This window comes from Chitinophaga sp. YR627 (genome assembly GCF_900114995.1).
Classification (GTDB): domain Bacteria; phylum Bacteroidota; class Bacteroidia; order Chitinophagales; family Chitinophagaceae; genus Chitinophaga.
This window is the reverse complement of the sequence record NZ_FOUX01000001.1, coordinates 1-57,671: the sequence shown is the minus strand read 5'-3', so window position 1 is coordinate 57,671 and position 57,671 is coordinate 1. Positions and strand designations below refer to the sequence as shown.

37 protein-coding genes (1 of these 37 running past the window's edge) are annotated in these 57,671 nt (G+C 46.4%); 17 read left to right on the top strand and 20 right to left on the bottom strand.

Annotated features, from left to right (window positions below; translation table 11 throughout):
• On the bottom strand, positions 1 to 367 hold the 5' portion of the coding sequence (locus BMZ72_RS00190) for a PQQ-dependent sugar dehydrogenase (protein WP_089804074.1). Its footprint begins 875 nt before the window's first position; the window shows 367 of its 1,242 coding nt (coding positions 1-367); the start codon lies at positions 365 to 367; the stop codon falls past the left edge of the window.
• Between the two features lie 145 nt (positions 368 to 512).
• Here BMZ72_RS00190 and BMZ72_RS00185 point away from each other — a divergent pair, with 145 nt between their 5' ends.
• The 6 genes from BMZ72_RS00185 (at position 513) to BMZ72_RS00160 (ending at position 12,223) form a co-directional block, all read left to right on the top strand.
• Positions 513 to 1,133 carry an RNA polymerase sigma factor gene (locus BMZ72_RS00185; RefSeq protein WP_177222628.1) on the top strand — a complete coding sequence of 207 codons (621 nt, stop codon included), beginning with the start codon at positions 513 to 515 and terminating at the stop codon, positions 1,131 to 1,133.
• Between the two features lie 114 nt (positions 1,134 to 1,247).
• Positions 1,248 to 2,366, top strand: a complete 1,119-nt coding sequence (locus BMZ72_RS00180; RefSeq protein ID WP_177222627.1) for a FecR family protein — start codon at positions 1,248 to 1,250, stop codon at positions 2,364 to 2,366.
• 221 nt (positions 2,367 to 2,587) lie between these two features.
• Positions 2,588 to 6,145: a SusC/RagA family TonB-linked outer membrane protein gene (locus tag BMZ72_RS00175; protein WP_177222626.1), complete on the top strand. Its 3,558-nt coding sequence runs from the start codon at positions 2,588 to 2,590 to the stop codon at positions 6,143 to 6,145.
• 11 nt (positions 6,146 to 6,156) lie between these two features.
• A complete protein-coding gene (locus tag BMZ72_RS00170) occupies positions 6,157 to 7,515 on the top strand; it encodes a RagB/SusD family nutrient uptake outer membrane protein (protein WP_089804066.1) in 1,359 nt (452 codons plus the stop codon).
• Between the two features lie 104 nt (positions 7,516 to 7,619).
• A complete protein-coding gene (locus BMZ72_RS00165; protein WP_177222625.1) occupies positions 7,620 to 9,617 on the top strand; it encodes a TlpA family protein disulfide reductase in 1,998 nt (665 codons plus the stop codon).
• Entirely contained in the window at positions 9,617 to 12,223 is a 2,607-nt protein-coding gene (locus BMZ72_RS00160; RefSeq protein ID WP_089804062.1) for a S9 family peptidase, read from the top strand. The genes BMZ72_RS00165 and BMZ72_RS00160 overlap by 1 nt, the downstream gene beginning before the upstream one ends.
• A gap of 106 nt (positions 12,224 to 12,329) precedes the next feature.
• Here the strand turns inward: BMZ72_RS00160 and BMZ72_RS00155 are convergent, their stop codons facing one another.
• The 4 genes from BMZ72_RS00155 to BMZ72_RS00140 all read right to left on the bottom strand — a co-directional run bounded on the left by BMZ72_RS00155 (position 12,330) and on the right by BMZ72_RS00140 (position 16,053).
• Positions 12,330 to 12,827, bottom strand: coding sequence for a DUF6600 domain-containing protein (locus BMZ72_RS00155; protein WP_089804060.1), 498 nt, complete (start codon positions 12,825 to 12,827; stop codon positions 12,330 to 12,332).
• 98 nt (positions 12,828 to 12,925) lie between these two features.
• Complete coding sequence (locus tag BMZ72_RS00150; RefSeq protein ID WP_089804057.1) at positions 12,926 to 13,888, bottom strand: DUF4421 family protein; 963 nt, start codon at positions 13,886 to 13,888, stop codon at positions 12,926 to 12,928.
• A 74-nt stretch (positions 13,889 to 13,962) separates the two neighbouring features.
• Positions 13,963 to 14,841 carry a hypothetical protein gene (locus BMZ72_RS00145; RefSeq protein WP_143087552.1) on the bottom strand — a complete coding sequence of 293 codons (879 nt, stop codon included), beginning with the start codon at positions 14,839 to 14,841 and terminating at the stop codon, positions 13,963 to 13,965.
• 180 nt (positions 14,842 to 15,021) lie between these two features.
• Positions 15,022 to 16,053: a lipase family protein gene (locus BMZ72_RS00140; RefSeq protein WP_089804052.1), complete on the bottom strand. Its 1,032-nt coding sequence runs from the start codon at positions 16,051 to 16,053 to the stop codon at positions 15,022 to 15,024.
• 690 nt (positions 16,054 to 16,743) lie between these two features.
• On the opposite strand from BMZ72_RS00140, the gene BMZ72_RS00135 reads away from it, so the two are divergent.
• Positions 16,744 to 20,010 (top strand): SusC/RagA family TonB-linked outer membrane protein, encoded by a 3,267-nt coding sequence (locus BMZ72_RS00135; RefSeq protein ID WP_177222624.1) that lies wholly within the window; start codon positions 16,744 to 16,746, stop codon positions 20,008 to 20,010.
• A gap of 25 nt (positions 20,011 to 20,035) precedes the next feature.
• A complete protein-coding gene (locus BMZ72_RS00130) occupies positions 20,036 to 22,183 on the top strand; it encodes a RagB/SusD family nutrient uptake outer membrane protein (RefSeq protein ID WP_089804050.1) in 2,148 nt (715 codons plus the stop codon).
• 65 nt (positions 22,184 to 22,248) lie between these two features.
• Here BMZ72_RS00130 and BMZ72_RS00125 read toward each other — a convergent pair whose 3' ends face one another.
• Together BMZ72_RS00125 and BMZ72_RS00120 are read right to left on the bottom strand one after the other, a co-directional pair.
• Positions 22,249 to 24,309, bottom strand: a complete 2,061-nt coding sequence (locus tag BMZ72_RS00125; protein ID WP_089804046.1) for a glycoside hydrolase family 127 protein — start codon at positions 24,307 to 24,309, stop codon at positions 22,249 to 22,251.
• Positions 24,310 to 24,317: 8 nt separating this feature from the next.
• Positions 24,318 to 26,846, bottom strand: coding sequence for an alpha-L-arabinofuranosidase C-terminal domain-containing protein (locus tag BMZ72_RS00120; protein WP_089804044.1), 2,529 nt, complete (start codon positions 26,844 to 26,846; stop codon positions 24,318 to 24,320).
• Between the two features lie 199 nt (positions 26,847 to 27,045).
• Between BMZ72_RS00120 and BMZ72_RS00115 the strand changes: the two genes are divergently transcribed.
• Positions 27,046 to 27,921, top strand: coding sequence for a helix-turn-helix domain-containing protein (locus BMZ72_RS00115; protein WP_089804042.1), 876 nt, complete (start codon positions 27,046 to 27,048; stop codon positions 27,919 to 27,921).
• Between the two features lie 6 nt (positions 27,922 to 27,927).
• Positions 27,928 to 29,004: a hypothetical protein gene (locus BMZ72_RS00110; RefSeq protein ID WP_089804040.1), complete on the top strand. Its 1,077-nt coding sequence runs from the start codon at positions 27,928 to 27,930 to the stop codon at positions 29,002 to 29,004.
• Between the two features lie 54 nt (positions 29,005 to 29,058).
• Here BMZ72_RS00110 and BMZ72_RS00105 read toward each other — a convergent pair whose 3' ends face one another.
• From BMZ72_RS00105 to BMZ72_RS00075, 7 genes are all read right to left on the bottom strand, one after another.
• Positions 29,059 to 30,414 (bottom strand): ABC transporter permease, encoded by a 1,356-nt coding sequence (locus tag BMZ72_RS00105; protein ID WP_089804038.1) that lies wholly within the window; start codon positions 30,412 to 30,414, stop codon positions 29,059 to 29,061.
• Positions 30,415 to 30,417: 3 nt separating this feature from the next.
• Positions 30,418 to 31,869 (bottom strand): ABC transporter permease, encoded by a 1,452-nt coding sequence (locus tag BMZ72_RS00100; protein WP_218155186.1) that lies wholly within the window; start codon positions 31,867 to 31,869, stop codon positions 30,418 to 30,420.
• A gap of 3 nt (positions 31,870 to 31,872) precedes the next feature.
• A complete protein-coding gene (locus BMZ72_RS00095; protein ID WP_089804036.1) occupies positions 31,873 to 32,574 on the bottom strand; it encodes an ABC transporter ATP-binding protein in 702 nt (233 codons plus the stop codon).
• Positions 32,575 to 33,048: 474 nt separating this feature from the next.
• The gene (locus BMZ72_RS00090) at positions 33,049 to 33,666 is read right to left on the bottom strand and encodes an NUDIX hydrolase (RefSeq protein ID WP_089804034.1); all 618 of its coding nucleotides are present in this window, start codon (positions 33,664 to 33,666) and stop codon (positions 33,049 to 33,051) included.
• A gap of 30 nt (positions 33,667 to 33,696) precedes the next feature.
• On the bottom strand, positions 33,697 to 34,446 hold the full coding sequence (locus BMZ72_RS00085) for a DeoR/GlpR family DNA-binding transcription regulator (protein ID WP_089804033.1): 750 nt from the start codon (positions 34,444 to 34,446) through the stop codon (positions 33,697 to 33,699).
• 72 nt (positions 34,447 to 34,518) lie between these two features.
• Entirely contained in the window at positions 34,519 to 35,367 is an 849-nt protein-coding gene (locus BMZ72_RS00080) for an AraC family transcriptional regulator (RefSeq protein ID WP_089804032.1), read from the bottom strand.
• A gap of 133 nt (positions 35,368 to 35,500) precedes the next feature.
• Complete coding sequence (locus BMZ72_RS00075; RefSeq protein ID WP_255373065.1) at positions 35,501 to 36,751, bottom strand: spondin domain-containing protein; 1,251 nt, start codon at positions 36,749 to 36,751, stop codon at positions 35,501 to 35,503.
• A 368-nt stretch (positions 36,752 to 37,119) separates the two neighbouring features.
• Here BMZ72_RS00075 and wrbA point away from each other — a divergent pair, with 368 nt between their 5' ends.
• From wrbA to BMZ72_RS00045, 5 genes are all read left to right on the top strand, one after another.
• Positions 37,120 to 37,719 carry an NAD(P)H:quinone oxidoreductase gene (gene wrbA, locus BMZ72_RS00070; protein ID WP_089804028.1) on the top strand — a complete coding sequence of 200 codons (600 nt, stop codon included), beginning with the start codon at positions 37,120 to 37,122 and terminating at the stop codon, positions 37,717 to 37,719.
• Between the two features lie 111 nt (positions 37,720 to 37,830).
• Positions 37,831 to 38,718, top strand: a complete 888-nt coding sequence (locus BMZ72_RS00065) for a retropepsin-like aspartic protease (RefSeq protein WP_089804026.1) — start codon at positions 37,831 to 37,833, stop codon at positions 38,716 to 38,718.
• Positions 38,719 to 39,684: 966 nt separating this feature from the next.
• Positions 39,685 to 40,767, top strand: a complete 1,083-nt coding sequence (locus BMZ72_RS00055; RefSeq protein ID WP_089804022.1) for an efflux RND transporter periplasmic adaptor subunit — start codon at positions 39,685 to 39,687, stop codon at positions 40,765 to 40,767.
• A 26-nt stretch (positions 40,768 to 40,793) separates the two neighbouring features.
• A complete protein-coding gene (locus tag BMZ72_RS00050; protein ID WP_089804019.1) occupies positions 40,794 to 43,967 on the top strand; it encodes an efflux RND transporter permease subunit in 3,174 nt (1,057 codons plus the stop codon).
• Positions 43,954 to 45,393, top strand: coding sequence for a TolC family protein (locus BMZ72_RS00045; protein WP_255373064.1), 1,440 nt, complete (start codon positions 43,954 to 43,956; stop codon positions 45,391 to 45,393). The genes BMZ72_RS00050 and BMZ72_RS00045 overlap by 14 nt, the downstream gene beginning before the upstream one ends.
• A 120-nt stretch (positions 45,394 to 45,513) precedes the next feature.
• Here the strand turns inward: BMZ72_RS00045 and BMZ72_RS00040 are convergent, their stop codons facing one another.
• Entirely contained in the window at positions 45,514 to 45,840 is a 327-nt protein-coding gene (locus tag BMZ72_RS00040) for a magnetosome magnetite crystal formation protein family (protein ID WP_089804018.1), read from the bottom strand.
• A 196-nt stretch (positions 45,841 to 46,036) separates the two neighbouring features.
• Between BMZ72_RS00040 and BMZ72_RS00035 the strand changes: the two genes are divergently transcribed.
• A complete protein-coding gene (locus BMZ72_RS00035) occupies positions 46,037 to 47,860 on the top strand; it encodes a LuxR C-terminal-related transcriptional regulator (protein WP_089804016.1) in 1,824 nt (607 codons plus the stop codon).
• A 65-nt stretch (positions 47,861 to 47,925) separates the two neighbouring features.
• Positions 47,926 to 48,378, top strand: a complete 453-nt coding sequence (locus BMZ72_RS00030; RefSeq protein ID WP_177222623.1) for a lipocalin-like domain-containing protein — start codon at positions 47,926 to 47,928, stop codon at positions 48,376 to 48,378.
• A 63-nt stretch (positions 48,379 to 48,441) separates the two neighbouring features.
• Here the strand turns inward: BMZ72_RS00030 and BMZ72_RS00025 are convergent, their stop codons facing one another.
• The 5 genes from BMZ72_RS00025 to BMZ72_RS00005 all read right to left on the bottom strand — a co-directional run.
• On the bottom strand, positions 48,442 to 51,705 hold the full coding sequence (locus BMZ72_RS00025) for a WGR domain-containing protein (protein WP_089804013.1): 3,264 nt from the start codon (positions 51,703 to 51,705) through the stop codon (positions 48,442 to 48,444).
• Positions 51,706 to 51,738: 33 nt separating this feature from the next.
• Entirely contained in the window at positions 51,739 to 52,329 is a 591-nt protein-coding gene (locus BMZ72_RS00020) for a hypothetical protein (RefSeq protein WP_143087551.1), read from the bottom strand.
• 100 nt (positions 52,330 to 52,429) lie between these two features.
• Positions 52,430 to 52,795 carry a MauE/DoxX family redox-associated membrane protein gene (locus BMZ72_RS00015; protein WP_143087550.1) on the bottom strand — a complete coding sequence of 122 codons (366 nt, stop codon included), beginning with the start codon at positions 52,793 to 52,795 and terminating at the stop codon, positions 52,430 to 52,432.
• A gap of 184 nt (positions 52,796 to 52,979) precedes the next feature.
• A complete protein-coding gene (locus BMZ72_RS00010) occupies positions 52,980 to 53,963 on the bottom strand; it encodes a PorP/SprF family type IX secretion system membrane protein (RefSeq protein ID WP_089804006.1) in 984 nt (327 codons plus the stop codon).
• 1 nt (position 53,964) lies between these two features.
• A partial coding sequence (locus BMZ72_RS00005; RefSeq protein WP_143087549.1) for an Ig-like domain-containing protein occupies positions 53,965 to 57,671 on the bottom strand: 3,707 nt, incomplete at its 5' end.

The window sequence follows — 57,671 nt, the reverse complement described above, 5'->3', positions numbered from 1 at the left end:
GATTTACTTTCGGCAGACCAGTAATAGGTTCGCTTAGCTGTCCGCTGGTAGTCGCAATACGCAATACCCCTTTTTTCTCCGTGATCAGCAGTCTGCCGTCAGGTAAAGTGGTAATACCCCATGGATTTTCCAGTTTATCGGACAATACAGTTCCTTCATAAGGAGTCTGGGTCTTTATACCGTTAACGCGGGTCTGACCAGGAAATGCGGGTTTGTAATCAGAATTAGGTTTTTTCGTCTCAACGGGACCAATAGTGCTGTCTGTAGCGGTACTGTCAGTGGAATTATGCTGACCACCGGAAGGAGAACCGCAGGAAGCGAGCACGAATGTCGTCCCTGTGATAAGAGCCTGTAATGATTTTTTCATAGTGGAAAATATAATTCAAATTTTTGAATTGATCCAATCACAGATGGTTGAACGGTCGATATCGCTGTAAAACCGGAGCGCAGGCAAGAATTCCGAAAACTTCCGGTACTGATTGCGTATCTTGCCAAATATTCGCTTATTATTATTGACGCAGAGGGACCATCCACTATTTCATCGCGTACTACCGGACAATGAAAAGATTTTAGTACGAGCAGCCGCTGAAGGCGACCGGGATGCTTATGGACAGCTATATACACACTACTACCCCAATCTACAGGTAGCCATCACCTTTATTACACAGGACAGGGACGAAACAGACGAATTACTCCAGGAAACCTTTCTGCGGATCTGGAAGACCCGCGAGAAACTGGTACTGGTGAAATCGTTCGAGAATTATGCATTCAGGATTGCCAGAAACATTTTATTCGACCAGCTCAGGCGTAAGAAAGTACACCTGAAAGCCATCGACGCTATCGCACAACGGGCCGCTATGGAAGAAAGCAGCGGCGAAGGATCATTGGTATATAAAGAACTGCATGATATGGCCATTAGAGCCATCAGCGAACTGGAGCCCCGAAAAAGGGAGATCTTCCTGTTACGCACGGAAGAAGGCCTCAGTTTCGAAGAAATAGCCGCCCGGTATGATATGGCGGTAGTCACTGTAAAGAAACATTATTATGCTGCCTTTCATGCCTTAAAAACCATCCTTGAACAACACGGAGGCATGGTATCCCTTCTCTTTTTATTGTGGTTACGGGGTAAATAAACCCCTTCAGAAAAATTTTTCTCCGGAGCGTATACAAAACTGCTGGATGTTCGTCTGTAGTATATAATCCCTTATATGACCGACGATCAGAAGATAGTATTATTAAAAAAATATATGGACCGCACATTGACGGACCAGGAAGAAGGCGACTTCTTTTCCTGGTATCACGATGTGAGTGCCGAAGAATTTCATCACCTACTGCAACAGGCAGCTGACGGTGGCAAGCCACTGGCACATGAAGCCGCCAGCCCGGCCTTTCTGGCTCAGCTGAACAGTCGCCTGACAGCGCTCGACAATGAACAGCAGAGTGCACGGATCAGAAAGATGTCCCGCTTCTGGTGGGCAGCCGCAGCCATAATGGTACTGGCAGCAGGCACCTGGATGGTGATGAAACGCCCTGCGTTGAAGCAGGATATAGCAGTGAACAAACCAGTGCAGGATATAGCGCCTGGCAGGAATGGCGCTATACTGACACTGGCAGATGGCAGCCAGATCACCCTGGATAGTATCGGCAACGGTCAGATCAGCAATCAGAACGGTAGCAGGATCACATTGCAGAATGGCAGTCTGCACTACGACGCCGCAAGCGCCGCTACAGCCAGCATCAATACCGTACGTACACCTGCCGCCAGACAATTCAGACTCGTACTTCCGGATGGCTCCGCCGTATGGCTGAATGCCGCCAGCACCCTGAAATACCCTACCGCCTTCACCGGTCATGACAGAACCGTGGAGGTCATCGGAGAAGCCTATTTCGAGGTAGCGCAGGACCCGGAAAGACCATTCAGGGTGAAGATCGGCAACAAAGCAACCATAGAAGTGCTGGGCACTCATTTTAATATCAATGCCTATACAGATGAGTCCAGCATCAGGGCAACATTACTGGCGGGCAGCATTAAAGTAAACGCTGCAGGCGGCGACGCTATACTGAAGCCAGGTCAGCAGGCCGCTATCAGAGAGACAATACAGCTGAACAATGCAGTGAACACAGGACAAGTTATCGCCTGGAAAGATGGCATTTTTAATTTCGATGCAATGGGCGTCGAAGAAGTGATGCGCCAACTGGCGAGATGGTACGATATAGACGTAGTTTATGAAAAGAATATTCCTGATATCCGGTTCTATGGAGAGATCGGCAGGAACCTGAGCCTTTCACAGGTATTGGAAGGACTGAAGATGTCAGGTGTGAATTTTCGTATAGAAGGCAAACGACTGATCGTATTGCCCTCCTGAACAATGAGTTTTATCCCTATACAAAAGCCGCTTTGAGGTAGGATTCAAAGCGGCCTGATAGTCAGGGTGGACGATAGACAATTATTTCGGAAAACTGTTTTTCAAATCAACCTAACCAATTGCAAGTTATGCAAAAAATTGCTTCTTGTAACCGGAAAGGCCATGCCATGCCTGTCAGCAGGCGCCATGGCAACCGGTTCTCAACCAAAATCTTGTTAGTGATGAAGCTAACCGCACTATTATTGACCATTGCATTCATGGGGGCCAGTGCAAAAGGTATCTCTCAATCTGTCACATTCTCCGGTCAGCATATTCCGCTGGAGAAAATGTTCGAAACCGTCCGCTCCCAGACAGGCTATCATGTGTTCTGCGACAGCCGCTTATTAAAAGAGGCGCTCCCTGTAAATGTCAACGCAGACAATATGCCGCTGAGCCAGTTCCTGGATATCATCTTCAGGAACCAGTCACTCCAGTATCTGATACGTGAACAGACGATCTTCGTCAGCAAAAAAACAACCGCCACCGCCGATCCGTCAAAGGTGCTGGAAACTGCGAATGTAGTACTGGTACAGGGCGTAGTTGTCGATGAGAATAAAAATCCCCTCTACGGCGCTACCATTAAGGTAAAAGGGACCGAACGCTCAGTTATCAACCATACTGATGGGCGGTTTGAATTAGCACTTAATATAGGCGATGTACTGATCGTCAGCTTTGTGGGTTTCCAGACGCAGGAAGTGAAGATCTCCAATAGCACCGATCTCACTATTGTACTGAAACGTGCCACCATCAACATCGACGAGATCCACGTAAAAGTATCCACCGGTTATCAGACGATCTCCAAAGAACGAGCTACCGGCGCCTATAACATCATTACTGCTGAAGAATTACAGGACGTTCCTGCCAATAATATACTAGAAAGACTGGAAGGTAAAGTACCGGGTGTACGCTTTGATATACGGTTCAATAAAATACAGATCCGTACCATCAACACTTATTCTGTCAATACAGCCCCGCTGATCGTAATAGATGGATTTCCGCTGATACCAGCATCTTCCGGTGACCAGAACCTGACAACACTGGGGAGTTCCCAGATGTCCAACGGTTCTGTACTATCTACGCTCAACCCCAACGACATTGAACAGATCACCTTCCTGAAAGATGCGGTAGCTACCTCTATATGGGGCTCCAGGGGCGCCAACGGAGTGATCGTGATCGAAACAAAAAGAGGTAAAAAGGGCGCGCCTACGCTTAACTTTTCCGCTACCGTAGGTAGTTCCAAAGCACCTTCCTTCTCCAAACTCCGCTGGATGAACAGCGCAGAATATGTAGACCTGGAAAGAGAGATGTATGACAAGGGGTTCTTTACTGATAATACACAATCGCCCTGGTACTTCCCGCTGCAAAACAACAACCCGAGTGAAGTAGTGGAATGGCTCTTCAAAGTAAAACGCGGCACCGCTACACAGGCAGAAGCAGATGCAGCACTGGCAGAGATCGGAACAAGAAATAACCAGTCACAGATACGGAAATACCTGCTGCGTTCAGCCATCAACCAGCAGTATAATCTGTCTGTATCGGGTGGTGGCGATAACAACTCCTACTACATCTCCGGCAACTTTAACAAGGACCTGCCGATCTACCGTGGTAACAGTGCACAAAATGCCATCATCACCGGTAACTTTACCAATGACCTGTTTAATAAGACCGTCAGACTGAGAACAGGCTTCAACTACCAGTACGCCACCAATACCGCGAACATCGCTGCAGTGGAAGCATTAAGCCAGTCCCTCGTCTCCCTGCGTCCTTATGATATGCTGGTCGATGGTAATGGTCAGCCGATCAGACGTAGCATCACCATGCGTCCGGAAACGAATGACAGTCTGGTAAAATTGGGATATCTGCCATTTACCTACAGTGCCATCGATGAACTAAACTACTCCAATACGAAAAACAGCATCAACTCTATTCGCCTGAATACCGGTCTGACTGTAAAACTGACAAACTGGATGAACTTCGATGTATCCGGTATGTACCAGCGGAACATCAACAATATGCAGACCATCAACGAAGTAAACAGTTACTCCGGAAGAACCACTGTCAATACAGGTACTGTTATTTCGCCCACCACTCATAAACCTGTGTACAATATCCCTTACGGCGGTACTTATACACTGACAGATGGTACGTCCTGGGACTATAACCTGCGCGGCATGCTGAATGTCAACTATGCTTTCAATGCCGATCATCAGCTGACGGCGCTCGCCGGTAGTGAGATCAGACAAACCTACAGCAGGTCATACAACAGTATCAGGTACGGTTACGATCCGGATGCTAACAGCTTTGCAACGGTGAATCCGACTACACCCTTTATGACCATGTACGGCTGGACCACCACACTCGGCAGCAACCAGAGTGGTATATCAGAACAACGGAACCGTTATCTCTCCTACTTCGGTAATGCAGCCTATACTTATAAAAACAGGTATAACCTCAGCGGTAGCATGCGCTTTGATGATTATACCCTGCTAGGACTGGAACGTAGCAAACGTGCAAAACCATTCTGGTCCGCCGGTTTCAAATGGACCGCCACCGGAGAAGAATTCATGCAGTCTGTCACCTGGCTGACTAACCTCGGTCTGCGCGTCACCTATGGTACCGGTGGTTCTGTTCCATTGGGCGGTACCAACGTACCGATCATTACGTTAAATGCAACCGATCCGAATACACAGCTGCCAATCGCTACCATTCAGAATCCGGCTAACCAGCAACTGGGATGGGAACTGACCCGTACCGGGAACATCGGTCTGGATGCAGGGGTACTCAATAATCGTATCTCAGGAAGTATTGATGTATATCGTAAGAGAAGTTCCGGTATCCTCGCCACCTTCCCCTTCAATCCGACCTATGGATGGTCCAGCCTGTCCTACAATACCGGCACCATGAAAAGCCATGGTATTGAAACAGGTATTACGGCGAAGATCGTAGACAAAAAAGACTGGGGCATCACGTCCGTCTTCAACTTCTCTTATGGTAAAACAGAAGTGACAGATTCCCGCTTCAACACTACACTGGCTTCTACCCTGGTCATGAGCAGCAACCTGTTGAATGGCTATCCGATGGGAGCCATGTTCGTCTACCGCTCCGCAGGACTGAACCCGGAAACCGGACAGACCCGCATTTACGACAGGAATAACAAGATCATCGAAAGTACAACCAACCTGACATCCGCATTTGATATCAACGACATCAAATATGTAGGACAATCAATAGCTCCTTATCACGGCGGGTTCTTTAACACCTTCCGCTATAAAGGTTTCGAACTGGGCGTACAGATGACCTACTATTTCGGACATAAATTCCTGGTTCCAGGTATCAATAACTATCCGCAGTTCTCCGGTGACTACTATGGCATCGTAGGAAGACAAAAAGACCTGGCCAACAGATGGCGTAAACCAGGAGACGAAGCCTTTACAGATGTACCAGGCCTGGGTAACGTCAACTTTAACAGTATTACGCGTTACCGATACTCCGATAAACTGGTCAGAAGCGCGGATAATATCCGTTTACAGCAGATCTCCCTGTCGTATAATTTCCCGAACAGTATGCTGCCTAAGCGCGTATTCAAAAGCCTGACCCTGAGTGGAAGTGCACGTAACCTTGGATTGATCTGGGCAAAGAACAAGGAAGGTTACGATCCTGAATACCTCAACTCCAGCGCCAACTATTATAGCATGCCGCCGGTAACCAGCTACCTGTTCAACATCAATGCTTCATTCTAACCGTGACCACCATGAAAAGAGTAATATATTTTTTAGCGGCTGTACTGTTGACAACAGGTTGCCGCAAATACGTGGAAATCGACCAGATCGGAACCCGTACCTTCAAATACACCAGTGATTACCGCGCTTTGCTGGACAATAGTGCAGTAATGGAAGCTGGTTTCAGTCTGCCGATCTATTCCGGTGATGACACCCGTTTCCTGGATGCCTCCAAACAGGCCTCCATGACGGATATCTATTACAACGCCTACACCTGGCAACCACAATACTGGTCAGACATACAAGGTGATGTGGATTGGGAAAGACTCTATAAAGTCATCTATACCGCCAATGAGGTCATGGATGGTGTGATGGACAGTGAAAGAGGTACAGATGATCTTAAAAGACAACTGTATGCGGAAGCACAGGTACACCGCGCCTATTCCTACTGGTGCCTGGTAAGCCTGTATGCGAAACAGTACGATGCAGCCACGGCTTCCACTGATCTGGGCGTACCGGTATTACTGACACCCAACCTGTTTGTCAGTCTGAAAAGAGCCAGCGTTGCAACCGTTTACAACCAGATCATCAGTGATCTGAAAGCGGCAGAACCTGCATTATCAGACCTGCCGGATTATAATACCCGTCCTTCAAAAGCGGCAGTGTATGCACTGCTGGCACGCACTTACCTTGGGATGCGCGATTTTACCAATGCGCAACTGTATGCAGACAAAGCATTAGCTATCCAGAATAACATCCTGGACCTGCGCCAGTTTGCCACCAGCACGGCTTCCTTCCCTTACAGGATCAATGATAAGGAAGTGATCTTCTCCAAGATCGTAAGTAGTTACCTGTTCACTGGTATACAGCTGGATACAGCCCTGCTGTCACAGTTGGGTACCAAAGACCTGCGGTATACCCTTTTCGTAAAACCAGGTACTAACTTCTCTCCTGCCTTCACCGGATATGGTTACTGGCGTTACCGGTACAGCCGGGAAATGCAGGCGATCAATAACGGCCTGACCGTAACAGAAGTGATGCTGATCAAAGCGGAATGCGCTGCAAGAGATAACAATGCTAATGCCGCGATCGACCTGCTGAATACACTGAGGGAGAAACGTTTCCTGGCAGCAGATTATATCGCCTTAACGGTAGGCACAGCAGCTGAAGCACTGAAAAGTGTGGTAGAAGAGCGAAAACTGGAATTCTTCGGAACCGGCTTAAGATGGCTGGATCAGAAACGATTGAATAAAGACGCCGCTTTGGCTACAACGGTCAAACGCACCTTCAAAGATGTGGAGTATACACTGGAACCTAACAGTCCGCGTTATGTGTATCCCATTGGCACAAAATATATACTGCTGAATCCTGAGATTGAGCAGAATCCATAAATCCATCACAAACCAACCATAACCCACTACAACCTAAGGCTGCCCACAGAGAACGATCTATGCGATCGTTCTCCGGGCCATGCCTTGCAAATCAGACAAACAATATGAAAAAATGGATGAGCGTACTGGCTTTATCCCTGGGTGTTACATACCAGGCGTATAGTCAGACAGACAGTGTAAGATTAACAGGACTCGGTACGCCCGTAGCAGGCGATACCCTCCGACTCAGTTACAATCCTGCGGGTGGTCCCTTACAGGGAAAAGAGAACATTCAGGGGATCATCTATCTGTTCAATGACTATCGCTGGGTAGTAGATGATATTGCGCTTGTAAACCACAAGGGTATACTGGAAGGCAAATATGGGGTACCGGCCAACTGTGCCTTTGTGGCCATTAAGTTTGTAACGGAAGAAAATGGCTATGCTGTATTAGCCGATAATAACAATGATTTTGGATATGTAGCGACTACAGTAGATAAACAGGGCGCTAAACTCCCAGGTGGTGTACTGGCCTGGGGCATCTTCCGGAAACCTTCTATCCATAAAGCACCAGATGGGTATTTCGATAAAAAGGATATCAGTGATGAAGCACTGGAAATGTGGGTAAGAAAGGAGATGGAGCAGTATCCGCAAAATATGCCGAAGTACTTTGACAGCTATCTTACAATGCTGAAGATCAGCAAAGGCGACGAATTCCCGGCGGTTGCTCCCCGTAACCTGGAAAGATTTGGCAAGCTCCCCGGTATCGGTGAGGATGGCTATCAGCTGATATGGGATACTTATCGCTTTGGGTTAAAAGACACACAAAAAGCAGACTCTGTAAAAAAAGTGATCACACAACTGTATCCACATGGCCGTGCGATGCGTTTTGATAAATACTCGGCAGCTTACACCCGCGATGCAGCAACAGATCAGAAGATCGCTGGACTGGAGGAATTCCTGCGGGAATTTCCGGTGACTGACTACCGCAAAGACTCCACCGCTGCACAGGGTTTTATTTACCTGAATGCATACAGAACACTCGGAGCACTTTATTTTGACAAAGGTCAGTATGACAAACTGCTGGCGATGATCCCGGATATGGATTTCGCTATATTGAACGAGATCTATCATGGTAACATCCATAAGGCTTTTGCCCTGAAACAAATACCGGTAGAGCAGCTTTACCCGATCTCCAAAGCATTCATCGATGCCATGCTGCAGAAACGTAAGGACCTTTCCTACATGGATGGCACCCGCAATACGCCAAGACAGGCAACAGAGAACGCACTCAGACAACTGGATACCAAACTGGCAGTACACATCCGTTTACTGGCCAGAATGGGCAAATACAATGAAGCACCGGCCTACCTGGCACAACTCTCTGAAGCAGGTAAATACAGCAATGCCAATCTGAATGAAGCAAGGATCGCGGTACTGGAAAATACCGGTAATCAGCAGGTGGTACTACCCATGCTGGAAATGGCGATTAAAGTCAATACCGCAACACCCGCGATGATCGAAAAGCTGAAGACATTGTATACAGAAAAGAATGGCAAGACAGATGGTTTTGAGCAATATATGGAGTCACTGAAGTCAGCGGAAGATATTTCGAAGATCAAAGCCGAGATCAAAGCAAAACTGATCAATGAAAAGATCACGGCCTTCCGGTTGACAGATATCAATGGTAAAACAGTGAACTCCGCAGACTGGAAAGATAAGATCGTTGTAATAGACTTCTGGGCAACCTGGTGTGGTCCCTGTAAAATGGCCTTCCCGGGCATGCAGATGGCGGTAGATAAATACGCAAATGATCCGGCGGTAGGCTTCTATTTTATCTCTACCATGGAAACCACGCAGGATTACAAACAAAAGGTGAAAGACTATATCAAAACCTCCGGTTACCGGTTCCATGTATTGTTTGACGAGCAAACCACAAAAAATAGTGTCAATAATAAGGTATTTAAGAGTATGGCCCCTGTTTTCCAGTCTTCTGCCATTCCAAGAAAAGCCGTCATCAAAAACGGCGTGATGCGCTATACCGCAGAGGGCTATCAGGGTAGTCCAAGCAAACTGTACGACGAACTGACCTATGTCATTGAACTATTAAAAGCGGAGAACTAATGAGAAAAACTATTTTGTTAGCTGCCATGGTGAGTTGTATTGCGGTACAGCCTGCCATGTCGCAACGCAGATCACTGGATACTGCCAATTATAAAGAATGGAAACGGCTGGGCAATGCAACCCTCTCCTATGATGGTGCATGGGTAAGTTACAGCTATACGGAACATGAAATAGCACAGCGGTATCTGGTCAATACACAGTCAGGCAAAGCAGTCAGACTGGAAGGAAATGACAACCCGGAATTCTTTCACTCCGGGAAGTGGATGAAATACAACCAGACCATTGACGGCCAACAGGTACTGCTCCTGACCCGTTTAAAAGATGGTAAAAAGATAGCATGGACAAAAAGCCCCTATGTACTGACGGGCGCCAATACTCCCTGGTTATCCTACACCAACTGGAAAGACGGCGCTGCCAGTGCCTTTCTGTATAACCTGGATACACAGGACAGCATTGTGCTGAACGGCGCGGCCAGGTATGCCCTGTATGACAATGAACATTCCATTCTCTTCCTTCAGAAGGACCAGCTGATGGCAGGCCCTTTAAAAGGCGCTTATAAAGCCGTATTTGAAGTCCCTGTAAGCGATTATACTTTCAATAAGGAGACACAGGAAGGGACGCTCCTGTCCGGCTCAAAATTGTACGCATTCTCCTTACAAACAGGGAAGCATCAGTTAATACTGGATTACAATGATATCAAAGCACCGGAAGGATATACCATTCGTCCCAAAGCTTATGACATTACCGCAGCAGCAAAACATGTGTTACTGGATGCGTCTTTCAATGGCAGCAACCAGCCGCCTAAAATGAACAGACCTGCTGATACGGGGTTTGAGCTGGAGCTCTGGACCTGGAATGAACAGGTATCCCAGCGCCGCCAGCGAAGAGGCGTATACAACCGCACACAGATGGATGATGCACAGTTCATGTACCTGATTGCGGAGAAGAAGGTAGTAGAAGTGGCGCCGGAAAAAGCAGGCAGACTGCTCACACCTGACTGTGAAGATTACGACTATGCCATCATCGCAGACCAGCGCCCATATATACCTATGGTAGACTGGAAATATGATACCAATGCAGATCTCTATGTGGTTGATATGCGCACAGGTGAGCGCAGGCTGATCATGAAAGACAGTCCTGAGAACCCGCAATGGAGCTATAACGGGAAATATGCCGTCCTGTTTAACCGGACCACCAGAGAATGGCAGGTACTGGATACCAAAAGCGGTGCTTTAAAAGGATTTTCTCATGCAATTGGTTATCCGCTATACAATGAAGATCACGATGAACCGGATGCTGCAGAAGCTTACGGACTTGCCGGCTGGACAGACAATGGTAATACTGCCATCATTTATGACAGGTATGATATCTGGGCCATTGACCTTACCGGCAAGCAGGGTCCCCGTTGCCTGACAAACGGCTATGGACGTGCCCACCAGGTACAACTGAGATGGCTGTCCACCCCATTCATCAATCATGTTGATCTGTCAAAATCTTTACACCTGCAGAGCTTTAATGAGCGTACAAAATCCAATGGATTGTACAGTCTCATGGCAGGTAAAAGCGTAACACCACTGGTAGACAATCCTGACTATTCCATCCAAGTAAATACCGTATCCGGGGATGGCAGTTCCTTCCTGTATACAAGAAAGAACTATCGTACATTCCCGGATCTCTGGTTCAGCAGAGAGAACTTCAAAAAGCAGCAGCGGCTGACGGATGTCAATCCACAGCAACAGCAGTACAACTGGGGCAGCGCCAAACTGGTGACCTGGAAGAATTATGAGGGTAAACAAAATCAGGGTATCCTGTATGTACCAGAGAATTATGACCCGGCGAAGTCATATCCGATGATCGTGGACTTCTATGAAACACATACTGCTGATCTGCATGACTACCTGACACCGGAATACAGCACCAGTACGATCGATATTCCAAGCTATGTGAGCAATGGCTATGTGGTATTCCGCCCTGATGTGCATTTTAAATCCGGTAATCCGGGTGAGAGCACCTATAACGCGGTCGTGAGTGGTACAGAAGAACTGATCAGAAGAGGCGTAGCCGAAAAAGGCAGAATAGGTCTGCAGGGACACAGCTGGTCCGGCTTCCAGGTATATTATCTGGTTACCCGTACCAATATCTTTACCTGTGTGAATGCAGGCGCAGGCGTTTCGAACGCTACCTATAATTACTTTGCGATCCGTCAGAACGGAGCCCCCTGTATGTTCAAATATGAAGTGGAACAGTGCCGTATCGGAAAAGATCTCTGGAATGGCAGGGAAGAATTCCTGCAAAGCTCTCCTATATTCAATGCAGATAAGATACAGACGCCTATGCTGATCTTCCACAATGACAAGGATGGGGCAGTCGCCTTCACACAGGGACTGGATATGTTCCTGGCAATGCGCAGACTGGGTAAACCCGCCTGGTTACTGAACTATAAGGGAGAAAACCATTCATTGAACGGAGAAGCGGCACAATATGACTGGACACTTCGTATGGGGCAATTCTTTGATCATTATCTGAAAGGCAAACCGATGCCAAGATGGATGACGGAAGGTATCAGCGTGGATGAGCGGAACGTAGACCAGAAATACGACTACTAGTTTTTTTCATAAGCATAATGCATGACCGGCTGCAAACTGTCGAGTAATAGCCCTCAGATTTTAGATTGTAAAGAAAGGCCCCCGTCTGTATGACGGGGGCTTTTCTTTACAATCTTCTTACACCCGGCGCGCCCATACTACGTATGGGAAGCGAAGTAGCACCTGCATTTCTGGGGTCCATACCTGGCGCCAGCGGCGCCCATCCATAATAATCAGTACTGTTACGCCAGCTTACCCACGCAGGCGACCATTCATATCCCGGTAACCACAACCAGCCATAGCCTGCCTCATAAAACCAGCGACCGTAATGAAAAGGGCCCCATCCCCAGCTATAACCGCTATTCCAGCTCCAGCCATAGTTGGTATTGATCCAGCCGCCATTATTGTAATAAGGGCGGAAATCGGCGACACTGGGTGACCATACATACCCGTAACCCGGATAGTCGATCCATTGCCCGTAAGGACTTAATTCATCATAAAAGGTTTGATACGTGACAGTAGCAGCAGGGGGCTCTTCGTTATAACTGTTGTAGGCGGTAGTATTTGTGCCCGCACAGGAAAACAGCAAAGGGATCAACAGTAAGAGATGAACTGGCTTGAACATGTAATATGGTTTTAGCTTCTCTATAACACCCTGAAAAGAAATTTGTTGACCGGAGCACTGGTACATTTCATTACCAGCAGCGCAGCTACATTATGCACTTATAATATGCGCAGTATTTTCTTTTTAAGACTATAAAACCGCATACCAGCCGTTATACTGGCACTCATATCCACCCGGGTCATATCCTTCAGCAACAGGTTACTACTCTCCCTTTCAAAAGCCAGGTTCAGGTAGATGTAAAACCGTTCGTTACTATAACCGGTATTCAGCCAGAACTGCTCATCGTTCAGTAACTGCAGACCGTCATTGTCCGGATGTATCTCATTCAATACTCCCAGTTTCAGCAATATGGCAGGCGCAATGATCCAGCCTCTATGCGGAACGAAATTATAGGAATACCCGATACCCGGCAGCACAGAGATCCATTCCGGATTGGAACTAAGTAGTTTGAAAGTCATGGTATCAGGTACCAGCTGCGGACTGGGTTTCTTCCAGTGTATCTGCTGCCAGACGGGCGTGAAGGAGAAGAATACAGCGCCCGCCGGACTAACTTGTTTTTCGGAAAATATACTGGCCGCAGAAGAGGAAAAACGTCTGCTATTGGTATAGTAGAGATCAAACCCTGCGTTGCTGATGGCAATTCCCTGAAAAGGTTCAAAATCGCGGCGATGTGTAGTAGGGATCAGCAGACCGTTGTAGTAGTTATAAAAGGGCTGAAAACTAAGTCTGCGGTTACCAAACTGAAAACGGATCAGTTTGTAATTGAATTTATTTCTGTTGTCCAGCTGTGTACCGGGGACGTTAAACGAATATTGCAGGTACAACCACTTATAACTGATATCTGCCCCAAGATAACTGCTACTGTTGACCTTCAGCCGAAAGTTCTTCCTGCGGTCATGCCGGTGTGTGAAACTGAACTCAGTATTATAGATACCAGTATATACTTCCAGCATGTTTTTCCGTTCATACGATCTGATGTAATTCGTATCAACGTGTTGTTGTGCAGGAAGCATATTACGGACACCCAGTAAAAAGATCAGTACGATATAGTAACGGCCCATCAATGCTGGAATTCAGCTATTCAACAATTCAGTTGACAAAAGGTTGAGGCTTCATTGATGGGCGCAATGAGGGCTTATTCCTTATTCAGATCATAGAGCATTTCTATATATCGCAGTTGCTGCTCCACCGGCATCTTCTTATCGTAGATCATGATATTGTAGACAAGCCCGTTGTGGGTGCCGAACAGGAAATTATTGTCATTATACTGATCCTTTGCATTCCAGATAATGAACGACTTATCCTTATTCTCTGTTATTTTCTTCACCGTCATTTTCCGTTCATCCCGCATGTAGTTGGAATCCCATTCATAGTAAGTCTCTGTCGTCACAAAATCATCCTGTCCTTCTTTATATGATTCCATTTCGGAGGCAGGAAAAACAGCCATTGCAGCGATCGTTGAATCTGCGTTGATGAAAAATACCTGTCCACCCTCCAGTATTTGTTTCACTTTCCATTCACCAGGTAGTTTGATATTCGCTTTATGCTGCGAATATTTTTTTACTGTAGTATCCATCACCGGATAAAAGTTAAAACAGTTCTCCTTCTTTTCACTACCGGCTGTCAGACACAAACGGTTATCCGCAGAGACATTCCCTTCATACATCGTTTGCTGCTCCCCTTCCAGACGGGCATCCGCTAAACCTTTGTTACTCAGCTGAATGTCCACTTTAGGTCCCTTTACCTGGTAATATCCCTTCTGTGCGTATTGCTTATATCTTCCGAACCATGCAGACACCGCCTGAGCATCCAGGCTGCTAACAGTCTGAGAATATACGCTCCCATCGTTGTAAAATCTGAGGTAGGTATACACATCGATTTTACCATCCGCCACGGTTCCGGTTTTACTGATATATAAGCCATTGAATGAAACAGCAGGCGTATTTTTCTGTTGGGAATAACAATCGGTCGCCAGGGTAAAAAAGGCGCCTGTAAGCATGATAAGAAGTCTCATAAGTAAGGTTTTCTGTAAATCAACAATAGCTGCTCCATACGGCTCAACAGCTATTTAAGACACGAATATAAGTATATCTGCAGATTCGTTATAGCGCTGATGACCATAAAACATAGCTGAACCAGGTAAAACGCCAAAGGGCAGTACTGACTGCCCTTTGGATACTTATATACAAGATCATCAACCCAATGCAGGTGCGACCAATGGCCGTACCAGTGAATTGGTCGTAATAACCGGCAGGTCTATACCCAGGAAGGTGGCATAGTTGCTCAGTGCATGCTGTGCACCTGCCTGCGCGAACCAGTCCTCCAGGGTATTATCCTCATATTCCGGATACAGGTCCGTACCAAAGATCACGTAGTGATTACTCTCCTGCTGATAATCATACAACAGGAATATACCACCCAGCATCAGAAAAGCTTCCTGTAAAGTCACTGTCAGCCCTTTAAATGTAACGGAGATCTTGTATGCTGCCGGCTGCGGCGTATATAGGAGACCTGTCAGGACGATCAGGTTGCCTACCGGGCAGTTGGGGATGATATCGTTAGCATTATGATAATGCCACGCATTAGGGAGTTTATCATCCAGATCCCGGGCAAAACTGCTGTTGCCGGAGGCAGGCGCCGCAAATGTAAAGAGCGACAGTTTACTGGCGACATAACCCGTGACGCTGATCTGCTGTACCAGGTAAGACGCGTATACATTCGCCATATTGCCACCCAGACTATGTCCGGTGATCAGCAGTTTTTTACCTGCATTAATAACGTGCTGCTGCAGGAATTGCAGGAGGGACAACCCTGAACCCAACGAATCCCTCATGCATTCGATATTGGTAAATGCGAGGTAGGCGCCACTGCTTACAACAGCGTCATTTACTGTCGGTGAGGTGTAAGGCCATTTTGACTGTGTTACGACGTTCAGGTCTTCCAGTATCCAGTTGGCAAACGCATTCCAGTTACTGAAAATGTCTTTAGGGGGCAGAGAGCCGCGGATCGCCAGCGCAAAGTTTTCTCCGGCGGCGTCTGAAGCAACAAAAGCATAGTTACCGTCGAAGGTCTGTACACCATTCCAGATGATCTGCCAGCCGGGAAGATACTGACCAATTTCATTAACGGGGTTTGTAGTGTAAGTGACAAGGCAAAGCCATACGCCATTGGAGGCATCAGCGGGTTGAGCGCTGAAATTAGCAACATTAGGGCTAATCGGTTTCATAATCGTGTTTTTAAGGTTAAGAAAAGAGAAAACTATAAATGAGTATCGATGTGGTGCTTTAGTTTTTCATACACGGCGAAGGTAACAAGTTTCCCGCATCCACAGGAAGACATAACAACATTTAACAATGTGATGATCACTGCAATAAATCCACTAATTGCAAAAACAGTCAATGTCTTTTAGTGTCAATAGGACACCCTAGGACACTTATTATGTTGCTTAATCGTAGTATAGTGTTATTAATTATATTCCACAAATTCTCGTCGTTATGAAAAAACGTTGTTCACCTTACTATGCCCTGTTAGTACGTAAACGATCGTACATTACAGCAGTAGCAACCCTTTCATTTGAATAAGCCCTTTTTGTAAGCAAACAGTGATGACCCATCAGACACGTTGACCACATTCCCCCCGACCCGCTACCGTGAAGCCTCTGGAAAACAGTCAACCTGAATATACGAGCGAACAGTCAATGAATCAGGGCTCCTTCAAACAGGAGTAATCATCATTTATCATCTTCTTACAGGCAACGCAATCCTTCGCCGGACTGCGACATATTATTTATTGCCTTTTTTATCAGGGTACAGACACCATGATCAGGCACGCTGTTGCCTGTACTTCAGGGACCGGGATAACGCGCACTTTCTGCCACACAGCCTTCAAACAATCTGACATTACAATCGCTTACATTATGAATAGAAAAATTACACTGTTAAAGCGTATGTTGCTCACCACAATACCCGTATTGTTATCCCTGTGCGTCGCTGCACAGACGCTCCGTGTATCGGGTAAAGTAACCGACAACAATCAACAGGCACTGCAGGGTGTCACCGTCATGGAAACGGGTACAAAAAACATGACAACCACCAAAACAGATGGTTCCTTTTCCTTACAGGTCCGCTCCGGAAATGCGACGCTTGCATTCAGTTTCGTCGGTTTTGACAGACAGGAGGTCAACGTACGCAGTCGTAGTACGATGGATGTCACCCTACAATCCATCTCCAAAGCTATTAACGAAGTGGTGGTCGTGGGTTATGGTTCGCAGAAAAAGAGCGACGTGACCGGCGCATTGACCAGCATCTCTGCCAGGACAATACAGGAACGTCCTGTCACGAACCTCGCACAGGCGATGCAGGGAAAGGCGGCTGGTCTGAACGTAGCCACCAACATCAAGCCGGGTGAAGTACCCTCTATACGCATCCGCGGTACACGCTCCGGGAACACCTCCAACGAGCCTTTATATGTGGTGGATGGCGTACCTGTTGTTGCTGCCCTGGGCGTCAATTCATTTTCCATCAATGACCTGAACCCCAACGACATTGCATCCGTGGAAATCCTGAAAGACGCCTCTGCAACCGCTATCTACGGATCGAGAGGCGCCAATGGCGTTATTCTCGTCACTACAAAAAAAGGCACGAAAGGAAAGATCGCTGTGAACGTATCTTCCAGTGTATCCTTTGATAGTTATAAGTCATTAACTGACTGGATCAGTGGGGGTGAATACATCGATCGCCTCAGAAATGCCCTCATTAACGGACGCCGTTATCAGTCGGACGCTCCTACTGACCTGAAAGTAGCACCACAACAATGGTATGCCGACCCTCACCTGGATAGTCTGAATTTCTCCGCCTCCGGTGTGACCAGCAACTATAACGAACTGCTGGCAGCTACTATGAAAGGTTATGCATGGAATACGGATGGAACAGTAAAAATGCGCGCCACAACAGCGGAAGAAAAAGCGCTGGGCTGGCCCGCTATGATCCCGGTGTATAATGCAGCTAATATCCCTGGCTTTAACTGGATAGACGCCGTGACCCGCACCGGTATCACGCAAAACCACCAGGTGGCCGTATCCTCCGGTACAGAAACCTCCCGCCTTTATATGTCACTGGGTTATAACAAACAGACAGGTGTACAGCGCGACCAGGATTTTGAACGTTTCAACCTCAATATGAATGGCGATATCACAGCTAACAAATGGTTCTCCCTCGGTGTATCCATGATCGCATCACTGGCGAAACAGAACTTTGGTACCAATGCCAATCAGGGCAACACCGGCGCAAAAGATCTCTATGGCCGGGCCATTGAACAATATCCATGGGCATTTCCTTCAGACAGTACCGGCAACTATGTCAGGAATGCCGGCGGTAACCTGAATATGTGGAATCCGCTGGTAGATATAGGTCAGGCCCTCAATGAACGGCGTATTTCCTCCGCCCTTGGCAACATATATACAGAAGTGAAATTCACGCCCTGGCTGAAATACCGGGCCAACTTCGGCGCTCAGATCAGGAACTTCAGAAGTGGTGCATGGACAGGTCCGAATATCACTGCACACCTGGGCGCACGTGCCAATACGGCCTCTTATGCACGCGAGGAAAACTTCTCCTGGGTGATGGAGAACCTCCTGTACTTCGATAAATCATTTGGTAAAGCACACTCCCTGGGTATGACACTGCTGCAATCTGCCCAGCAATCGCGCAGAGAGAGTACGAGCACCAGTGTAGGCGGCCTGATCATACCGCTTAGTCTGTGGTATGACCTTGCTTCCAACACACAGGGTAATCCGGGCATCGGTACCGGCTTTACAGAAAACACGCTGGGTTCCTTTATGGGACGGGTAAACTATACATTGTTGAATAAATACCTGCTGACGGCCTCCGGCCGCTGGGATGGGTCCTCAGTATTGTCCACCGGGCATAAATGGGCCTTCTTCCCTTCCTTTGCCCTGGCCTGGAAATTACAGGAGGAAAAATTCATGCGCCACATCAGCTGGATCGATGAAGTGAAACCACGTATCGGCTATGGTGTCACAGGTAATTCTTCCGTAGCGCCGTATACCACCACCGGTCCGCTGAGCCGCAATAACTACGTATTCGGGTCCACTCCTGCCGTAGGCGCCCTGCCACAATCTATCCAGAACCCGGACCTGAGCTGGGAGAAAACAGCGCAGCTGAATGCAGGAGTTGACTTCTCCGTACTATCCAGCCGTATTTCCGGTTCCGCGGAATATTACATACAAAACACCTCCGACCTGCTCTTCACCAGGGATATTCCGGCGCTCTCCGGTTATGTTACCAAAGTCATGAATATTGGTAAATCAAGGAACCGCGGCGTGGAGATCAGTCTCAACACCGTGAATGTGCAGACGAAAAATTTCACCTGGAGTACGGAGATCAACTGGAGCCGTAACAAAGAAGAGATCGTAGAACTGATCAATGGTAAAGAAGATATCATCAGTTCCCGCCTGTTCATCGGACAACCATGGCAGGTCTTCTATCAGCTGCAAAATGACGGGATATGGGGGAGTTCACCGAAGGAACTGGAAGAAATGGACAAGTTCAAAACAACCGGCGGACTGGATTTCAAACCCGGCACCGTAAAGGTGGTGGATCAGAACGGAGACTATAAGATCGACGCAGACGACTATGTGATCAGGGGCACGCCAAGACCCAAATGGTATGGCGGTATCACGAATACATTCCGTTATAAAGGCATCAGTTTAAGCTCCTTCATTTATGCCCGCATCGGACAGACCTACTTTGGAGGATATCCCGGTACATTCGGCAGAAATGAAAAGGACTTCTGGAGCTGGAATAACCAAAGCGGTAAATGGCCTTTGCAGATGCTGGGTACAACAGGTTATACCAATATCACATCCGCTATGCAGTATGCAAATGGTTCATTTGCAGTAGTAAGAAACATCTCGCTCACTTACGATGTTCCCGCCAGACTACTTAACCGGGCCAATATCAAAAATGTACAGTTCAATGTACAGGTACTGAACCCTTTCATCTTTGGTGGCGAAGTGGTGAAGATGGGACTGAATCCGGATGATGAAACCAACTGGGCTTCCGAATCACAACCCAACTCATTTAACACCAATCCGCTGGGTGGGGCCAACAATAATACGATCCTTCCACGCAGCATTGTTCTCGGTCTGAGAGTAGGACTGTGATACTTAACGCATTCAAAACAACGGTATGAAAAAACTCCTCCTGATACTGATACTTTTTGCAACCGGCAGCTTTTCCTGCAGGAAATTCCTGGAAGAAAAACAGGTCTCCAACCTGACACAGGATTATTACAATACAGAAGAGGGACTGAATGGATTGATCAACGGACTCTATGTATATGCCCGTGTTAAACATGAATGGGATGGCAATGGCGCAAGACTCACACAAACAGAGACAGACGCCTATATGACCAGCGATAATACCTACGCAACGCTGACAGCCACCCGATACGGCTCCAACGTCAGCACCATCACCAGCAACGTCTACAACTACCTGGGAGCTGTCAATGCCAGTAATGCTCCTATGGGCGCCTATCCGCATATCAATAACTGTAACATTGCACTGGATGTGCTGGACAGGATCAGACCGGGGAAATTCGGGACTGATGAAGCCTATCGTAAAGCGAGAAGAGCGGAGATCCTGTTTCTGCGTGCCTGGGCTTATTACCTGATCACCAATCAACTGGGAGATGCCCCACTGCTACTAATTCCTAAACGTGAGGATAATCAGATCTACTATTATCCGAAAGCAAAAATGGAAGAAATCTATAAACAGATCATCGGCGATATGAGAGAAGCATATAATGACCTGCCCCTGAGCGTCACTGACCGCGGACGTACAGGCAAACTGGCGGCAGGACATTTTCTTGCTAAACTCTATCTTACCCGGGCACAGGCCGCCGGTTTTCAGGGTAATGGAGAAAAACACCTGGCAATGCTGTATAAAGGCAATGTACCCACTGATCTTGACTCCTGTATACAGCTTTCTACAGAGGTGATCAATGCGGCAGGCGGACCTGCCGGTCTGGCGCCTGATTACTGGACCTTATTTGACCCGAAAGTCTCCGAGACGACTCCTCATAAGGAAGTGTTATGGGCGGCCCAATTTGACGTTAATACGTCCCTTAACGGCCGTTTTGGCAACCGCTCCGTGAACTATCACACCGGTAACTACACCGATGCAACGGGTGTGATCCGTTCCATGGCCTATGGCCGTCCTTTTGGCACTTTTAAACCGACTGATTTCGGATATGATGTATTCACTGACAAAGTAAATGACTCCCGTTATTACAAAACCTTCCAGTATGAGTACCTCCGCAATGGCACAGCCGGATTTACCTGGAATGCGGCAGCAGCGGCCTGGTGGAACCTCAATAAACCTACCGGAGAACCGGCTGTTGTTGCCGGTGATCCGCGGGCACTACCTGGCAGGAGGGCTTTGATATATCTGGAAAATGAACAGTCAACCGCATTGGATTCTACTACTGTCATGAGTCAGCCTTACCAGTTTATCGTACGCTGGGTAAGATCATCCGTAAGCGGCCGGTATTATTACCGCCTTAACTACAATCAGAATTCCATTGGTCTGAATACCGGTACCCCTGCCCCCTATTTGTCTGTAAAGAAATATGTCGATCCGCTCAGGGGTGGCAGTGCAGATGAAAGCAACTTTAACAGCGAAAATGGCACCCGCGACGCTATTCTCATACGACTGGCCGAGACTTACCTGGTGCGGGCCGAAGCTTATGGTCGTAAGGGGATGTATGACAGAGCAGTAGACGATATCAATGTGCTCAGACAACGGGCTGCGTTTAAGTCAGGCGAAAACCGTCCGGAAGTACTTGTACAATGGGAACCCCAGGCCACAGCATTAAGTACTGCGGAAAAGACATCCCCTTATCCCGCAAATGGCAGTTCCTACAATGCGCTCCGCATTACCACCAGCATCTTCACACCAGGTACACCGGAAGCGCAGGCAGAACATTATATCCCCACAGCCAGTGGCATACAGGACCTGTTTATTCAATTCATCTATAATGAAAAGACCAGAGAGCTGCTGGCGGAAGGTATGCTCTGGGAAGACCTCCATAATGCCGGCATTCTTTACGAACGTACGATCTATCTGAACCAGATGGCTTCCCCACTGGCAGGACGGTGGATCCCGGCGGCCAATACCGCCAATGGCAACGGACAGGATGGAAACGGAAAAGGACAGATGAAGAAAGCGTTCACCTTCAGGCCCTGGCCGAACGATTTTTTAAGACAGCTGACGGATGCCAATGGACAGGCGCTTGATGCGTCCGCATTGGCGGCTTATCAAAATCCGGGGTATTAGTGATGAATCAGAAAAGGCGTCCCGCTGTCAGTGGGACGCCTTTCTAACGGATTACTCAGTTTATGTCAATCTGCTTTTTCAAGCGGCAACCATACCCTGTACGGCGCTACCTGTCTGTTGGCCAGCGTATAGAACGGAATAGCAGTAAACGTGCTACCTCCCTCTCTTCCTGTCACCACATTTACACCTCCCAGGAAACCTGGTTTGAATACCAGCTGTAAAGGTGTATTCCGACTGACAACTAAGCTATCCAACCCGCTGTTGTCAATTCCTTCCAGTCCATAAATAACAGGACCGGCGGCAATAGTCGCCTTGCCCCGGACTGTCTCTACGGAGTCATGTGGAAATATCAGCCTTGGCTGCATGGGCAATTCCAGCGTGATCTTATCTCCTTTCTTCCAGCGACGCTGAATGCTGACATAACCTTTCACAGGCTGAACGGGAACCGCTATTCCATTTATACTTAGCGCAACCGGCGTTGTCACCTGAGAGGTATAAAGATCAAAGTAATTTTCTTTGCCCTGCGCCCAGCCAGGTATACGTACACTTATGGCGAAGTCGCCTTCCTGTGCGGGATTGACTTCGATCTGTGTAGTACCTTTCCAGGGGTATTGTGTAGATTGCTTCAGGGATACCTTTTTATCCCCCACAGCCCCTTTGTATTCACTACCGATAAACAGGTTGACATACAAGCCGGTTTTATCCGCGGCATAAATATATTCCGGTATCGCTGCTACCATTTTCAGGATCATCGGCGGACAACAAGGACAACTATGCCACGCCCATCGTTTATGATCTTTGGCGATTAACGGATTTTCATAGAAATAATGATCACCTGACAACGATAGGCCTGACAGCAGGTTATTATATAGCACACGTTCAAATTCATCCATGTACTTACCGTCTGCCAGCAACTGGTTCATCCGCTGACTGAAAAATGCAGCACCAATGGAGGCACAGGTTTCCAGGTAGGCAGATTCAGGCAGGAAGTAGTCCGGACCGAACTTCTCCTGATCTGCAATAGCCCCTTCCCCGCCTGTCACAAACATGCGTTTGCCGGTCATATTATCCCAGTAATGAACAGCAGTTGTAAAATAAGCCGGATTGTTATTTTCCATCGCCATCGCCGTAACGCCGGTGGCCAGTAAAGTAGCGCGTACCGCATGTCCTTCTATGGTTTGCTGCTGCAATACCGGCAGATGATCCTGGTTGTAGGCGCCATCACTTTTACGGGCATAGGAGCCACTGCCATAGTTACCTCTGTTCTCGATCCAGAACTGCACCAGACTGTAATACTGTTCTTCGTGCACAGATACGCTTATTTTAGCTTTCAGTGCAGGGTCTGTCTTAAACAGCCAGTATAGTTTTAGTAACGCTTCCTCCGGTCCGCCATGCCCCGGAATAACATTCAGTTTAGGTGCTGGTCCCATCTGTGCATACATATAGTTGCTCATTTTCACGGCCACATTCAGCAGACGGGTTTTCCCCGTTGCCTGATAATAGTGTACAGCCGCTTCAATCAGCGCACCTGCATTGTATACATCATGCTGCCACTTGTCGTCACCACCATTGGTTCCCCAACGCTGACCGGGACGGTTAAGTGTCGTATAGGTATTGATATAGCCATCAGGATCTGCCGCCTGTGCAGCAGCGATCCTTTCGATATAGGCGTCCAGTTTCTTTTCCAGTTTTTTATCCGGGTACTGACTGAGGAGATCGGCAGCGCCTCTGATGGTTTCATATACAAGCCCATCGTACCATGGCGGCCCATCAAACACCTGCGTATTCTTTTCTCCGAATGCGACCCTGTCGAAATTCAGGAAAGCATTCCTCGTTTTACCCTGGCGTTTTTTTTCATCGATCAGATCCTGTCTGTCGGGATCATAACTCCCTTCAAGTTTGTCCAGCACATCATAGACTGTATGTGTGGTCCATACTTTATACTTTGGTGTCCAGAATGCGTCTTTGATCTTTACCTGGGAAAGGTCCGCAGGCTGGATAATATGAGCTGTTGGCGTAGTGGGCTGTCCGTACGCAGCAATGCTGCCGGCCAGCAGCGCGCTGAGAGAAAACACCTTGATCGTATGTATGTTCCTGAGTATTTGCATCGTGGAGCGAGCTTGCATGAATAATGTTATTTACGGGTCTTTTTGGTTAAACGTAAAATAGTGTAAGAGAATGCAGGGAATGTGTATTGAATCCCCGGAGCCGCCGACAGCTTTATAGCGCTTTGTTGCACATTGACCTGACCGGGCGCTTCCGGCAGGTTCTCTGCTGCCAGTGGAGCTGCAAGCGTCCAGGTATCCATACGGTTGTTCCTGTTGCCAAAATTGCTTAGTTCCAGTACGGTCGTTGCCGCCTGATCAGCCGTATTGACAATGTGCAGTACCAGCGTATCTTTTTGTTCGCTGATAGTTGCAGTTACATTCAGCGCTCCTGTCACCGTTTCCTTTACACGTAAAGGCAGGTGATTGAGGGCAGCCATACGTTGTGCATAGTATGGCGGCATACCCCATACGGTGGTTGGCGTAAAGAAGATCTGTCCCTGGTCCCAGCCATTGTCATTCTGATGATAAGGTTGTAAGGCATTCGCAGGACAGGAGGTCAACAGGAAATCGCCATGTTTACGGACGGCATTCAGTGTAGTAGCATGTCCCAGGGCACGCTGCATATTGTGTAAAGCGCCGTTTTCTTCGAAGATGACACATTTCATGGATGTATGAGGGTCCCACTTACGGAACAATTCCTGCATCCGGGTTAATTCTTTGTCTATGTCCAGACCGGCGTCCTTACCGTCTGCCCATGGATGAAAGTCCCAGTAATCCGCTTTACCGTTCAATGCCTTAAATACTGTTTCCACATGCTTAGACTCCGGACGCCACCAGGCAGCCTGGATCAGTTTAATACCGGGGTCTTTACTGTGAATAGCGGTATACAATGCATTAAAGCGTTCAATATAATGTTCATAATCCTCCTTGTTATCACCTCTGAAGAGTGCTTCTTCATTGCCGATCTCGATATATTTCACGTTATAGGGAGCAGGATGACCGTTATCTGCTCTCTTCTTCCCCCAGGTGGTGGAGACATCTCCATTGAGGTACTCCACCATATCTGACACATCCTGGGCTGTCTCTTCGATATTGATGGCAAAGGCTGCCGGCAGATGGGCGGCTTCGCAGAACTGCAAAAACTCTTCTATCCCGAAACCATTGGTAGCATACTTATTCCAATGTCCGGTATATGGCGGACGCTGATCTCTGGGGCCGATCATCTCTTTGAACCGGTATCCTGCTGCGTTCACCATCGATCCCGCGTAGCGGATAAAAGATATCTGCTCTCCAACGATCGCATTGCCTATATCTGCACGCAGAGGAAGGCCTTTAAACAATTGCTCCCCTGTCGGGAAGAGGGATACCTGGTCCACAGCGATCCTTCCTTTTTCACTTATATAAAGCACAAAGCGGGCAATTGAATCAGCCGCATTTGCGGTCAGCGGAAAATCAAACTTTGTCCAGTCTTTTTCTTCCAGGGAAATAGTATGACTGGCATATGTTTTAGTCCCACTAAGGTCTTCCAGCGCCACTGTTACATTCACCAGACCGCTCTCCGTCCGTAACCAGACAGCACCATTCAGTCGTTGTCCTTTCTGCAGCGCAATTCCCCAGCGGTTCAGTCCCCGGTTGGCAATACCTGCCCTGCCCTTTCCACCAGAGAATGTTATTTTCTGTGCGGTCACACCATTGTACGCATTCTCCTGACTAAGCGCAAAAGCCGCCCGAACATCGTCATCCCTGATCATATCCCAGTGATCACTCACCTGTTGATAGGGTTCGTTGACCAACGGCAGAGAAACGGTCTTGCTACCATCGGTCAACTGCACCTGCCGGAAAGCAACGGCAGTACGTGCTGTAGTCAGCCCTATTTTACCGGTGAGATAAGGCGCCTGTTTATCTTCATAACTGATCAATGGCTGCTTAGCTTCTCCCAGGAATACTTGTATAAGCGTTCCTTCCAGTCGCACACGGATACGGTTCCAGGCAGCCGGATTAACAGCTACAGCGCCCTGCGCCAGCAGCGTATAATTATTGTTATGTTTTGTCAGCAATAGTTGTCTGCCATTACGGGAAAGACTAACACCGTATCCCCGCAAACTATTCTCTCCGGTACCCGCATTGGATACCCGCAACAACACGCCGGCAGATGCCCCATCTGGTTCAGGCATCCTGAGCTCAAAACTGACAGTACCATTGCTGATCGTTAAAGGACCATAGACCAGACGTGCATGATCGTCCGGCTCAACCCCTATATCGATCTTACCGATATAACGTTTTGTACCCCTGCCGGGAATAAGGGTCAGTCCGCCATCACTATAAGCTGTTTCGGCGGCCCAATAACCGGTGTACTTGTTCCAGTCTTTGTAATTTGCCCCTGAAGAAGGTTCCTCAAAACTTTCCCCAAAAAGCTGCTGGGCATAAAAGCCGCCGTATATTTCATGGTTCACGTCTTCAATACAGGTACCATAAATGGTGGACGGTATCCGGTTCATGGTCTGTCCTGCATTGACCACTATACGGTTGTCCTGTGAAAAGCTGGGTTGGCATAAAAAGAGTAGTGGCGCCAGGCATACTGCTGCCGGCAACACATGAGACCTGCGAAAAAGCATTCGTGTTACTATTTATCTGATAAGAACCTGCATTAAAACCGTGGATAAGCTGCGTACTGCAACTGCTACGGAACAAAATTGCATTTTAAATCAAAGTGAGTTTAGCACTGGGTTAGCGGGAAGTTGCACTATATTGACCAATATAAGGCCTTTTTTTGCTGATATTTTACCTATCTTACCCACAGAATCTGCAAATCCCATGAAACTATACAGGGAGAATATTATACCGTCATCCAATATCCTGGTGGTAAAAGAGGAACATTTCACCGTAAATGAATTCCCCCTTCACTTCCATCCGGAGTATGAGCTTATTTTGATTTTGAATGGGTCAGGTAAGCGCTTTGTCGGTGATAATATTGCCGAATTCTCTTCCGGGGACCTTTGCTTTTTCGGACCCAATCTGCCCCATACCTATAGCAATAAACACATCGCAGGTCCAAGGGATATCCATCAGATCGTGGTCCAGTTCAATGAGGACTTCCTCGGTAAAGGCTTCTTTGACAAAGCGCCGTTTAAACCTATCCGGGCTTTACTGGACAAAGCCATCCGGGGTTTCACCTTTACAGGTGAAACCTTACAGGAAGTCACTCGTATGCTCCGGGCGATGGTACAGATGGATGAAACGGCCATTGTCATTCAGCTGTTGTCAGTGCTGCATACCCTGGCAAAGTCCGCTGAATTTGAACTGCTGTCCAGCCGTGGCTTCAGCAGCAAATCCGATCATGCCGAATCAGAACGCATGGGGAGAGTGCTGGACTATATCCTGCGTAATTTCAAAGAGGAAATTCCGCTGAATGATATTGCATCTGTCGCCTGCCTGTCACCGGAAGCTTTCTGCAGATACTTTAAGAAATATACCCGTAAGACCTTTTCAGAATTCCTGATAGAAGTACGTATCGGCCATGCGTGTAAGTTATTACAGCAACAGCTGTTAGGGGTGAATCAGATCAGTCTGCAGTCAGGGTTTAACAATATATCCTACTTCAACAGGAAATTTAAATCCATGACGAAGAAAACGCCTGTGGAATACCAGAAAATGTTTGCAGCAGGCAGATTGCCTGAGGCCTACGTATAAATTTGTATGAAACCTATATCTATATTATTTGCACTGCTTTGCAGTACGCAATGTTTGTTCGGGCAACAACTCAGTAAAGAAGACAGTTTATTGATAGATCGTTTTAAAAAAGATTATCATAAAGAAATTACGGTGGCCGCCTATTATGATACGATTGAAGGTCATATACTACCGACATTATGGTCCTTCAATGATTCGCTTTGCTTAGGCGACCTCATACTGGAAAAAAGCAGCTGGACGGATGAGGAAGAGAATAAGATCAGGCATATCAAAACTTTCCGCAAAGGCAATCTTATCCTTGATGAGTATTATTATGATGGCAGTCCGCAGTTAAAAGATGTCACTGAATTTGATGAAAAAGGAAACAAGACAGGGATATACAGAGAATACCTGAAAAACGGAAAGCCAGACCAGACATTTGATTATAATACATTGACGTGGACGGTCTATGATATGCTCAGGCATCCTTACTATAAAGAACAGATGGCGATGAAAGCCAAAGGTGACAGTATTATTATTGAAAGGTATGGCCGCGACTTTTTTACAAAGAACGTGATATTCAATGCCTCACTATCTAAAGTGACTGATAGTAAAAGCTGGAGCTATTGGACGGATAAACTGGAAGAGCCACCTGTAAGCTATATGTTATCTTATAATGTAAAAATCGACGAACAAAATTCCTATAGCCGGATAGGACTCACTTTCAGTCCAGCCGGCGTGTTTGATCCTGAAAATTCTCATGCATTCGAAGCCGGCAATCCGCGCACCGCATTCAAAATGACATTCGCCGGCGTGTTAAAAGAGGCAATCAGACAGGGATTTCCGGAAAGTGATACCTCGAAGGCTGATGGCACCCTGGTTTTTGAAGGGGAAGATGGTTCCAGGCGCTTTCTTTACTACCTGACCATTCCACAAACGGAAGGGATACCCAGCGGTTCGTATGACAGGAAGCCGACTTACAAATATCTTGTCTATGTGTTTAATCCCTGGACAGGGCAGTTTATTGAAAAGAAGAAAATGAAAACGTGGGCGCTGTGGGAGTACATAAAAGATTATCAATGGTTAAGTCCGGATACAGAATAAAAGAGAAGCAGGAATGATACCTGCTTCTCTTTTTTTTCCAACTGTATAGCGTAACTAAGCGAAGGCTGTCATCCGCTTGTTAAAGTTCATCCACCCTGTCACCGAAAATACAAGAGTGACCAACAGCAACGGCAACAATAATCCTCCCCAGCTAACACGTTTCTCTTCAGAGAAATATTCTACTTTGAACATGTCCCAGTCCACGCTCTTCACTTTCGCCTCTTCAAATATCTTCGGATAAAAATACAGCCGCATCCTTTCATGAAATCTGGCAGTACTATCCATAAACTGTAACTGATTGGCCAGCCCGGCGCCGGCCAGGCTATTCAGCTGCTGCTGCGTATGCAGGGTTGGAATGAAATAACCTATATATTCACTGGACTGCTCCCTAAGACGTAACTTCTCCTGTAGCTGCTTCACCTGTACAGCCGCTTCATCATCCCCCATCTGCTGCATGGCATAATACCATAACCAGCTGAATTGTTTATCTGGCAGCGGATACTTACTGAACTGCGGATAGTGCGCGTAAAAACGGTCTACTGTCGGCTGCTTCTCCATGTCCCATTTCTCATGATATCCTTCACGTTGCTGTACGACGGTCGCCATAGATTCCGGTACAGGATAACGGCTGGTAATGAAATTATTGGCGACACCGGGCAATACAACGGTCAGCAATATCCATATACTGAGCAATATCACCGCATTCGTACTGGAAGAACGTTGCAGAGAGATCACCCAGAAACTGATGCCAAACCAGCAAAGCATATAGATAAACGCCAGACAAATAACTGCCAGATACAGCTTGTCCACAGGCAATGATAAAATAAAAGTGGCCAACAGCAGCAGTACGGCAAATACCATCAGTACAGTAATCATACGCACAAAAAGTTTACGGATGAGCACATTGACAGGCCGTTTGCTTTGTGTGGCGACCAATCTCCAGGTACCGTCTTCCTTTTCCTCTGACAACAAACTGTAAGTAAAGGCGATGATCAGTAAAGGCAACAGATAGATCAGCACGAAGCCCATATCCAGATTGCCCGTCAGCACATTGGACGGATTAAAAAGGTCTGTATCATATTTCTGACCTTCCAGGTTACGGATGGTCAGACTTTGTATAGAACTGTTCACATCTCTTTGCCCGATACTCAATGCATTCAGCGGATGCAGTTTATTCACCAGGCTAAAGCGCAGGTAATATAGCAGTAAACCTAATTCCTTATCGAAAAACTGCGCATTTCGCTGTATATGTTCCTGCTGGAAATGTTCCGTCAGCGCAATGGCTTCCTGTTGTTTACGGATATGCTGCTGACCAATAAAGATACCGGTTATCCCTGCCAGCAATACGATCACAATACCCGCCACGGCTATTCTGGAACGCAGAAAGCTTTTTAATAACAATAAAAACATACGTTAAATAGCTTTTAATTTATTCGAAAGGAGCTTTATCAGCAGTAATAGTCCGGCAGTCCAGCAAAGCAATGCCAGGAGGGACCATAATTCATGATACATCACTGTTCCCAGACTGGCACGCTGATAAGCAAAATCAGGAAATTCTTTCCAATGCGCTTTGCTGATACTGGGTGGATGATCATGATCATCCGGCTTCTTATTGCTGATATACTTTATCTGCAGATCGTTCATGTGCTGCGCCAGCGCATAACGGTAAGTCTCCGCCTGTTGCTGAAACCCGGTATAAGATTGAAAATCTGTCCCGCTGACCGCCATGGATAAATTCCGGAGGGCGGTAAAGGGATTGACAATAGCACTCAACCGCAATACATTATTTTGCTGCTGATAGATACCCAGTAGTCCTGCCAGATGCTGATTATAGATGTCTGCACTCAACCGCTCCCCTTCCTTCATCTGAAAACCACCATAGTTGAAAGGCAGTTCATCGACGGACTGTACATGGTAAGCCTTCAGCACAGAATCTTTCAGTGCCTTGTAATAAGGATCATCCGGATTGTGGCTATCTCCTTTTTTGATCAGGTCCTTTTCAACAGCCGCTTCAAAGGCAATTCTGGACGGAGTGTGATAGAGAAAATTACCTATTGCCTGTGCGGTACGCGGGAAAATAACGACAGCGGTCAGCCAGATGCCGATCAATATTACCAGCGAAAACTTCGCGGTCCGGCTCACAGCAGAAATGATCACCGTCAGCAGACAGATAATACTGAAATACAGCGTATAGGTCAGCAATACCGTCCCAATCCGCAATATATCATCGCCATTGATCTGACTGCCGGCTATGCCCAGACAAGCTACCAGCAAAACAACGACAGCAAACAACAGTACAGACACAGCGATCCCCAGTAAGCCAATCGCTTTACCCGTTAATATTTCTTTCCAGGTGGCGCCCTGACTGAGCAGCATCTTTAAGGTGCCATTCTCTCTGTCAGTTGCGATTGCGCCAAATCCGATAAAAAAGATCACCAGTGGCACCAATACCTGTAGTATCATGGACATACTGATCTCTCCGAAGCGGAGCATTCCTGTGCTGAAGCCAGCTTCAGAGAAGTTGGCGCTGTTCTGTCTGTGCGCTTCCAGGAACACAGCATTACCCGTAAAACTTTCCATGCCATAATCGAATACGCTAAGCAGGTGTTTAGGACGGAATACAATGTAACCGTAGTGCGCCATCCTGTGCGGATGTTTATCCGGCATCTTCTCCCAGTTGGTCCTTACCTCATGCTGATAGTGCTGGCGGGTCTGGGTTTGCTCCTGATAAATAAGTGCCCCACTGAAGGCGGCATATATGATAAGCAGCGCGACAATACCCAGCAATACCCGCAATGCTTTATTTTTAAGGGTATTCCAGTATATCTGCGCAGCGAATAATTTCGTTGTACTGATATTCATCATCGATTAGATTGTTTCCAGGTATAACTGCTGTAATTCGTTGGCCGTAATCTCATTGCTGTGTAGCGTATGCACCAATGAACCTTGTTTCATAATGCCGATACGGGCGCCTACATTAACCGCATTGAAAATGTCGTGGGTAGCCATAAAAATGGCTTTACCATCCGCAGCCAGTTCTTTACAGATACGGGTAAATTCATCTGTAGCTTTTGGGTCTAGTCCGGAAGTAGGTTCGTCCATCAGGATTACATCCGCATTCTTTGCCAGCGCAATTGCAATACCTACCTTCTGTCGCATTCCTTTGGAATAGGTGGACAGGGAACGTCTGTGTGCTGTCTCCTGTAACCCGGCTTTAAGCAGAAAGCTGCTAAGTTGTGCTCCCGCATATTTGAATCCGGCCAGACGACTGAAGAAGTCCAGGTTTTCTATCCCATTAAGATTGCCATACAGCTGTACGATCTCGGGGATATAGGCAACAAATTGCCGGGTACTGCTATCATTAGGATGAACTTCGATCCCGTTAATCATGGCCTTGCCGCTGCTTGCGGCCGTAAAGCCAAGGAATAGGTTAATAGTAGTGGTCTTACCGGCGCCATTCTGGCCCAGCAGACAAAAGACTTCGCCTTTATCTACCGATAAATTAAGATTGTTCAAAGCAAGCGTACCATTATACTGCTTGCTAAGCTGTTCAGCGCTTAGCACGGTCATGCGTCATGTAATTTGGAATGATAAAAAAGATAGTGACAGATAAGAATATCCTTATCCGTAATGAATCAGTATTGTAGTATATCAGACTGTCGCCGGCGGGCCACGTAATAGCCGGCATAGAGGATGGGAAGTATAAATTACAGGAGGAAAACAGGTATAGATCGCCGTTACGACCAGCGTAACAGGTAGGTAAGTATAAAGTATCGGGAGCGCCGTGTCCCTCCCCGGTTGAAAATCACATATGTCGCAATGATCAGCCGTAGCGATCATCAGGGCCTGATGATCATTCCGCGAATAGCTTTCGGGCCTTGTATGGTGGTGGAAGATTTTTACCGCATGTATTATCAGTAAGCATACTAATAATACATGCGCTATCCATCTTCTTTGCAATATGTTGCCCGAATTGTCCACGGCGCCAAAGATAAGGGCATTTTATAGAATATGCAACAATATTGCAAATAGATAAAATCCTTATCAATCAAACACCGTTTCTTTATCCGGTTCTCTCAAAAATTCAAACATCAGATCTATCTGTTGTGGCAATATCCTCTCTAACGACAACGGCGGCAGTGTATCCTGCGCAAAATATCCTTTATCCAGGATATCGTGTACTTCATTCCAACTACCATCGATCACTTTACAACGGATAAACAGCTTATAAGCATAATGCAACTGCGGTGGATGCGGATGGCATTTCATATCCATGGCTGCCACCAGTTTAACCGTTTCTACCCGGAGACCAGTTTCTTCAAAGGCTTCTTTTACAGCAACCTCTCTCGGAGAACTGCCTATATCAGCCCAACCACCTGGCAATGACCACAGACCGTCTGCTTTCTCTCTCACCAGCAGGATCTCTTCTTTTTCATTAAAAATGACAACGCGTATATCGACTTTCGGTGTGATATATTCTTTGGTATCTGAGAAGAACAGCGATAATCTGGACACCGGTTCATTCGTGAGTTGTTCCATAATGTCCAGGCTAATGGTCTCCAGTTCTTCATAACGCTCTCTGTCATACTCATTATTGGAATAAGTAAGTCCGAGATGGCTGATGGCCTTTAGTCTTTTGGCATGTTCGAATATCGACTGCATGTGGCGAATAAATTATAAAGATGAATGGTTTCAGCGCAATTGTATACCCAGTTGCTGATAGGGTTGCAACACCGGGTCATCCGGTTGAAGATCGGTTACCAGTGTATGTATGGCCTCGGGCCTGCAGATGGTATAGTTGGAAACGGCATGTAGTTTTTCGGCGGTCGGCACTACGATCAGCTGGTCGGACATAGCACTGATACGGGCCTTTACGGCTACCTCTTCATATACAGGATCGGTCACCCCTGCCTCGTGGTGCAGACTGTGTATACCCAATATGCTGATGTCAGCATGTATGTTATTATACTTATGTAATACATCAAACCCGGTAGTGATCTTTGATTTTTTAGATGCGCGACCACCGGCGAAAATGAGTTCGACATTGGGGTAGTCCAGTATCAGACTGGCAATAGGGAAACTATGCGTGATCACCGTTAACTGTATATTCCGGGGGAGATTACCTGCTATCAGGAATGGTGTGGTGCCGCCATCGAAGACAACCACCTGTCCGTCTTTGATAAGCGCCGCAGCTTTCTGGGCGACGATACGTTTACCGGCATTGCCATAATGCGCTCTTTCCTCATAAGAAACAGGGATCAGGGCCCTCGGCTGCGCCCCACCTTTGATCTTTCTGATCATACCCGCTTCCGCCAGTTCGTTAATATCTCTTCTGATAGTGTCAGAGGAAACGGATAACTCGTTGCTAAGTGATTCATAATCGACTTTATCAAGCAGACGGAGCTTATTAATGATCAGTTGGTGCCGTTCCTCTTTGTTCATATTTGCAAATATAGGATATTTATTTGCATACTAAATGCAAATAAATGCAAAAAACAATCCTATTACTGCAAACTATTGCACTTTATCTGCCCGAAAATCAGAAATCCGGCATCCTGAATAAAGCTTAAAAAATCGGCTGAAATGGGCCGGACTGTCAAACCCCAGCTCATAAGCGATCTCTTTTCCTGACTTGTCAGTGTAGTACAGATAACGTTTTGCCTCAAGGATGATCCGGTTTTGTATCAGCTTTGAAGGAGATGGTTGATGTAACAGCGAAAAGATATTACAAAGGGTTTTCGGGGATTTATTCAGGGCGGCTGCATAAAATTTCACCTCATGTTCTGTTTTATAATTGATCTCCAGTAACAGGGCGAATTTGCGGATGATATCCATCTTTTCATCACTGAATTGCTGATAACTTTCAATTTGCAGCTTGGCCAGACGGGTCGTTTTAATGATCAGACGCTTTAATAAAATACGCAGCATTTCACCACGGAAGTTATCGCTATGCTGCCATTCATCTGCAAAATTTTGCTGCATCTGGGCCATTTCAGCTATTTCTGAATCCTCCAACTGAATGAACATCGGATGCCTGATACCATAGAATAAGAATCCAACGCAACCAACTTCAGCATCATGGTTGACAATACAGTAAAACTCCCGGTTAAACTGCCAGGCAATCAGTTCGTCCGGACGCTCAAAATGAAAATGCTGATTGGATACCAGCGGCAGAATCGCCTTAGCTGGCATCGTGTATTCAATTTCATCTATTGTTACCTGTTGAGCCTCCCCTTTGTTATAAACGAACGTATTTACCGGCTTCGGTAGCGGATTACGCATCCCGGCGCCCCTGAACTGCTCATTACCAATATGCATGACAAATTTTGCCAGCGTTGGTCTTTCTTCAAATTCCTTTATCATGTCTGTTTTTTTCAAACCACGGACCCTGACTGGGTATTACCATCGATCATTACCCAATAATATATGCATTATCGGCTTTTCAGATTAAAATGAAAAGGCGTTTGTAAAAACAAACACCTTTTCCTGCTTTGACTTATTGAATTGTGACTTTTATGATCTCAGGGATCGAAGGTAATGTGGTAAATGCATTGGGGTTAGGCACCTCCTGAATAGCTTTATTTTCTACCAGTGGCGTATCAGCCAGATTGAACTGAGTGATACCCGCACCAGGGAACTGATCTATAGCTGTACCATTGTCATAAAGTCCTATACCTGATGAGAAATCTCCTTTTTTAGTAGCGTCGATCGGTGTTTTTGTAGCGAAGAACCAGTCATTCGAAAATCCGTACATGGTGGCAACGGCGATCTTATCTCCCTCATTTACAGATAATTGCTGAGAAACCTTCGCTCCTGCCTGTCCATTTATGGCGGGTAGCAATATATTTGTATTTGCAGCGGGCAGCACATACACGCTTTTCACCCCTGATAATGTCTTCAGGTACGCTGCCAGTATATTTGCATTACCTTGTTGTGCAAGTTCTTTCAAGCCTTTGCCCCTGTCATTCTCTCCGGTTTTGAATAATGGATTGTCAATACCGTTATATACCACCACCAATACTGGAGACAGTGGGGTGAAGATGCCTGTCTGCCCCTGGATGTAAGTACCCAGAGCAGCATTATTCCCCATTTCCGCAATATTCGTCAGGCCATTGGCAGAAGGCTTGCCATTCTCATATAAAGGATTGGGATTCAGCAAACTTCCTCCGGCAATATAGGAAATAGCCCATACCCCCGGACTGAAAGGAGTCGGATTGGTCGTAGCGCCGGATGTATTTGTTACCGTCAGGGTAAACGTGGAATTGCCTTCATATTTCAGTTCCGCTTTCATCAATGCAGAAGCAGCAGCATACTTATTTCCCTGCGCATCCGTACCAGTCACTTCCATAATATTCTGTCCCGTCGTTTCAGCCGTTCCCGGATGATTGACAGCAGCGCCCGGCGCCTGATTTATACGTGTACCGTTATCCCACAGCTTGATCTGAGCGGAAACATCTCCCTCGATGGGCGTACCTTCTTCCGTATAGAGTTTAATGCCGGGATTCGCCGGCGCAAAAAACAGGTCATTCGACCATCCGTACATCGTGGCAAATGATACGGCCTGACCTTTAGCGGCGGAGAAATGCACTGAGAATGATTCACCTGGCATGGTCAACGGGGAACTACCCTCATGCTGAAAATTGCCTGATTCCACCAGTGGTTTTGCCTGCAGTACATTTTCCACGACAATAGTGGAGGATACTGCGGGTGGCATTGCATTATTGTCGTTGTCTTTATCGCAGGACATTAACAAAAAGGGAATAAGTCCCATTGATAAGCAGAATGTTATGTGTTTGCTGTGCATAGTTTTGATCCGTTTTTAAGTGACAAGACAAAACTAGTACAAGACACAGGCGACAATGATATCTGCATTTCCCGTTGACTTGACGATATTTCCCGGGAACGGGTTTTTAACAGATCATTATCATTGTTGTTGCTGCTCTTTCTGAATTTCCATAGATAGCTCCTGTAACAGGGTACTCATTTAAGCACAGCGACTTATGGTATGCCCTTTGCGGCATTCCGGATATAACGGAACGGTTTTAGGCACAACAATGTATCATAGCTAACTGTTCTTTTCTAAGTCATTACTCCAAATCTTTTAAAGCATCATCTATGGCAAAAGTCGCTATCATCTATTACAGTCAAACAGGTACCACACATCTCCTGGCAAAAGCTATTGAAGAGGGAGCAAAGGCTGCCGGTGCAGAAACCCGTCTCCTGAAAGTTAAGGAAACGGCGCCCGATGAACTTTGGGACAATAACCCGGTATGGAAGCAACACATTGAGGAAACTTCCGGCGTGCAGGAAGCCTCCAATGATGACCTGGAATGGGCAGACGCGATCATTTTCGGTTCTCCCACCCGTTATGGATTACCGGCAGCCCAGATCAAAAGTTTCATTGATCAGACAGGCGCATTATGGGCAAAAGGAGCGCTGACCAATAAAATCGGCTCTTCGTTTACATCTACAGCCACGGCACACGGCGGACAGGAAGCAACCATCCTCGCCCTTAATACAGCCTTCTATCACTGGGGCATGATCATCGTTTCACCCGGTTATGTAGAACCCAGTCAGTTTCAGTCCGGTAACCCTTATGGTACGTCTTTCACTTCCCAGAATGGGAAACTGGACCCGGATGAAATTGCCATCACAGCGGCAAAACTACAAGGCAGGAGGGTCGCAGAGATCACTGCTAAGTTCAAAGGAGCCTGATCTTATTATCTAAAATACCGGGGACCCGCCATGGGTCCCTTTTTTTATGCTGCTTGAATAACTCTGCCGGAAGTACGACTTGCTGCAAAATTTCCTATTTTTAAAAGAAAAATGAAATCAGTATTCCTTTCACTATGCCTGGCCCTCTGCATACCATTTGCCTTGTTTTCCCAGTCAATCAGCAATGAAGTTCCCTTTACACTGTTACCCTCCGGCCATATTCTTGTGAAAGCGAAAGTAGACGGCCTGGATGGTAACTTTATCTTCGATACCGGCGCAGGTATCACCGTATTCACCAAAACATTCTTCGACAAACTGAAACAGGTAACACCGGAAGATGGTGGTTATACCGGCTTCAGGGCAACGGGAGAAAGACTGGACATTGACCTGTTCAGAGTAAAAACATTCGAATTCGGCAACCTGAAAAAGACAGATGAAGAGATCAGTTATGTAGACGCAAATCTGGGAGGTATAGATGGCATCATTTCCCTGAAACTGGTGGAATCACTCCCTTTTACCATTGACTTCGATAAAAAAGTGATCCGTTTTGAATCAGCCCGGACACTGGCCGATATCAGGAAAAAGGCAAAAACAGTACCGGTACAGCTGGAACAATCCCGTGGGAAAGCACTCTCCATCTTCTCCTATTTTAAGATCAACGATACCCTGAACCTCCAGCTGTCCCTGGATAGCGGTGCGGGAAAAGATGTATTCAGACTGAATGCAAAATACCTGAAACAACTGGGCGTAGATATCAATGATTCTCTGCATGTAAAGCAATTTGCAAAGAAAAGCGAGATCGATACCAACCATGTATCACACATCTATCTTACTACTTTAAGCAGTATTGCTTCAGCAAAAGAACCGGCAGTAGGCCGAAAAGACTTCCCTGTACAGTTTCTTGAAGGGCTGATCTATGACGGTATTATCTGGATCAACTGGTTTGGTCAGAAAATCACTTTCGACTTAGATAAAAAAGTATTGTTAGTACAACGTTAAATACAAACTTATTAAGCAAATTTTAAGCTCCCGGATGATTGTCATGATCAACCGGGAGCCTTAAAAATGAACAGGAGATGCTATACTCCTCCTTCTACCCCTAATAAACTCATTATCAATACACTAGCCCCTCATCTCCGGATCAAGTCCACCTTAAGTCCATAATAACTTCATAATCAATGGCCTATAGCCTTATCTACTCCTGCTGTTTTCGCTATTGATTCCCCCGGGAAACGACCTCCTTCAGGCCAGTACAGGCACATTCCACCTAACCTGCTTATCCAGCCCGACAGCAATCATCCATTTGGCCATCTTTCTTAAAAAGGAGGATTTTAAAAATTGATTAAAATTTACCCTCCCCCCTTTTCTCTCTCAAACTTTATCCTAGTTTTGGCTCCCAAATGAGAGTAGCAATAATTTTTGTATACCTGTGCATCATGCTGTTGAAGGGGAATGAAAGTTCCTTTGCACGTGCGTATCAAAACGACGGAAGCTACACTCTTTCCATACAGGATCAGGATCAGCAAGAAGATAACGGCCGCTTCACAACAACAAATGAGGATTGCTCTATAGTCAGGGATACCCGTCCCATTATGGAGGATGAGTACATTATCAGTGAGGAAGTGGAAGACGAAGATCCAAACAACTACTTCAGCCCCAAAGTTAAATTACTGGCTAAAAGCCGCGATTCATACGCATACCAGACAAGTTTAAGGTACCTCCGCAGGTATTTTAAAGCCCCACCATCTTTTTCTGATCGGATATCTTATAAATATCTTACACAGAGAGCTTTAAGAATCTGATTGGCTGCATACCTCAGTTAGCGGAGGTGTATTTACGCATGTCAGTCGGATGTATCATATCCCTACTTCCCCCTACATAGCTGTTCTTACTCCCATCTCCGGCACTGAAGTGTTCAACCCGACCATTACCATTCAAGCATCCTATCGTTTATTATCAATTATCATGAAGAGAATCGTCATGTACACCAGCTTGTGTGCGCTTTTATGGCATACCAGCTGCAAACCACACAAGGAAGAGAAAGAAGAAGTAAGCAAGTACGCTGTTACCAGTCCGATGGTCATGGATACTTCCTTTACCAAGGAATATGTTTCGCAGATCCGTTCTGTGAGAAACATTGAATTGCGTGCACAGGAAAAAGGTTACCTCGAAAACATCTATGTTGACGAAGGTCAGTTCGTAAAAGCCGGACAGACGCTGTTCAGGATCATGCCAAAACTGTATGAGGCAGAATTACTGAAAGCAGAAGCAGAGGCTAAAGCTGCAGAGATCGAACTGCAAAATGCAAAAACACTTGCTGACAAAAACATCGTTTCCAAGAACGAACAGGCAATGGCACAGGCGAAACTCGACCAGGCCAAAGCCGAGATCGCACTTGCAAAGCTGCACCTGTCATTTACTGAGATCAAGGCGCCATTCGCTGGTACAATTGACCGTATCCCTAAAAAACTGGGAAGCCTGATCGATGAAGGAGAACTGCTGACCAGCCTCTCCGACAACAGCGAAATGTTCGCTTATTTCAACGTATCCGAGCCGGAATACCTGGAGTATCAAACCAATGCAAAAAGCCGAGGCGACAACCATGTCAACCTGCTGCTGGCTAACAACCGCGCCCTGCCTTATAAAGGTGAAGTGCAGGTGATCGAGAGTGAGTTTGATAATGAAACAGGCAACATCGCTTTCAGAGCAAAGTTCCCTAATCCGGACAGACTGCTGAAACACGGTGAAACTGGAAAGGTATTGATGACAATGCCATTAAAAGATGCGCTGATCATTCCTCAGAAAGCTACTTACGAGATCCAGGATAAAAAGTACGTGTTCGTAGTTGATAAGAACAACGTGCTGAAATCAAGAAACATTACTATCAGTGGCGAAGTTCCGGACCTGTATGTAGTACAGAGCGGCCTGTCCCAGAATGACAGGATCCTGCTGGAAGGCATTCAGAAAGTAAAAGATGACGACAAGATCAGCTATGAATATCTGGCGCCGCAAGAGGTGATTTCCCACCTGCGATTGAAAGCGGAATAATCTATCATTCCTAATAGCGTAGATCAATGTTTAATAAATTTATACAGAGGCCAGTCCTCTCAATAGTAATATCGCTCATTATCGTGTTCCTGGGTGTGATCTCCATCACCTCGTTACCGGTAACGCAATTCCCGTCCATATCCCCTCCCAAGGTGAATGTGACCTGTGAATACCCGGGTGCGAACGGTGAGCTGATGATCAAATCTGTGATCATTCCGCTGGAAAGAGCCATTAACGGTGTTCCCGGTATGAAATACATGACCTCTGACGCAGGTAACGATGGTGAGGCTACCTTACAGGTTGTATTCAACCTGGGTACCGATCCAAACCAGGCTTCCCTGAACGTACAGAACCGTGTGGCTTCCGTAGTAAACAAACTCCCGCCACTGGTAGTGCGTGAAGGTGTGAAGGTATCCCGTGTGGAATCCAGCATGCTGATGTATGTAAACCTTTACAGTGAAGACCCAAATGCTGACCAGAAATTCCTCTTCAACTTCGCCGACATTAACCTGTTGCCGGAGTTAAGAAGGGTTGACGGTGTGGGTTTTGTGGATATCCTTGGTAACAGGGAATACGCCATGCGTATCTGGCTGAAGCCTGACCGTATGCTGGCTTACAAGATCTCTGCGGACGAAGTGATGAAATCACTGTCTGAACAGAGTCTGGAAGCCTCTCCTGGTAAAACTGGTGAAAGCTCCGGTAGAAGATCCCAGTCTTTTGAATATGTATTGAAATACTCCGGAAGGTTCAACTCTAAAGAGCAGTACGAAAACGTGATCCTCCGCTCTAATCCCAATGGCGAGATCCTTCGCCTGAAAGATGTGGCAGAGATCGAGTTCGGTAGCTCCATGTACGATATCTATTCCAACCTGAATGGTAAACCTTCCGCAGCGATCGTACTGAAACAGTCATATGGTAGTAACGCGAGCCAGGTAATCAAGGACGTTAAAGCAAAACTGAAAGAGATCAAAGGCAACTCCTTCCCGAAAGGAATGAACTACGAGATCAGCTATGACGTATCTAAATTCCTGGATGCCTCTATCGAAAAAGTGATCCACACCCTCGTGGAAGCATTCGTACTGGTAGGTATCGTGGTATTCCTCTTCCTGGGTGACTGGCGTTCGACCCTGATCCCTGCCATGGCGGTACCTGTATCCCTGATCGGTACTTTCGTATTCATGCAGTTCTTTGGTATCACCCTCAACCTGATCACCCTCTTCGCCCTCGTATTGGCGATCGGTGTCGTGGTGGATGATGCCATCGTGGTAATTGAGGCCGTCCATGCCAAAATGGAGGAAGAACACCTCTCGCCACTGAAGGCCACCAAAAAGGCCATGCATGAGATTGCGGGTGCGATCATTGCGATCACCTTCCTGATGTCAGCGGTGTTTGTGCCGGTGGCGTTCATGTCAGGTCCGGTAGGTATCTTCTATCGCCAGTTCTCCATCACAATGGCAACTGCGATCATCCTCTCCGGTGTGGTGGCGTTGACGCTGACGCCTGCACTTTGTGCGATGATCCTGAAAAATAATCATGGCAAAAAGAAAAAGCTTTCTCCTGTAGATAAATTCCTGGCTGCATTTAACAGAGGTTTTGATAAGACACAGGGCCGCTATATGCGTATCCTGAAGTCCATCATCAACAGACGTCTGGTAACATTCGCAATGCTGGCCGGCTTCTGTGCCGCTACATGGTACCTCAACGGACACGTACCTTCCGGTTTCATTCCGAACGAAGACCAGGGTATGTTGTACGGTATCATCCAGACGCCTCCGGGATCGTCTCTGGAAAGAACCAATCAGGTAGCCGAGAAACTGCAGAAAATATGTGAAGAGATCGATGGTGTACAATCCGTATCAGCACTCGCAGGTTATGAGATCCTGACGGAAGGTACCGGTTCCAACTCAGGTACCTGTCTGATCAACCTGAAAAGCTGGGAAGAACGTAAACACTCTGTACAGGAGATCATCGAAGAACTGGAAGAGAAGTGTAAAGACATCACCGGCGCTAATATCGAATTCTTCCAGCCACCAGCCGTACCTGGTTATGGTGCTGCGGGCGGTTTCGAATTACGTCTGCTGGATAAAGGCGGCTCTGGTGACTATAAGAAAATGGAAACTGTCAGCAATGATTTCGTAGCAGAACTGAGCAAACATAAAGAACTGGCTTCCGTATTCAGTTTCTACTCAGCCAGCTTCCCGCAGTACATGCTGAAGATTGACAATGATATCGCCCAGCAGAAAGGCGTGAGCATTGACAATGCCATGAATACCCTCTCTACATTGATAGGTAGTAACTACGAGATCAGCTTCATCAAATTTGACCGTCCGTATAAAGTGATCATTCAGGCTTCTCCGCAATACCGCGCACTGCCTGAAGATATCCTGAAATTGTATGTAAAGAATGACCGTGATGAGATGGTGCCATTCTCTGCATTCATGAAGATGGAAAAAGTATACGGTCTGTCTGAGATCACCCGCTACAACATGTACAACTCTTCCCAGATCAGTGGTTCTGCCGCTCCGGGATACAGTAGTGGTCAGGCGATCCAGGTAATTGACGAAGTAGCGAAGAAAACACTGCCAAGAGGTTTTGGTATCGACTGGGCAGGTATCTCTAAGGATGAGGTGGCGCAGGGTAACCAGGCGATCTACATCTTCCTGATCTGTCTTGGTTTCGTGTACCTGATCCTGGCGGCACAGTATGAGAGCTTTATCCTGCCATTCGCAGTAATCCTCTCCCTGCCGGCTGGTATCTGTGGCGCATTCTTCCTGCTGACCGTATTAGGACTGGAAAACAACATCTACGCACAGGTAGCCATGGTAATGCTGATCGGTCTCTTAGGTAAGAACGCCGTACTGATCGTGGAATTTGCCGTGCAGAAACACCGTTCCGGCTCCACCGTACTGGCGGCAGCTATGGAGGGTTCCAAAGTGAGGTTCCGTCCGATCCTGATGACCTCTTTCGCATTCATCGCGGGTCTGATCCCACTGGTGATCGCTACAGGCCCTGGTAAGATCGGTAACCGTACCATTGGTACAGCTGCTGCAGGCGGTATGTTATTCGGTACCATCTTCGGGGTACTGATCATACCCGGATTATATTACATATTCGGCAAGATTGCGGAAAAACGCATGCTTGTGAAAGAAGAAGAAGAAAATCCATTAACCGAGGAAATCGATCATAATGTATATGTATAAATTCAGGATAAACAGGAGTATCGGTGTGTTGGGAGTGTGTCTGGCAGTAGCCAGTTGCGGAGTGCCGAAAGTAGTGACGCCAACCGAAAACAAATCGGTTCCGGGCGCCTACAACGGAAACCAGGATACCACCAATACTGCTTTGGTACAATGGCGTGAATTTTTTAAAGATAAAGACCTCGTAAACCTGATCGACACAGCGCTGAAAAATAACCAGGAGCTGATGATCACTTTACAGGAAATAGACATTGCCAGAAACGATATCAGGTCGAGAAAGGCACAGTTACTGCCGTCAGTAGGTGTAAGGGCGGGTGCAGGCGTTGAGAAAGTAGGGCGTTATACCAGCCAGGGTGCCGGTGACGCAACTACGGAGATAGAGCCGGGAAAGGAAATGCCTGACCCCCTGCCCGATTTTATGATCGGCGCCTACGCTACCTGGGAAGCAGATATCTGGAGTAAACTGCACAATTCCAAAAAAGCAGCTGTTACCCGTTACCTGGCAACCGTAGAAGGCAGAAACTTCGTACTGACCAACCTGATCGCAGAGATCGCTAATTCTTACTATGAACTCCTGGCGCTGGACAACCAGCTTGAGATCATCAGACAGAATATCGAACTGCAAAAGAACGGGCTGGAAATCGTAAAGGTGCAGAAAGAGGCAAGCAGAGCTACAGAACTGGCAGTGAAGAAATTCGAAGCAGAAGTACTAAAATCTCAGAGCCTGGAGTATGAGGTCCTCCAACAGGTAAAAGAAACGGAAAACAGGATCAACTTCCTGCTGGGTCGCTACCCACAGGAAATCGCAAGGGACAAAGGCAACTTCCTGGATGTACTGCCAGCGATGGTGAATACAGGTATCCCTTCACAGCTCCTGGCCAACCGTCCTGATATCAAACAGGCAGAACTGGAACTGACAGCGGCAAAACTGGATGTGAAAGTAGCCCGCGCTGAGTTCTACCCTTCCCTGGGGATCTCTGCGGGTGTAGGTTTTAATGCCTTCAAACCTTCTTACCTGTTCAAGATGCCGGAATCTTTGCTGTATTCCCTGGCTGGCGACATCGTCGCTCCGCTGATCAACAGAAATGCGATCAAAGCCGAATTCAGCAGCGCCAATGCAAGACAGTTACAGGCATTGTACAACTACGAGCGGACCATCCTGAACGCCTACGTGGAAGTGTCTACGCAGCTCTCCAATATCAATAACCTGGAGAAAAGCTACGACCTGAAATCCAAACAGGTAGACGCACTGACCAGATCCATCGAAGTATCGAACGACCTGTTCAAATCTGCCAGAGCCGATTATTTAGAAGTACTGCTGACACAGCGTGATGCACTGGATTCCAAACTGGAACTGGTGGAAACAAAAAAATCACAGCTGAACGCAGTGGTAAATATCTATAGGAATTTAGGAGGTGGATGGAAATAAACATCCTTCTTTACAAAACGAGAGCCGGTCGGGAATCCTGACCGGCTCTGCTGTTTATATTGGGTTATGACAATCTTCGGGATTAACAACAACGGGATGAAAGACCCGCGGCCCAACGGCTCACAGGTTGAATTTCCCCTCCACTAATTTTCCTATCAACGGTATAGGGCGCTGTGCCTCATTAGATGCTGTAATAATTCCCAGCAGCATCAGAATGAATGGGCACAGCGAAATAATGTAAAACAATGTCGCCAGAGATGGCAGTATACCGACCAATATGCCACTGGCAATACTCAGGGCAATAGAGAAAATGATGATACCAAGGGACTGACTCAGGTGATACTGAACAAACGGGCTTTTATCGTCAGACTTCCTGTAAGAAAGATAGGCAACTACCCATCCTATCAGCGTAATATAGGCAACAATTGCCATCGTGCGGTTCGTCATGATATGGATTTTTGATACCATGCAAACGTAACATGTGATCAGCGACTTACCATGAAAACAGCAGCTACAAGCGGACTACGACTACAATTTGCCGCGTCTACAAAGCGTCTACGAAAAAGATACAACATGATGATTATCAACAAATTGACATTATACGCCCTTTTCCAGCCAGATTCTTTTTTGTACTTTAGTCCGGATGTTACGAGAACTCATAACCATATCGCTACTGCTCATCATTAGCCCCATTACGTTTGCTCAGCAACGATATATTGACTCACTGGAAGCAAAACTCAATCGGGAGCAACTATCTGATTACGAAAAGACAGTCATCCGTTGTAAACTGACAAGGGCGCTTTTTGAGACAAATCTGGAAAAAGCTATCCAGCTCACCAACAATGCCGCCGAGGCTCCCGGGGCCGACGCAAAAGCATGGCTCTACGCGACCAGAATACATCTGCTGGTGCAGCGAAAGGATAAACCAGCTGCCTACGCGGCAATGGACAGCGCCATGCGCTATGTAAACAGTGCTAAAGATCCTATCGCCAAAGGCATGGTCTGGTTTAGAAGCGGCTGGCTGGATCTCATTGATAATGAAAATGATGATGCAGTAACGAAGTTCCTGAAAGCGCTGGATTACTTTAAGGGAGACGCCGGAGTTGCCTACTCCGCCATCACCTGTCACTACCTGGCCAGCATCTATAGTTATGGTACAGATCCCGCCCGCCAGGGAGAATATGCCCGGCTGAGTTATAGCCTGGCAAGACAAAGCGGTGAAGCCGACGTACTGAATACAGGTTATTATACGATAGGGCAATATTATTATGACCAATATAAACTGAACCCAACGCAACAGCCACTGCTGGATACCGCCTTGTCCTTTTACAGACAAGCCATTGACCTGAACAAACGCGATCCGGGTCACATACTCGTAAGAAGCAATACGGCCGGTATTGCCCTCAATTTGGCCAATATCTACTTCCAACACTACCCCGTCTCCTACCGGGACAGCGTATATCATTACCTCGACCTGGCAGAAAATATCACTTCGGCCAGCGGACTGACAGAAATACTGGTCAATTGTTACGGTATGCGTAGTGAATACGAGTTGTTGAATAACAAACCTGCAGAAGCGGAACTCATTCTGCTGACTGCTCTTGCCCGTACGGAAAGCTCGCCCATAAAAATGCCCCTGACCCAGTCACGCATTTATAATGCCCTGGCCAGAGTTGCTGAGAAACAGGGAGATACAAAAAAAGCCCTGGGTTATATGAAAAGCTTTGTTGCCGCCAACGAGAAAGCCTTCAACCAGGAAAAGATCAATAATACCCAGCGCATAGAAGCCCGCTACCGGTCAGCACAACAGCAACAAAAAATAGCCCTGCTGGAACAGGAAGCCGTCTTCCGGGGCAAACGGAACCTGTTGTACATAGGATTAGGTATTGCGGGATTTCTCGCCCTTACCCTGCTCCTGGTGTCTTATAATTACCGTCTTAAAGCCTCCATCCGTAAACAGGCACTGATAGACAAGGAGAAAGAAGAAGTTATTCTTAAAGTGAAACTAAAGGAAGCAGAAGCAAGTCAGCTGATCGCCGAACAGGAACTCCTCCGGGAACGGCAGGAAAGACTGGAAAAAGAACTGCTGGCCGAACAACTGCAAAAACAGGAGAAAAACCAACTGATGGAAATGCTGGCTGATAAATCTACTGCCGGTAATGATCAGATTAAAAAATTACTGAAACGCCAGCAGCAGCTGGATGAGGAATATGAAGGCCATAAAACGGACTTCGTAGAGGTACACACAGCCTTCTTCGAACAGCTGCAACAACAGGCAGGCGATTCACTAACAAGACTGGACATGAAATACTGCTCCTATATCCTGATGGGACTGTCTAATAAAGAGATCTCCAACCGCTTAAATATTGAAGCAAAAAGTATCCGTATGGCACGTTACAGGATCAAACAAAAACTGGGCTTGGGAAAGGACGATAATCTGGACAATTTCATCAGAACACTGGGATAAAAAAAATTTTCAGGGTTACCCAACCCTTTGCTTTCATGAGGGGGTATTACTATCAAACAAACTTTATGAAAGCGACAACAATCAAGCAAACTTTAGTAGTACTGTTATCTGTTAGCCTGTTCTTTTCCTGCAAAAAAGATGACGACAAACCCACCCCTCCAAAAGGCTGTACCATAGATATGGCCAGCATTGCAGGCACCTATAAACTAACGGCTTTAACCTACACGGCATCTGGTGATAAAGATCCTGTCAACTACCTGCCATTCCTGGATGACTGTGACAAAGACAATATCACTATTTTCGGTAAAGATGGTACGTATGAGTACAAAGATCTGGGCGTTGTCTGTGATCCGTCCTCTTCTGAAAAAGGTGTATGGAAATTACAGGATAAAACGATTGTAATAGACGGCGAAGCAACAGGGGCTATTGAAAGCTTCGACTGTAGTAAACTGGTATATTCTGCGGGCAGCATCCTATTACCGGGAGATAAAATGACAATGACCTATACCAAACAATAACTTGTCTCTATACTGATGAATGACGTATGCTCCTTTATCAAAAGGAGCATACGTCGCTTGTGGTTATTGCTTCTTTAACCACTGTTTATATTCTTTACTGTCTTCTATATCTTTCAAATCAGTATAAGACTTGTTCTCTTCCAGCGTTTTCTTCAGCAACTGCCAGGCTTCTTCTTTTCTACCGAGACGCAATAGTATCCTGATCTTGCTATCATAGATAAAGTACTCGCTCTTGTCCTCTACCCAGGCAGCCGCCTGATTGATAAGCACTAGCGCTTCCTCCATTTTTGCGGCATCCTCATATGTCTCATGCATCTCCCAGGCTACGGCATTGCCCATAATACGGATTGCTTCCTTATAGAATTTCCCCATACTGGTATCTGGCAGCAAATCCTCAGGTATCAGGGACAGTCCTTTTAGCCCGGTTTCAATACAGGTTAGACGCCCCTTTCTCTTATCTTCTTCGGACATATCATCATAGTAGTCATCGCTGGCAAGATTGCTGTACGCATTCGTTTTCACATAGTGCAGATACAGGAACAGGTATTTGTCTTTCACCTTACCTGTATTAAAGTATTCCAGGGCCTCGTTGTATTTCTTTATCGCGTTCAGCGGTTCTCCTGCATAATTAAACCACAGTTCATTGCCTGCTTCAATAAGATCTGCCACTTCCTTCCATAATCTGGCTGCCGGCGTATCTATCACTTCATTAGGTACCCAGTTCTCGCGTAGATCCAGGTCCACGTCTGGCAATCTTTCTGCTATTTTCAAACGATCATCAATAGTAAACGAGTTCCCTTTCAGACTCAGCGAACGAAGTTTAGGCAGGCCATACAATTCCTCCGGCAGTTCGGACAACATGTTGTCATTAAGATTAAGTATATGCAACTGCTGCAAGGCACCAATTCCTTCCAGGTGTGCAGCTGTAAATGGTTTCCTTAAATGACCGACCATTCTTCCGTCACCGAAATCTGTTTTACTAGCCTGCAGATCCTTTATTTCCTGCAATCTTACCGGATCGTGTGCAAGATTCTTTGCGATGTCTTCAAAAGCATCCTTGTCGAGATCCTGCAACCATCTCCTGTAAAGATCAATCTTCAGTTCTTCAAGGGAAGTGATCTTAAAGAAACCTTTCAACAGCTCCTGTTTGACCAATGGAGAACTGGCATCATTATAAATTCCTGAAGCGTGTATTATCCTCAGTTTCGTCAGCCCTGATAAATCCGGCAGTTCATTGATATAAGACAATGCGCTATCCAGGTAAAGTTCTTCCAGCTGTTTCAATGTTGTAAGCGCAGCTGGAATCTGCCTGATTGAATTCTGGTTCATATACAGACGTTTCAGACCTGTACAGCCGAGAATAGCGTCAGGAAAATCCACCGGACTAACATCCGTGCATTTATCACAGTGGAGTTCTTCCAATGCGGGGATACCGGCGGTTAATCCGAAACCGATACACTTGCTTACATCTAATACACGCAGGGATGTTGACTGGCTGAAATCCGTCGGTATGCTCAGATTAGTATTCTTAGAAACGTCCAGCACACGCAGGTGTTTCAGTTGGGTCAGTTCCACAGGCAACGTTTCCAACCCGCAGGAGGAAAGATATAATTCCTCTAATTGTTCGAGACCAGCTATTTCCGCAGGAATCTCCCTGATCTCATTTCCATTTAAGACTAATTTCTTCAACGCGCTAAACGTTGTCAGTACCGCCGGGAACCTACTCAGGGACTTTTTGCTAAGATCAAGCACCTGTATAGTTTCAGGCTTCGCCTTCAGGCGCTCCAGTTCCTCCATCACTATGAGACGGCCGGCTTGTATGCCTTTCTTCAGCGGAGATTTCTTTGCCTTCAGCAGATCAATAAATGCGTGCCTGTCAAACTCATTGTTTTTAAAGACACCTGCCACCATGACTTCTTCGAAATCCTTTTCCGTATAGTCATAGGTAAAGAAGTCATCCGAATCGCCAAAATAATTGATCAAAACGGCGCCTTTAGGCGTGATATTCGTATCATGGTCTGAATTCAGGACATATGGCACACTTGTAATACCTTCGATAGTGATCGCACCATCGTTATAGTTACCATCCAGGGCAAATTTAATGTCCGCATTACCGGTGATATGAATAAACTCGCTGCCACTATATAATACGTCACATTTCACATCCCCACGTACAAACAGACATGGGAAGCTTTCTTCACCCAGTGAGATGTCGCCTTTTACAGTAAGATTACCGTTTACAAATACCAGCAGATCGGCAATTTCAGCAGGTTCTTCCTGGTCTTCCAGCATTTGCCTCGCCAGGTCAGCAGTCAGATCACCATCTATTGTGAGACCTTTCTCAAAGTATAATACAAGATTAAAATCAATAACACCGATAGGATCATAGCCACTGAAATCGAATTTTGCTTTTGCCTCTTCAGCAGTCAGAATTTCTGGCTGAACAGATGCAACTGCTTTTTTAGGTGCGCTGGCGCTTGCCTTGAAACCCGGCAAAAATTCGTCTCTGATAATGTGCTGGCCTTTGTTGATGTATTTGCCAATCTTATCGCTGTCAGCATATTCTTTCTCCCTCACCAGCTCAGGCCGTAATACAGTGATATCACTATACTCAGCATTTGGAGCTTCTATCCCATAATCGCCGACAATTGTTCCGGATACACCTCCTTTAAAAGTAAAGGAATGATCATCTGCAAAGATGGCCATTGCCTGCGTACGGCCTTCTACCGTTAGTTGACCATGGTTATAATACCCATAGATGGTCTGTTCAGCCACCAGGTCGCCTTTGATATAAAATTCGCCGCCGCCTTTGTTAATGCTTTTCACCTGTACATTTCCGGTGACAAGCAGGTGTTCGCCATTATCAATGTCCGGCTGGAATAATACACCATTAACAGTGAGGTTACCATCCACGATGATCCCATATATGTCGTCCTTCGCAGCAATGCAGAATTTATAGGTATCCAGCATGCTGTCAAATGTAACATCGCCTTCATATACCATGTACTTTCCGCCGTCATCATACAAACCATTAATGTACTGATCAAGCTGAAAACGTGCTACCGCCTCTTTTTCGGAAATAATGTGAAAATCACCTGGTGCCAGGGCCTTGCTGTCTTTTACAATCTTTTTGTAGCCTTTACCTGTCTTTTCTTTGACAAGTTTGTCATATTCCTGACGGGCTTTTGCGGGGTCATCAAAATCTTTTGTTGTGGTCTTTCCATGGGTGCCGATCTTACCGTATCGGGTAGCAATGGTATGGGCAGTCAATGAAATCTGCCAAAACTTTGAGGATGTCCCATCCTGCAATTCGAAATACTGGAGCATTTTTTTGATAGGTTTTACAATAATGATGTTCGCTTACCATGGCCGGTCTATCCGACTGGCCACATATTTATTTAGTACAGAATCCTTGATATATTGAGTAAAGTTTTCGAAAGCAGTATCTCCAAGATTTCCACCTGGAAATGGTTGACTTTTATATAACAACAGATATGATGTGCCATCACAACAGCCACTGTTTTTACCATCTTTCCTGGAATTTATCGCAACACGGGAAGCATGTTCAATAAATCTGTCCCAGCCAGCAATATCCATACGAAAACCAAATCCTGAAAAAGGGAGCACTTCATCGCTCTTACCTGCAAATCCCATGATAGCATTTCTATATTGTGGCATAGTCTTATAGATAATACCTTGCACACCATCCCTCCGTTTCCGCAGATGCAACACATATGAAGTATCAAAAGAAGGAAGACAAAAAAAGAATACCGTATTAGTATCTCTCAGATCTTCATTAAAAGGAATAGAAAATCCCTCGATGAGGGCAGCTAGTTCGGACCGTTGCAGGGTTGGTACGGAATCAATCACATCACGCTCTTGATTATTGGAGGTCTCTCGCTGGCATGACAACAAAAACAAAACAATAGTCCCTAAAAAAATGGCTTTCATGAGATATCAGTCCCGGTTATGGCAATAAATATAATATAAATATTTTATTACATCCGGAAACTTATAGACAAAGAGGTCCTCTTCACCAGAGGACCTCTTTTTATTGTACACTGTTCCAGGGCAGGATAGGTCCGCTATATGGTTGGGTAACAATACCTGCACACGAACAGGGAATATAGGGAGCGAGTGTCAACAGGTAAACATTATACAATGTAAACAGGAGCATCAACACCAGCGATCCAAAGAGCGCCTTCCTGCGGAAACGACTGGTCAGTAATAACAGGGCAAGCACGATCTCTGCTGCAGGTAATAAAAACGAAAGAATAAGGAAATGATCTTTTACCAGTGGCGATTTACTAAGGGTATCCTGGAAACGGTTAAATCCAAGGTACTTGCTCAATCCCACAGTGAGGAATAGCATGGCGATGAGATAAGCCATCAGCAATTCAACAGATGATCGCTTCATTTCCCGGATTTAGATCTTGGTTGATAATAACAACAGAAAGGTAGGAAGACACTGTGCTATATTTTATCAGTCGATATATTAATTCCGTTTATGTCCAGATTAGCTGTCAGTTAACCATCCAGTCTTAAAAGCAAAAAAGCCGGTGTAAGCTACTTACACCGGCTTTTTAAACAACTATATTTCATCAGAAGAATTTCGGACAATCCACTCTTGCTTTCTTTCTCTCCGGACTCAGCATAGATCCAAAAGTATATCCGATAGACAACTCATGTGTACCGTTATTGTAACTCTGTAGTGGTCCTGTAGAAAAATCGTAAGCATATCCGATGCGCAGGTTTTCCGTTGGGAATACCTCTATTGCTGCGATAGCCGAGTTGCGGGTGGATAATGCTTTCTGCAGATAATCCTTACTGTAAAGATCAATACGGGTACGATAACCACCTCCGACCCAGAGCATTTGTTTAAACAGCACGAAAACGTTCAGGTCCATACTGGTTGGTCCTCCCCTGTCATCTTTGATGAGGAAAGAAGGTTTCAGCTGTATCTGCTCATTTACCGGCAACATAAAACCTGCGGTCAGATAATAATGCGGTCTTGGTTGCGGGATATACGCGTATTTAGCCTTGTTCACATGTGGCGACACCAGGTTATCGACAGAAAATCCTGCATAAAATGTCTGATCAGCATAATAGATCCCTGCTCTGGCATCCGGTACCATGGTTTTTATAACACCAGGCGTGATCGTGGTTTCCGGATCCTGTGTCCAGAGTTGTCTGCCATCTATTCCCAGTTGTACCAATCCGGCACTGATACCGAATGAGAGTCTGGCGGTGCCATCCTCATTTGTTCTGATACGATAGGCGTAGTTAGCATATACGGATTCAGAAGTCTGGGCGCCCAGTCTGTCACCACCTACCTGCACACCCCATCCCACATTACCATCGGCAGCAATATTATCAACGGCAATAGAGAAACTCCGGGGAGCCCCATCTATACCTGCCCACTGATTACGGTAATAACCATGTATGTTCAGCACCTCTTTATAACCAGCATAAGCAGGGTTAATGTATATGCCGTTGAACATGTACTGGCTGAACTGTGCGTCTTGCTGAGCAAACGCAAGTTTGCCCAGCAACAACGACATCATCAATATTAGACTTCTTTTCATGTTAATCTTTCATTTTGCGGATAATCGTCGTGTATCCTTTCACTACTTCCCACTCACCGTTGGCTTTTTTAACACGCAACAGGTAATAGTAAGTACCATCGTTCAATCCATTGCCGCTCCAGGTATTCTGATAATTCTTCTGTCGGTATACTTCGTTGCCCCAACGATTGACCATTATTAACTCATTTTCTACATACTTGTTAAGTCCGCGTATTTCAAACACATCATTCTTACCATCACCATTTGGTGTAAATAATGGTGGTATTCTCAGATCTGTTTCTACAACAGTGATCTTCACCACAGCAATGTTGGTGATGTAACCATCGACATCGCTGATCTGGTAACTGAAGTCATCTTCTCCGGTATAACCGTTGTCCGGTACATAACGGATAGAACCATCTTCATTGATGATCACCTGACCATGTTTAGGAATGCTGATGATCGTTAAGCTCGGAACACTGAATGTTGATTCCACCGGATCATCATTATCCAGCACCGTAATGACAACCGCCGTACTTGCACGCGTCTCAGCCTGATCATCATTTGCCTGTGGCGGAGCCGGAACAGTTGTTTCTGTAGGCGTATCGTTATTCATCGATGTACCAGAGATATCTGTCACGGTTGCGTTAGCAGGCGTCAGACCAGTAACGGTTGCTGTATTCGTAACACTACCGGCTTCTTTATCCTGTTGTGTGATGTGATATACCGCAGTCATTGTCACCGACGCACCTGGTAGCAGGGTACCACTATAGTTTTTGGTTACACCCATCTGCGGATCCGATACCACGATATCGTGCAGCGGCACATTACCGGTGTTCGTGACATGGAAGATGTAAGTGATCTCATTTTTATCCCTTGCGCCCACTTTCACCAGTGCAATAGCAGGATTAGGCACTACTGTAATCACCGTGATGTCCACTGTTACAGTAACTGTACCACCATTACCATCACTGATAATGATTGTGAAACTATCAGGGCCGGTATAACCGGTATTTGGTGTATAAGTATAAGAACCATTTGCATTCACGATAGCAGTACCGTTTGCAGGAGGCGTACCCAGCGTATAAGTCAGGACGTCTCCATCCACGTCTGTTCCATTGACTGCACCGTTTACCGGCGTATTCAGCGATGTAGACTGTGTATCACCGGTTCCGGTTGGTGCATCATTTACAGGTGTAACAATGATGCTTACCGGTACAGTGATAGAACCACCGTTACCATCGCTGATCAGGATGGTGAAGTTATCCGGACCATTATAATTCGCATTTGGCGTATAGATATAAGTACCATCAACATTGACAATCACACCACCATTTACAGGTGCGGTACCCACGACATATGTCAGCGGATCACCATCTGCATCATTACCGGTTACGGCTCCGTTTACAGGAGTATCTTCCAGTGTCGTGCGCGAGTCACCTGTACCGGTTGGTGCATTATTAATAGCGGTGACAGTTATATCAACTGTTACGGTGACAGTACCACCGTTACCATCGCTGATAATGATTGTAAAGCTATCCGGACCACTGTAACCAGCATTTGGTGCATAGGTGTAAGTACCATCCGCATTCACTATGGCAGTTCCGTTTGCAGGAGGTGTACCCAGGGTATAAGTCAATACATCTCCGTCTACATCAGTGCCGCTTACAGCACCGTTTACAGGCGTATTTCTCGGCGTAGTACGGGTATCACCGGTGCCTGTTGGCGCGTCATTTACAGGTGTCACGACAATCGTTACAGTCACTGTAGCTGCACCACCATTGCCATCACTGATCACTACCGTAAAGGCGTCGGTTCCATTAAAGTTAAGATTCGGAATATAAACAAATGTTCCGTCTGTATTTACTGTAACGATGCCATTTGCAGGATTTGTCGTTCCTATAACATAGGTCAGCGGATCATTGTCAGCATCGGCTCCGGTTATTGTTCCATTAAGCGGAGTATCTTCTGGTGTAGTCAGGTTAAGATCTGTACCAGTTGGCGCGTCATTGACTGCTGTAACCGTAATGTTAACTGTTACAGTAGTTGTTCCGCCGTTACCATCGCTGATCACTATGGTGAAGGCATCTGTGCCTACATAGTCAGCATTTGGTGTATAGACGAATGTACCATCTGCATTTACTATCACGCTACCATTGGCTGGGGTGATCGTTCCGATTGCATAAGTCAAAGGATCATTGTCTGCATCCGCTCCGACTACAGCGCCATTTAATGGTGTGTCTTCCGGAGTGGTCAGATTCTGATTCGTACCAGTTGGCGCATCATTGACTGCCGTAACCGTAATATTAACTGTTACAGTAGTTGTTCCACCATTACCATCGCTGATCACTACGTTAAAGGCATCTGTGCCTACATAATCAGCATTTGGTGTATAAACAAATGTACCGTCTGCATTAACTACCACGCTACCATTTGCTGGGGTGATCGTTCCGATTGCATAGGTCAAAGGATCATTATCTACATCGGCTCCAACTACAGCACCATTTAATGGTGTGTCTTCAGGAGTGGTCAGATTCTGATTTGTACCAGTTGGCGCGTCATTGACTGCTGTAACCGTAATATTTATTGTTACAGTTACTGAACCGCCATTACCATCACTAATCACTATAGTAAAGGCATCCGCACCATTATAATCTGGGTTCGGTGTATAAGTATAAGCTCCAGTTGTCGCATTAACAGTCGCGGTTCCGTTTAACGGACCTGTACCTAAGGTATAAGTCAACGCATCGCCATCTGCATCAGCACCAGATACAGCTCCATTTACTGGCGTATCTTCCAGGGTAGTCTGCGTATCTCCTGTACCAGTCGGCGCATCATTGACAGCTGTAACCGTAATATTTACTGTCACAGTTACTGAACCGCCATTACCATCGCTAATCACAACAGTAAAGACATCCGTACCATTAAAATTAGGGTTCGGTGTATAAGTGTAAGCTCCCGTCGTTGCATTCACAGTTGCTGTTCCACTTACCGGACCTGTACCTAAGGTATAAGTCAGCGGATCACCATCCACATCAGCACCAGATACTGCACCATTTACCGGCGTATCCTCCAGGGTTGTCTGTGTATCTCCTGTGCCTGTTGGCGCATCATTGACAGCGGTAACTGTAATATTTACTGTCACAGTTACAGAACCGCCATTACCATCACTAATCACTATAGTAAAGGCATCCGGACCGTTATAATCTGGGTTCGGCGTATAAGTATAAGCTCCAGTTGTCGCATTAACAGTCGCGGTTCCGTTTAACGGACCTGTACCTAAGGTATAAGTCAACGCATCGCCATCTGCATCAGCACCAGATACAGCTCCATTTACTGGCGTATCTTCCAGGGTAGTCTGCGTATCTCCTGTACCAGTCGGCGCATCATTGACAGCTGTAACCGTAATATTTACTGTCACAGTTACTGAACCGCCATTACCATCGCTAATCACAACAGTAAAGACATCCGTACCATTAAAATTAGGGTTCGGTGTATAAGTGTAAGCACCCGTCGTTGCATTCACAGTTGCTGTTCCACTTACCGGACCTGTACCTAAGGTATAAGTCAGCGCGTCGCCATCCACATCTGCACCTGATACAGCGCCATTTACTGGCGTATCCTCCAGAGTAGTCTGCGTATCACCTGTGCCTGTCGGCGCATCGTTTACAGCTGTAACTGTAATATTTACTGTCACGGTTACTGAACCACCATTACCATCACTAATCA

What these genes read in the sequence shown, in the direction of transcription:
- BMZ72_RS00180 (WP_177222627.1), top strand. Translation starts at nt 1,248, where the DNA reads ATGGACCGCACATTGACGGACCAGGAAGAAGGCGACTTCTTTTCCTGG.
- BMZ72_RS00175 (WP_177222626.1), top strand. Translation starts at nt 2,588, where the DNA reads ATGAAGCTAACCGCACTATTATTGACCATTGCATTCATGGGGGCCAGT.
- BMZ72_RS00170 (WP_089804066.1), top strand. Translation starts at nt 6,157, where the DNA reads ATGAAAAGAGTAATATATTTTTTAGCGGCTGTACTGTTGACAACAGGT.
- BMZ72_RS00165 (WP_177222625.1), top strand. Translation starts at nt 7,620, where the DNA reads ATGAAAAAATGGATGAGCGTACTGGCTTTATCCCTGGGTGTTACATAC.
- BMZ72_RS00160 (WP_089804062.1), top strand. Translation starts at nt 9,617, where the DNA reads ATGAGAAAAACTATTTTGTTAGCTGCCATGGTGAGTTGTATTGCGGTA.
- BMZ72_RS00155 (WP_089804060.1), bottom strand. Translation starts at nt 12,827, where the DNA reads ATGTTCAAGCCAGTTCATCTCTTACTGTTGATCCCTTTGCTGTTTTCC.
- BMZ72_RS00150 (WP_089804057.1), bottom strand. Translation starts at nt 13,888, where the DNA reads ATGGGCCGTTACTATATCGTACTGATCTTTTTACTGGGTGTCCGTAAT.
- BMZ72_RS00145 (WP_143087552.1), bottom strand. Translation starts at nt 14,841, where the DNA reads ATGAGACTTCTTATCATGCTTACAGGCGCCTTTTTTACCCTGGCGACC.
- BMZ72_RS00140 (WP_089804052.1), bottom strand. Translation starts at nt 16,053, where the DNA reads ATGAAACCGATTAGCCCTAATGTTGCTAATTTCAGCGCTCAACCCGCT.
- BMZ72_RS00135 (WP_177222624.1), top strand. Translation starts at nt 16,744, where the DNA reads ATGAATAGAAAAATTACACTGTTAAAGCGTATGTTGCTCACCACAATA.
- BMZ72_RS00130 (WP_089804050.1), top strand. Translation starts at nt 20,036, where the DNA reads ATGAAAAAACTCCTCCTGATACTGATACTTTTTGCAACCGGCAGCTTT.
- BMZ72_RS00125 (WP_089804046.1), bottom strand. Translation starts at nt 24,309, where the DNA reads ATGCAAGCTCGCTCCACGATGCAAATACTCAGGAACATACATACGATC.
- BMZ72_RS00120 (WP_089804044.1), bottom strand. Translation starts at nt 26,846, where the DNA reads ATGCTTTTTCGCAGGTCTCATGTGTTGCCGGCAGCAGTATGCCTGGCG.
- BMZ72_RS00115 (WP_089804042.1), top strand. Translation starts at nt 27,046, where the DNA reads ATGAAACTATACAGGGAGAATATTATACCGTCATCCAATATCCTGGTG.
- BMZ72_RS00110 (WP_089804040.1), top strand. Translation starts at nt 27,928, where the DNA reads ATGAAACCTATATCTATATTATTTGCACTGCTTTGCAGTACGCAATGT.
- BMZ72_RS00105 (WP_089804038.1), bottom strand. Translation starts at nt 30,414, where the DNA reads ATGTTTTTATTGTTATTAAAAAGCTTTCTGCGTTCCAGAATAGCCGTG.
- BMZ72_RS00100 (WP_218155186.1), bottom strand. Translation starts at nt 31,869, where the DNA reads ATGATGAATATCAGTACAACGAAATTATTCGCTGCGCAGATATACTGG.
- BMZ72_RS00095 (WP_089804036.1), bottom strand. Translation starts at nt 32,574, where the DNA reads ATGACCGTGCTAAGCGCTGAACAGCTTAGCAAGCAGTATAATGGTACG.
- BMZ72_RS00090 (WP_089804034.1), bottom strand. Translation starts at nt 33,666, where the DNA reads ATGCAGTCGATATTCGAACATGCCAAAAGACTAAAGGCCATCAGCCAT.
- BMZ72_RS00085 (WP_089804033.1), bottom strand. Translation starts at nt 34,446, where the DNA reads ATGAACAAAGAGGAACGGCACCAACTGATCATTAATAAGCTCCGTCTG.
- BMZ72_RS00080 (WP_089804032.1), bottom strand. Translation starts at nt 35,367, where the DNA reads ATGATAAAGGAATTTGAAGAAAGACCAACGCTGGCAAAATTTGTCATG.
- BMZ72_RS00075 (WP_255373065.1), bottom strand. Translation starts at nt 36,751, where the DNA reads ATGTCCTGCGATAAAGACAACGACAATAATGCAATGCCACCCGCAGTA.
- wrbA (WP_089804028.1), top strand. Translation starts at nt 37,120, where the DNA reads ATGGCAAAAGTCGCTATCATCTATTACAGTCAAACAGGTACCACACAT.
- BMZ72_RS00065 (WP_089804026.1), top strand. Translation starts at nt 37,831, where the DNA reads ATGAAATCAGTATTCCTTTCACTATGCCTGGCCCTCTGCATACCATTT.
- BMZ72_RS00055 (WP_089804022.1), top strand. Translation starts at nt 39,685, where the DNA reads ATGAAGAGAATCGTCATGTACACCAGCTTGTGTGCGCTTTTATGGCAT.
- BMZ72_RS00050 (WP_089804019.1), top strand. Translation starts at nt 40,794, where the DNA reads ATGTTTAATAAATTTATACAGAGGCCAGTCCTCTCAATAGTAATATCG.
- BMZ72_RS00045 (WP_255373064.1), top strand. Translation starts at nt 43,954, where the DNA reads ATGTATATGTATAAATTCAGGATAAACAGGAGTATCGGTGTGTTGGGA.
- BMZ72_RS00040 (WP_089804018.1), bottom strand. Translation starts at nt 45,840, where the DNA reads ATGACGAACCGCACGATGGCAATTGTTGCCTATATTACGCTGATAGGA.
- BMZ72_RS00035 (WP_089804016.1), top strand. Translation starts at nt 46,037, where the DNA reads ATGTTACGAGAACTCATAACCATATCGCTACTGCTCATCATTAGCCCC.
- BMZ72_RS00030 (WP_177222623.1), top strand. Translation starts at nt 47,926, where the DNA reads ATGAAAGCGACAACAATCAAGCAAACTTTAGTAGTACTGTTATCTGTT.
- BMZ72_RS00025 (WP_089804013.1), bottom strand. Translation starts at nt 51,705, where the DNA reads ATGCTCCAGTATTTCGAATTGCAGGATGGGACATCCTCAAAGTTTTGG.
- BMZ72_RS00020 (WP_143087551.1), bottom strand. Translation starts at nt 52,329, where the DNA reads ATGAAAGCCATTTTTTTAGGGACTATTGTTTTGTTTTTGTTGTCATGC.
- BMZ72_RS00015 (WP_143087550.1), bottom strand. Translation starts at nt 52,795, where the DNA reads ATGAAGCGATCATCTGTTGAATTGCTGATGGCTTATCTCATCGCCATG.
- BMZ72_RS00010 (WP_089804006.1), bottom strand. Translation starts at nt 53,963, where the DNA reads ATGAAAAGAAGTCTAATATTGATGATGTCGTTGTTGCTGGGCAAACTT.